This is a genomic window from Oceanobacillus neutriphilus, from assembly GCF_014645515.1.
Taxonomy (GTDB): Bacteria; Bacillota; Bacilli; order Bacillales; family Amphibacillaceae; genus Oceanobacillus; species Oceanobacillus neutriphilus.
In genome coordinates, this window is record NZ_BMLW01000021.1 from 1 (window position 1) to 57,671 (window position 57,671).

Annotated in this window: 60 protein-coding genes and 1 riboswitch; of the genes, 48 read left to right on the plus strand and 12 right to left on the minus strand. The window is 37.7% G+C overall.

Annotated elements, in window-relative coordinates; genetic code table 11:
• Positions 1-763: 763 nt before the first annotated feature.
• The 4 genes from IEX29_RS24440 to IEX29_RS24455 are packed head-to-tail and all read right to left on the minus strand — an operon-like array spanning position 764 to position 4,147.
• Positions 764-1,408, minus strand: a complete 645-nt coding sequence (locus IEX29_RS24440) for an ABC transporter permease (RefSeq protein ID WP_188738148.1) — start codon at positions 1,406-1,408, stop codon at positions 764-766.
• Complete coding sequence (locus IEX29_RS24445) at positions 1,408-2,316, minus strand: osmoprotectant ABC transporter substrate-binding protein (RefSeq protein WP_188738150.1); 909 nt, start codon at positions 2,314-2,316, stop codon at positions 1,408-1,410. The genes IEX29_RS24440 and IEX29_RS24445 overlap by 1 nt, the downstream gene beginning before the upstream one ends.
• Before the next feature lie 16 nt (positions 2,317-2,332).
• On the minus strand, positions 2,333-2,980 hold the full coding sequence (locus IEX29_RS24450; RefSeq protein WP_188738152.1) for an ABC transporter permease: 648 nt from the start codon (positions 2,978-2,980) through the stop codon (positions 2,333-2,335).
• Between the two features lie 18 nt (positions 2,981-2,998).
• Entirely contained in the window at positions 2,999-4,147 is a 1,149-nt protein-coding gene (locus tag IEX29_RS24455; RefSeq protein WP_188738154.1) for a betaine/proline/choline family ABC transporter ATP-binding protein, read from the minus strand.
• 257 nt (positions 4,148-4,404) lie between these two features.
• Between IEX29_RS24455 and IEX29_RS24460 the strand changes: the two genes are divergently transcribed.
• The 7 genes from IEX29_RS24460 (at position 4,405) to queE (ending at position 9,561) form a co-directional block, all read left to right on the plus strand.
• Complete coding sequence (locus IEX29_RS24460; protein WP_188738157.1) at positions 4,405-4,989, plus strand: GbsR/MarR family transcriptional regulator; 585 nt, start codon at positions 4,405-4,407, stop codon at positions 4,987-4,989.
• Positions 4,986-5,870, plus strand: coding sequence for a beta-keto acid cleavage family enzyme (locus tag IEX29_RS24465; RefSeq protein ID WP_188738158.1), 885 nt, complete (start codon positions 4,986-4,988; stop codon positions 5,868-5,870). Before IEX29_RS24460 ends, IEX29_RS24465 begins: the two co-directional genes overlap by 4 nt.
• A gap of 10 nt (positions 5,871-5,880) precedes the next feature.
• Positions 5,881-6,849 (plus strand): 3-hydroxyacyl-CoA dehydrogenase NAD-binding domain-containing protein, encoded by a 969-nt coding sequence (locus IEX29_RS24470; protein ID WP_188738160.1) that lies wholly within the window; start codon positions 5,881-5,883, stop codon positions 6,847-6,849.
• Positions 6,836-7,309: a thioesterase family protein gene (locus tag IEX29_RS24475; protein WP_188738162.1), complete on the plus strand. Its 474-nt coding sequence runs from the start codon at positions 6,836-6,838 to the stop codon at positions 7,307-7,309. Before IEX29_RS24470 ends, IEX29_RS24475 begins: the two co-directional genes overlap by 14 nt.
• Positions 7,310-7,569: 260 nt before the next feature.
• A riboswitch (PreQ1 riboswitch) is annotated at positions 7,570-7,615 on the plus strand.
• An 83-nt stretch (positions 7,616-7,698) separates the two neighbouring features.
• Complete coding sequence (gene queC, locus IEX29_RS24480; RefSeq protein ID WP_188738164.1) at positions 7,699-8,373, plus strand: 7-cyano-7-deazaguanine synthase QueC; 675 nt, start codon at positions 7,699-7,701, stop codon at positions 8,371-8,373.
• Complete coding sequence (queD, locus tag IEX29_RS24485) at positions 8,373-8,840, plus strand: 6-carboxytetrahydropterin synthase QueD (protein WP_188738166.1); 468 nt, start codon at positions 8,373-8,375, stop codon at positions 8,838-8,840. Before queC ends, queD begins: the two co-directional genes overlap by 1 nt.
• On the plus strand, positions 8,833-9,561 hold the full coding sequence (gene queE / locus IEX29_RS24490) for a 7-carboxy-7-deazaguanine synthase QueE (RefSeq protein WP_188738168.1): 729 nt from the start codon (positions 8,833-8,835) through the stop codon (positions 9,559-9,561). The genes queD and queE overlap by 8 nt, the downstream gene beginning before the upstream one ends.
• Before the next feature lie 170 nt (positions 9,562-9,731).
• On the opposite strand, the gene IEX29_RS24495 is transcribed toward queE, so the two are convergent.
• On the minus strand, positions 9,732-10,220 hold the full coding sequence (locus IEX29_RS24495) for a DUF1307 domain-containing protein (protein WP_188738170.1): 489 nt from the start codon (positions 10,218-10,220) through the stop codon (positions 9,732-9,734).
• Positions 10,221-10,386: 166 nt separating this feature from the next.
• On the opposite strand from IEX29_RS24495, the gene IEX29_RS24500 reads away from it, so the two are divergent.
• Entirely contained in the window at positions 10,387-11,196 is an 810-nt protein-coding gene (locus tag IEX29_RS24500; protein WP_188738172.1) for a DUF1835 domain-containing protein, read from the plus strand.
• Between the two features lie 111 nt (positions 11,197-11,307).
• On the opposite strand, the gene IEX29_RS24505 is transcribed toward IEX29_RS24500, so the two are convergent.
• Together IEX29_RS24505 and IEX29_RS24510 are read right to left on the minus strand one after the other, a co-directional pair.
• Entirely contained in the window at positions 11,308-12,066 is a 759-nt protein-coding gene (locus IEX29_RS24505) for a sulfite exporter TauE/SafE family protein (protein ID WP_229720377.1), read from the minus strand.
• Positions 12,067-12,299: 233 nt separating this feature from the next.
• Positions 12,300-13,754 carry a DASS family sodium-coupled anion symporter gene (locus IEX29_RS24510; RefSeq protein ID WP_188738174.1) on the minus strand — a complete coding sequence of 485 codons (1,455 nt, stop codon included), beginning with the start codon at positions 13,752-13,754 and terminating at the stop codon, positions 12,300-12,302.
• A gap of 256 nt (positions 13,755-14,010) precedes the next feature.
• Between IEX29_RS24510 and IEX29_RS24515 the strand changes: the two genes are divergently transcribed.
• From IEX29_RS24515 to IEX29_RS24565, 11 genes are all read left to right on the plus strand, one after another.
• Positions 14,011-14,775: an ABC transporter ATP-binding protein gene (locus IEX29_RS24515; protein WP_188738177.1), complete on the plus strand. Its 765-nt coding sequence runs from the start codon at positions 14,011-14,013 to the stop codon at positions 14,773-14,775.
• Complete coding sequence (locus IEX29_RS24520; protein WP_188738179.1) at positions 14,765-16,717, plus strand: FtsX-like permease family protein; 1,953 nt, start codon at positions 14,765-14,767, stop codon at positions 16,715-16,717. Before IEX29_RS24515 ends, IEX29_RS24520 begins: the two co-directional genes overlap by 11 nt.
• Positions 16,718-16,978: 261 nt before the next feature.
• Complete coding sequence (locus IEX29_RS24525) at positions 16,979-17,749, plus strand: IclR family transcriptional regulator (protein WP_188738180.1); 771 nt, start codon at positions 16,979-16,981, stop codon at positions 17,747-17,749.
• Between the two features lie 16 nt (positions 17,750-17,765).
• The gene (locus tag IEX29_RS24530; RefSeq protein ID WP_229720378.1) at positions 17,766-18,782 is read left to right on the plus strand and encodes an ABC transporter ATP-binding protein; all 1,017 of its coding nucleotides are present in this window, start codon (positions 17,766-17,768) and stop codon (positions 18,780-18,782) included.
• Complete coding sequence (locus IEX29_RS24535; protein ID WP_188738184.1) at positions 18,779-19,792, plus strand: ABC transporter ATP-binding protein; 1,014 nt, start codon at positions 18,779-18,781, stop codon at positions 19,790-19,792. The genes IEX29_RS24530 and IEX29_RS24535 overlap by 4 nt, the downstream gene beginning before the upstream one ends.
• 175 nt (positions 19,793-19,967) lie before the next feature.
• Positions 19,968-21,188 carry a dipeptidase gene (locus tag IEX29_RS24540; RefSeq protein ID WP_188738186.1) on the plus strand — a complete coding sequence of 407 codons (1,221 nt, stop codon included), beginning with the start codon at positions 19,968-19,970 and terminating at the stop codon, positions 21,186-21,188.
• Positions 21,189-21,215: 27 nt separating this feature from the next.
• Entirely contained in the window at positions 21,216-22,832 is a 1,617-nt protein-coding gene (locus IEX29_RS24545; protein WP_229720379.1) for an ABC transporter substrate-binding protein, read from the plus strand.
• A gap of 79 nt (positions 22,833-22,911) precedes the next feature.
• Positions 22,912-23,859, plus strand: a complete 948-nt coding sequence (locus IEX29_RS24550; RefSeq protein ID WP_188738188.1) for an ABC transporter permease — start codon at positions 22,912-22,914, stop codon at positions 23,857-23,859.
• 22 nt (positions 23,860-23,881) lie between these two features.
• Positions 23,882-24,775, plus strand: coding sequence for an ABC transporter permease (locus tag IEX29_RS24555; protein ID WP_188738190.1), 894 nt, complete (start codon positions 23,882-23,884; stop codon positions 24,773-24,775).
• 16 nt (positions 24,776-24,791) lie between these two features.
• Positions 24,792-25,616: an alpha/beta fold hydrolase gene (locus IEX29_RS24560; RefSeq protein ID WP_188738192.1), complete on the plus strand. Its 825-nt coding sequence runs from the start codon at positions 24,792-24,794 to the stop codon at positions 25,614-25,616.
• 461 nt (positions 25,617-26,077) lie between these two features.
• Positions 26,078-26,635 carry a cysteine hydrolase family protein gene (locus tag IEX29_RS24565; RefSeq protein ID WP_188738194.1) on the plus strand — a complete coding sequence of 186 codons (558 nt, stop codon included), beginning with the start codon at positions 26,078-26,080 and terminating at the stop codon, positions 26,633-26,635.
• Positions 26,636-26,830: 195 nt separating this feature from the next.
• Here the strand turns inward: IEX29_RS24565 and IEX29_RS24570 are convergent, their stop codons facing one another.
• Positions 26,831-27,304 carry an 8-oxo-dGTP diphosphatase gene (locus IEX29_RS24570; RefSeq protein ID WP_188738196.1) on the minus strand — a complete coding sequence of 158 codons (474 nt, stop codon included), beginning with the start codon at positions 27,302-27,304 and terminating at the stop codon, positions 26,831-26,833.
• A 197-nt stretch (positions 27,305-27,501) separates the two neighbouring features.
• On the opposite strand from IEX29_RS24570, the gene IEX29_RS24575 reads away from it, so the two are divergent.
• The 4 genes from IEX29_RS24575 to IEX29_RS24590 all read left to right on the plus strand — a co-directional run bounded on the left by IEX29_RS24575 (position 27,502) and on the right by IEX29_RS24590 (position 30,795).
• Complete coding sequence (locus IEX29_RS24575) at positions 27,502-28,242, plus strand: hypothetical protein (RefSeq protein WP_188738198.1); 741 nt, start codon at positions 27,502-27,504, stop codon at positions 28,240-28,242.
• Positions 28,243-28,492: 250 nt separating this feature from the next.
• On the plus strand, positions 28,493-29,947 hold the full coding sequence (gene pdxR / locus IEX29_RS24580; RefSeq protein ID WP_188738201.1) for a MocR-like pyridoxine biosynthesis transcription factor PdxR: 1,455 nt from the start codon (positions 28,493-28,495) through the stop codon (positions 29,945-29,947).
• A 152-nt stretch (positions 29,948-30,099) separates the two neighbouring features.
• Complete coding sequence (locus tag IEX29_RS24585) at positions 30,100-30,549, plus strand: YfmQ family protein (protein WP_188738202.1); 450 nt, start codon at positions 30,100-30,102, stop codon at positions 30,547-30,549.
• Between the two features lie 57 nt (positions 30,550-30,606).
• A complete protein-coding gene (locus tag IEX29_RS24590) occupies positions 30,607-30,795 on the plus strand; it encodes a BshB3 potential contributor to bacillithiol synthesis (protein ID WP_188738204.1) in 189 nt (62 codons plus the stop codon).
• 133 nt (positions 30,796-30,928) lie between these two features.
• On the opposite strand, the gene IEX29_RS24595 is transcribed toward IEX29_RS24590, so the two are convergent.
• Positions 30,929-31,318 carry a hypothetical protein gene (locus IEX29_RS24595; protein ID WP_188738206.1) on the minus strand — a complete coding sequence of 130 codons (390 nt, stop codon included), beginning with the start codon at positions 31,316-31,318 and terminating at the stop codon, positions 30,929-30,931.
• A gap of 308 nt (positions 31,319-31,626) precedes the next feature.
• Here IEX29_RS24595 and IEX29_RS24600 point away from each other — a divergent pair, with 308 nt between their 5' ends.
• The 4 genes from IEX29_RS24600 (at position 31,627) to IEX29_RS24615 (ending at position 34,550) form a co-directional block, all read left to right on the plus strand.
• Complete coding sequence (locus IEX29_RS24600) at positions 31,627-32,601, plus strand: D-cysteine desulfhydrase family protein (protein WP_188738208.1); 975 nt, start codon at positions 31,627-31,629, stop codon at positions 32,599-32,601.
• A 225-nt stretch (positions 32,602-32,826) separates the two neighbouring features.
• Entirely contained in the window at positions 32,827-33,744 is a 918-nt protein-coding gene (locus tag IEX29_RS24605; protein WP_308423670.1) for a DNA-3-methyladenine glycosylase 2, read from the plus strand.
• Between the two features lie 64 nt (positions 33,745-33,808).
• On the plus strand, positions 33,809-34,051 hold the full coding sequence (locus IEX29_RS24610) for an alpha/beta hydrolase (protein WP_188738210.1): 243 nt from the start codon (positions 33,809-33,811) through the stop codon (positions 34,049-34,051).
• Positions 34,008-34,550, plus strand: coding sequence for an alpha/beta hydrolase (locus IEX29_RS24615; RefSeq protein WP_188738212.1), 543 nt, complete (start codon positions 34,008-34,010; stop codon positions 34,548-34,550). The genes IEX29_RS24610 and IEX29_RS24615 overlap by 44 nt, the downstream gene beginning before the upstream one ends.
• A 55-nt stretch (positions 34,551-34,605) precedes the next feature.
• Here IEX29_RS24615 and IEX29_RS26925 read toward each other — a convergent pair whose 3' ends face one another.
• Positions 34,606-35,067: a glycine zipper domain-containing protein gene (locus tag IEX29_RS26925; RefSeq protein WP_229720380.1), complete on the minus strand. Its 462-nt coding sequence runs from the start codon at positions 35,065-35,067 to the stop codon at positions 34,606-34,608.
• A 434-nt stretch (positions 35,068-35,501) separates the two neighbouring features.
• Between IEX29_RS26925 and IEX29_RS24625 the strand changes: the two genes are divergently transcribed.
• From IEX29_RS24625 to IEX29_RS24655, 7 genes are all read left to right on the plus strand, one after another.
• The gene (locus IEX29_RS24625) at positions 35,502-36,965 is read left to right on the plus strand and encodes an aldehyde dehydrogenase (protein WP_229720381.1); all 1,464 of its coding nucleotides are present in this window, start codon (positions 35,502-35,504) and stop codon (positions 36,963-36,965) included.
• Positions 36,966-36,977: 12 nt separating this feature from the next.
• Positions 36,978-37,772 carry a 2-keto-4-pentenoate hydratase gene (locus IEX29_RS24630; protein ID WP_204799072.1) on the plus strand — a complete coding sequence of 265 codons (795 nt, stop codon included), beginning with the start codon at positions 36,978-36,980 and terminating at the stop codon, positions 37,770-37,772.
• 14 nt (positions 37,773-37,786) lie between these two features.
• On the plus strand, positions 37,787-38,674 hold the full coding sequence (locus tag IEX29_RS24635) for an acetaldehyde dehydrogenase (acetylating) (protein WP_188738215.1): 888 nt from the start codon (positions 37,787-37,789) through the stop codon (positions 38,672-38,674).
• Between the two features lie 18 nt (positions 38,675-38,692).
• On the plus strand, positions 38,693-39,706 hold the full coding sequence (gene dmpG / locus IEX29_RS24640; protein ID WP_188738217.1) for a 4-hydroxy-2-oxovalerate aldolase: 1,014 nt from the start codon (positions 38,693-38,695) through the stop codon (positions 39,704-39,706).
• A 41-nt stretch (positions 39,707-39,747) separates the two neighbouring features.
• Complete coding sequence (locus IEX29_RS24645; RefSeq protein ID WP_188738219.1) at positions 39,748-40,533, plus strand: 2-keto-4-pentenoate hydratase; 786 nt, start codon at positions 39,748-39,750, stop codon at positions 40,531-40,533.
• Positions 40,534-40,591: 58 nt separating this feature from the next.
• Positions 40,592-40,783, plus strand: coding sequence for a 4-oxalocrotonate tautomerase (locus IEX29_RS24650; protein WP_188738221.1), 192 nt, complete (start codon positions 40,592-40,594; stop codon positions 40,781-40,783).
• Positions 40,784-40,871: 88 nt separating this feature from the next.
• Positions 40,872-41,861: a catechol 2,3-dioxygenase gene (locus tag IEX29_RS24655; RefSeq protein WP_188738223.1), complete on the plus strand. Its 990-nt coding sequence runs from the start codon at positions 40,872-40,874 to the stop codon at positions 41,859-41,861.
• A gap of 107 nt (positions 41,862-41,968) precedes the next feature.
• Here IEX29_RS24655 and IEX29_RS24660 read toward each other — a convergent pair whose 3' ends face one another.
• On the minus strand, positions 41,969-42,757 hold the full coding sequence (locus IEX29_RS24660) for an IclR family transcriptional regulator (RefSeq protein ID WP_188738225.1): 789 nt from the start codon (positions 42,755-42,757) through the stop codon (positions 41,969-41,971).
• 365 nt (positions 42,758-43,122) lie between these two features.
• On the opposite strand from IEX29_RS24660, the gene IEX29_RS24665 reads away from it, so the two are divergent.
• Together IEX29_RS24665 and IEX29_RS24670 are read left to right on the plus strand one after the other, a co-directional pair.
• The gene (locus tag IEX29_RS24665) at positions 43,123-44,070 is read left to right on the plus strand and encodes a threo-3-hydroxy-L-aspartate ammonia-lyase (protein ID WP_188738227.1); all 948 of its coding nucleotides are present in this window, start codon (positions 43,123-43,125) and stop codon (positions 44,068-44,070) included.
• Positions 44,071-44,085: 15 nt separating this feature from the next.
• Positions 44,086-44,880 carry a TatD family hydrolase gene (locus IEX29_RS24670; protein WP_188738229.1) on the plus strand — a complete coding sequence of 265 codons (795 nt, stop codon included), beginning with the start codon at positions 44,086-44,088 and terminating at the stop codon, positions 44,878-44,880.
• 61 nt (positions 44,881-44,941) lie between these two features.
• On the opposite strand, the gene IEX29_RS24675 is transcribed toward IEX29_RS24670, so the two are convergent.
• Positions 44,942-46,216 carry an N-acetylmuramoyl-L-alanine amidase family protein gene (locus IEX29_RS24675; RefSeq protein ID WP_188738231.1) on the minus strand — a complete coding sequence of 425 codons (1,275 nt, stop codon included), beginning with the start codon at positions 46,214-46,216 and terminating at the stop codon, positions 44,942-44,944.
• Between the two features lie 369 nt (positions 46,217-46,585).
• Here IEX29_RS24675 and IEX29_RS24680 point away from each other — a divergent pair, with 369 nt between their 5' ends.
• The 12 genes from IEX29_RS24680 (at position 46,586) to dpaL (ending at position 57,662) form a co-directional block, all read left to right on the plus strand.
• Positions 46,586-47,812 (plus strand): CynX/NimT family MFS transporter, encoded by a 1,227-nt coding sequence (locus tag IEX29_RS24680; RefSeq protein ID WP_188738233.1) that lies wholly within the window; start codon positions 46,586-46,588, stop codon positions 47,810-47,812.
• A 310-nt stretch (positions 47,813-48,122) separates the two neighbouring features.
• A complete protein-coding gene (locus IEX29_RS24685) occupies positions 48,123-48,623 on the plus strand; it encodes a GNAT family N-acetyltransferase (RefSeq protein WP_229720382.1) in 501 nt (166 codons plus the stop codon).
• A gap of 93 nt (positions 48,624-48,716) precedes the next feature.
• The gene (locus tag IEX29_RS24690; protein ID WP_188738238.1) at positions 48,717-49,184 is read left to right on the plus strand and encodes a MarR family transcriptional regulator; all 468 of its coding nucleotides are present in this window, start codon (positions 48,717-48,719) and stop codon (positions 49,182-49,184) included.
• A 148-nt stretch (positions 49,185-49,332) separates the two neighbouring features.
• Entirely contained in the window at positions 49,333-50,742 is a 1,410-nt protein-coding gene (locus IEX29_RS24695; RefSeq protein ID WP_229720383.1) for an MDR family MFS transporter, read from the plus strand.
• Between the two features lie 261 nt (positions 50,743-51,003).
• Positions 51,004-51,693, plus strand: coding sequence for a response regulator transcription factor (locus IEX29_RS24700; protein WP_188738241.1), 690 nt, complete (start codon positions 51,004-51,006; stop codon positions 51,691-51,693).
• Positions 51,694-51,731: 38 nt separating this feature from the next.
• Positions 51,732-52,673 carry a sensor histidine kinase gene (locus IEX29_RS24705; RefSeq protein WP_188738243.1) on the plus strand — a complete coding sequence of 314 codons (942 nt, stop codon included), beginning with the start codon at positions 51,732-51,734 and terminating at the stop codon, positions 52,671-52,673.
• Positions 52,674-52,793: 120 nt separating this feature from the next.
• Positions 52,794-53,717 carry an ATP-binding cassette domain-containing protein gene (locus IEX29_RS24710; protein WP_373290723.1) on the plus strand — a complete coding sequence of 308 codons (924 nt, stop codon included), beginning with the start codon at positions 52,794-52,796 and terminating at the stop codon, positions 53,715-53,717.
• The gene (locus tag IEX29_RS24715) at positions 53,710-54,399 is read left to right on the plus strand and encodes an ABC transporter permease (protein WP_188738245.1); all 690 of its coding nucleotides are present in this window, start codon (positions 53,710-53,712) and stop codon (positions 54,397-54,399) included. The genes IEX29_RS24710 and IEX29_RS24715 overlap by 8 nt, the downstream gene beginning before the upstream one ends.
• A gap of 60 nt (positions 54,400-54,459) precedes the next feature.
• Positions 54,460-55,119: an ABC transporter permease gene (locus IEX29_RS24720; protein ID WP_229720384.1), complete on the plus strand. Its 660-nt coding sequence runs from the start codon at positions 54,460-54,462 to the stop codon at positions 55,117-55,119.
• 74 nt (positions 55,120-55,193) lie between these two features.
• A complete protein-coding gene (locus IEX29_RS24725; RefSeq protein ID WP_188738249.1) occupies positions 55,194-55,715 on the plus strand; it encodes a hypothetical protein in 522 nt (173 codons plus the stop codon).
• A gap of 56 nt (positions 55,716-55,771) precedes the next feature.
• Positions 55,772-56,140, plus strand: a complete 369-nt coding sequence (locus IEX29_RS24730; protein ID WP_188738251.1) for a YdeH family membrane protein — start codon at positions 55,772-55,774, stop codon at positions 56,138-56,140.
• Positions 56,141-56,435: 295 nt separating this feature from the next.
• Positions 56,436-57,662: a diaminopropionate ammonia-lyase gene (gene dpaL / locus IEX29_RS24735; RefSeq protein WP_188738253.1), complete on the plus strand. Its 1,227-nt coding sequence runs from the start codon at positions 56,436-56,438 to the stop codon at positions 57,660-57,662.
• Positions 57,663-57,671 lie beyond the last annotated feature (9 nt).

A 57,671-nucleotide genomic window follows, 5' to 3' on the forward strand; every position in this document is an offset into this window, starting at 1 on the left:
CATCCAGTTCATGTCTCGTTCCTCTTTTAGACATACGAAATACTCCCTTCTTCATAGGAGAGAATTTTTATTATTTCTCTGTCTACTATAAAGGGAGCATATCAGCTAGCAGGGGATTCTATACTGTTTGATGCAACAGAGCCAATAGAAATTAGACCAGTAAAAAACATATTTTTCGTGGTGCATATAAAAATGTCCCATCACGATTACTTTCTATTGGTGAAAGCTCTTCCTGATATTTACTATCCATGCTGTCTGCTGTGACATCATTTAAATTGCCAAATCAACCATTTGAAATGCTAAAATGATCTTTCCATCAAGCAAAAAACGGTTATTTCCAGCTTCATCAGGTATGATTTCTGTCATCCGCTGTAGAAGCCTAACTAAGCGCAGACCAACCACGTAGACTCCTATGGGAACAGGGCGAGCTGAAGATCCACTTGAAAAGCGGGTTTCTTTTCAAGTTAGCTGAAGCCGTCCCCATGGAAAGTGTAGTGGTTGGTCGGAGCGGAGCTATACACAATCTCCATCTCCATAGAAGGATGATTTAACAAAATACAAGCAGGATAATGTAGAACATGTTCATCCTGGCAGGGTAAGGTATAGATGTTTATTCTCAGGTGCGAAAGTTGAGCTAAATTATTTAAAACAACAAAATACCACTTGCTAATCAAAATAAGCAAGTGGTATTTTCCGTATCCGTCTATTTATGAATAAAGCTATTTTACAGACTGACAAAAAGGGTTCTACCATTTTATTTATGTTAATTCTTCACTGGGTTTAACATTCTTTCAATTTTACCCATAATTAGATCTGCTGCAATAGCCATCAAGGCTGTAGGAACAGCACCTGCTAAAATAATAGCCGTTCCATCTGTTGCATTTGTACCGCGTACAATGATGGAGCCAAGACCTCCTGCTCCAACAAACGTTCCGATTGCTACAACACCGATACCGACAACAAGTGCGGTGCGGATTCCTGCCATCATCACGCTGACTGCAAGAGGCAATTCTACTTTGAACAACAGCTGGGTTCGTGTCATTCCAGAAGCGTAAGCAGCTTCCTTCACTGTTTGATCAACTCCGGTTATTCCTACATAGGTATTTTGAATAATGGGCAACAAGGAATAGAAAAAAACAGTTGTAATGACAGTTGTCGTTCCAAGTCCCATCGCTACCATGGTAATAGCCATAAATCCTAATACAGGAATGGTTTGGATGATACTTCCAAGTGTCAGCACCCATCCGCTCAGTTTACCGTACCTGGCAATCAAAACGCCGATTGGAATAGAAACAATGGAAGCGAAAAGAACACCGTAGGCAGCCATTAAAAAGTGGCGGTAAAATTCTGTCCAAATGTAAAAACCATTTTGAGATACATATGTTGTGAATTGTTCCCAGATGCTCATTACATGCCCTCCTTATCTTCAAAGTAGTTGTTTTCTTCCAGAAAATTACGGGCAATGGTTGCTGGGCTGACTAATTCTACATCGCCCTGGTAATTCATTTCCTGCATATCCTCTGTCGTTACTGTATCGCTCAGCTTATCCATTACTTCTTTAATCTCCGGGTTTTCCTCCAGGATTTCATTTCTTGCTACAGGAGAAGCATCGTAAGGAGGGAAGAAGTCATCGTCCAGTACTTTTAAATCGTACGCAGCAATTCTTCCGTCTGAGGAGTAGCCAAGGACAGCATCCATATTTCCAGATGCAGCAGCTTCATATACGAGACCAATTGCCATCGGATAAACATTACCAAAAGCAAAGTGTGTCTTTGTAAAAGCTTCATAGCCGTCACCTGTACGGTTTACCCAGGCATTATCCACTCCAAAATTCATACCATCAGCAAAGGGCTTCAGATCATCCACATGTGTAATGTCATTTTCATCTGCAAATTCCTGTGTTACAGAAATGGTATAACTGTTTTCAAAACCGTAGGAGTCGCCCCATGTCTGGTTAAATTTTTCGTCAAATTCCTGCTGTACAATGTCCATTGCTTCCTCTGGATCTGTAATATCCTCGTAATTTAAAACACCAGCAATATCTGTGCCGGTATATCTGGTAGCGGTAATATCTACTTCATCCTGCATCATCGCTTGATGCAGGACCATGGTTGATCCTAAATTTGTTACTAACTCCGTATCTAAATCAGTATAATGCTCAATCATCTGAGATAGAATATTGCCCCATATTTCGGATTCTACCGTATCTAAGGTTGCAATTCGAACGGTACTTTCAGAAGGACCGCTGAGACCTGGCAGTGCACAACCTGAAAGGAGAAGTACCGAAAGAAGGGGGACCAGCAATAATTTCTTCATATATTATCCTTCCTTTTTATACAGTTTTTCTCAGAGCTTTAGGTGTTAATCCTTTTTCAAGGAGTGATAATAACCCATTGGCAATTAAAGCTAAAATCGTTGCCGGGACTGTACCCAGAACAATAAGTTCAGGTTTATACAGATTCAGACCGTCGAAAATGAGGTCACCTAAACCGCCGCCGCCGATAAATGCTGCCAGTGTAGCCCAGCCAATCAGGTAAACCGTGGCGAAGCGGATACCGGACATAATGACAGGTAAAGCCAGCGGCAGTTCAACTTTTCGAATAATCTCAAACGTACTCATTCCCATGCCTTTTCCTGCTTCTTTTAAACTTGTATTAACTTCCATAACACCTGTATACGTATTTCTAAGTATGGGAAGTACAGAATAAATAAACAAAGCAATAATCGCAGGTACAACGCCTACGCCCAGAAAAGGCATTAAAAAAGCTAAAATAGCTAAACTTGGGACGGTTTGCAATATGCCTACGAACGATATAAACCGGTCTGCTGCTTTGCTTGGTATCCGTGTCAGTAAAATTCCCAGCGGAACAGCAACCAGTACGCCTAAAACAATAGCGGCGATAGAGATATATAAATGCTCTCCCGTTTTATTTAACAAATCCCATCCATAGGATGAGAGTGTATCCATCATTGTTTGCATGCTCTGTTGCCTCCTTTATTATTCAATTGCACTGCCTTCTGTTGTTTCATCACCCCAGATGGTGTTGTACACCATATCTGCCAGCGTTGCTCTTGTTACAATTCCCGCCAGTTTATTATTCTCTGCCACAACTGGTACGTAACTGCTGCCGCGGCGAAGCATACGATACATTGTATCCCGGAGCAGGCTGTTTTTATCAACGGCATATTTGGCGGTATCCATCACTTCATAAACCTGGTTTTTCTTTTTATAGTTTGAATCAATCATTTCAATGTCGACGTAGCCTTTTAAAATTCCTGACTCATCAACTACAAGCAGAGAGTCTACTCGTTTTGCATGCATTTTCTGAATTGCTTCTTTCAGACTGCTTTCTTCTTCTATCGTGATTGGATTCGGATTCATAATCTGTTCGACCCGCGTTACTTCCGGCCGGCTTTCTAATAACCGGTCTTTTCCGATAAAGTCCTCTACAAATTCGTTAGCAGGATGACGCAGAATATCATCCGGTGTGCCGGCTTGAACGATTTCACCTTTATTCATAATAACGATCTTATCAGCCAGCTTTATCGCTTCATCCATATCATGTGTTACAAAGACAATTGTTTTATCCATTTCTCTTTGCAGCTTTTTAAACTCCTCTTGTAAACTGTCACGGGTAATCGGGTCGAGTGCCCCAAAGGGTTCGTCCATTAAAATAAGAGGGGGATTTACAGCCAAAGCTCTCAGCACCCCGATTCGCTGCTGCTGTCCGCCGCTTAGTTCATGGGGATAACGGGTTAAATACTCCTCTGGCAGATCAACTAAAGAAATAAGTTCTTTTGCTCTCTCCTGTTGTTTTTCCTTATTCCATTTTAAAAGGGATCCTACAAGAGAAATATTTTCTCCTACGGTCATATGGGGCATTAATCCGATTTGCTGAATGACATATCCAATGGATCGTCGCAGCTGGACAGCATTTTGCTTGAGAACATTTACGCCATCCACAAGAATTTCTCCGCTGGAAGGTTCAATTAACCGGTTAATCATTTTCATTGTTGTTGTTTTCCCGCAGCCGCTCGGTCCAATAAATACGACGAACTCTCCACGTTCTACTTTCAGGTTCAGTTTATGAACAGAAGGGTAGTCGTTCCCTTCGAACTGTTTTGTTACATCTTTAAACTCTAGCATCCAAAGCACCTCCATTGCTTATTTCCGTAAAACTAAATTTCAGACTTCCTAAGTATAAAAACTATCAGGTAAAAATGAAAATCCGAAAATAGCGATTAAAACCATAAAATCTGTGCAATTTAAACTTTACAAAGTATACAGAAGGGTTTATCTTAGAATTGCTTTATTTTACGACTGTTTTCTATAGTATCTGCTTTTTTCATTTTTGTTTGATTCATGTTAAAGTGGCACATATACAGGAAAAAGGGGGCTTGACGATGGAATCATTTTCAAACGATCAATTGCTTCAAGAAATTAAATCCTGCGAGGATCTGCTCACAGATCGAATTGCAGATAATATGGAGACTTTCGGCGTATCTTCAACGGTCGGCCGTCTGCTCGGCATTATTTATATGAACAGAGAGGCGATGACTTTAGATTCACTGGCTGATGAAACTGGTATGAGTAAAACAAGAATGAGCCAGGTCATGAGACAGATGATTTCACTAAATATCGCTGAAAAAGAATATGTTAAGGGCAGCCGCAAGGATCATTACAATGTGGAACGCGACTATGCGCAAACGTTTATTTCATTATTTACAAGTAACTGGTCAGAGGTTGTAAAACGTAATACCAGTTTAGAGCGCCGTCTTAGAGAACAAATTCGTCATTTAGAAACTTTCTTGACGAAGGATTCTACGGAAGATGTAAAAGTTCGAATGGAGAGATTACAGCAGGAATTGGATGAATGGAATGCTTATTATAATTGGATTGATAATCTTGTTGCATTTTTTGAAAGTGGAGAGATTTTTAAACATGTTCCCATCGTCCCCCAAAAACAAGAAGGAGGAAGCGCAAAATGAAAAATAAACGAATTATCACCGCGGCAGTAACTGGCGCAGGAGATACAACAGGGAAAAGCAGATATGTCCCGATTACGCCAAAAGAAATTGCAGAATCTGCTATTGAATCAGCAAAAGCAGGTGCGGCAATTGCACATATTCATGTTCGTGATCCAAAGACGGGTAAGCTCAGTCACGATGTAGGTCTTTTTAAAGAGACTGTAGAACGAATCCGGGAATCAGACACAGATGTGATTATTAATATTACTGCCGGCGGTGGCGGAGACTTTGTTCCTGACCTTGAAAATCCGGCACAGGGAGGCCCGGGAACAGATATTCAGACACCGCAGGAACGGCACGAACCTGTCAGTAAATTGCTTCCGGAGCTCACGACACTGGATTGCGGCAGCCTGAACTTTGGTAATCAGGTATATTTAGGACCAGAGGATTGGCTTCGCGATCATGCCAAGCTGATTAAAGAGAGTGGCGTTAAACCGGAAATGGAAGTTTTTGATACAGGACATATCCGCCTTGCCAACCAACTAATTTCCGAAGGGCTGGTGGAAGGAACACCAATGTATCAATTTTGTCTTGGTATTCCGTGGGGCGCTGATGCTGATTCAGAAACAATCGAATATATGAAAAGACGTGTTGTCGAAGGCTCCCACTGGTCCGCATTCGGAATTGGCCGCATGCAGCTGCCGATTGTTGCACAGGCTGCTTTGCTTGGCGGAAATGTCCGTGTTGGATTAGAAGACAATTTATATTTGGAAAAAGGTGTACTTGGTACCAATGAACAGCTGGTAGATCAAGCTGTCAATATTTTAAGCAGTGTGAAGCTGGAGCCGATGACAGCGGCAGAAGCAAGAGAACATTTAAATTTAAAAACATTTAATTCTTAAGAGGTGAACTATGGCACAAAAGACAATGGCAGTTTTAGGAACCGGAGTTATCGGCAATGGCTGGATTGCCCGCTTTTTAGCAAGCGGTCATAAAGTCAATGCTTTTGATCCGGCTCCTGGCGCAAAAGAAAAAACAGAAAAAATGATAGATGAAATTTGGACAACATTGGAAGAGTTTGGAATAAGCGATGAAGCAGCAAAGGAAAATCTCAGCTTTTATGATACCCTGGAAGAGGCTGTAAAAGAAGCTGATTTGATACAAGAAAACGTTCCTGAGCAGGAAGCGTTGAAGAAAAAGGTATTGGCACAAGTCGATGCAGCAGCTAAACCAACAGCGATTATTGCATCCAGTACCTCCGGTTATATGCCTTCCGTACTGCAGGAGGACTGTGCTCGCCATCCAGAGCGCGTTATTGTTGCGCATCCATTTAATCCAGTGTATTTAATACCGCTGGTAGAAATAGCTGGAGGCAAACAAACAGAAAGAAGTTACATGGAAAAAGCAGAAAAAATGTATGAAAGCATGAATATGAAGCCGCTTGTGATGAAAGGCGAAATTGATGGCCATATTGGTGACCGGCTGATGGAAGCTATTTGGCGTGAAGGTCTTCATATTGTCAACGATGGCGTTGCCACAACTGAAGAAGTGGATAAGGCGATTGTCTATGGACCTGGTCTGCGCTGGGCCTTGATGGGACCATTTTTGACACTTCATTTAGCCGGTGGTAAAGACGGTATGAAACACATGCTTGAACAGTTTGGACCCGCGCTGAAGCTTCCTTGGACCCGCCTGGTGGCTCCTGAATTGACCGAAGAATTAAGTGAGAAAGTTATTTCAGGAACTGCAGCACAAAGTGGGGATGTACCAATTGAAGATCTGGAGCATCGTCGTGACCGCTTCTTGATTAAATTGATGGGTCTTTTAGAGGAAGAAGGTTTCTGGCCGGCTGAAAGGTTGCTTTCCTATGACAGAAAGTAAGCAAGTATGGAAGGGCAATGTATTGCCTGAATGGGTAGATTATAATGGGCATTTGAATGACGCATACTATGCTTTGATTTTCAGCCACAGCCTGGATGCTTTAATGGATGAAATTGGGCTTGATGAAGCAGGAAGAAAAGCAAATGCTTATACTATTTTTACCTTGGAAGCGCATATTAAATATTTAAAAGAAGCGCATGAAAATGAAGAACTGCATACGAATGTTACTGTTCTGAACAAGGATGAAAAGCGTATGCATCTTTGGTTTGAAATGAAAAATAAAGAAAATACAACAGTGGCAACCAGTGAACAGATGGTAATGGGGATAGATCAGTCCTCAGGGCGTCCTGCGCCATTTCCAGAAACAGTTGATGTGAAGATTAATCAATTCCCTGGATTGCCAAAAGAAAATTGGCCTGCTGGAGCAAATACACTTATGGGTATTCGTGAGAAAAAATAAAATACACTTTTGACGGATAGAAAAGCATTTTTATCGGCTTAGGTAATATATGCTCCCTTTATTGTGGACTGAGAAATAATAAACATTCTCTCACGTGGTAAAGGGAGCATTTGCTATGTCCGAAAGAACAGATATCATACGCTGTTAGGCCGTATTACCAGCAGAAAAATAAATCAACGCTTGAAAAAATGCTAACATCATCAGGAAAAATATGTTATACTGCCATTTGTATTCAATATGAATAAAATCTACGAAATGAAGTAGAAGAGGTTCTAGCTAACACCCTCTATAAAAAACTAAGGATAACCATATCGAGCCTTAGGTATGGTTTTTTATTATTTTCTGGGTGTATAGGATTCTCTTTTTCAAATTGGAAAGGGGATTTTTTTATGGAAAAAAATAATAAGCGGGCAGTAGTTGTATTTAGCGGCGGGCAGGATAGCACCACCTGTTTATTTTGGGCATTAGAAAAATTTGAGCATGTGGAATTAGTGACCTTTGATTACAATCAGCGGCATAGCCTGGAGATTGAAGTAGCCAGGGAAATTGCTGAAGACCAAGGGTTGAAACATCATATTCTGGATATGTCATTACTGAATCAATTAGCTCCCAATGCTCTGACAAGAGCGGATATAGAAGTGGAAAATGCCGAAGCGGAAGGAGAATTACCAAATACATTTGTTCCGGGAAGGAATTTACTGTTTCTTTCGTTTGCAACGATTTTAGCTAATCAAATTGATGCAAAGCATATTATTACCGGTGTATGTGAAACAGATTTTAGTGGATATCCGGATTGCTGTGATATCTTTACCAAATCTTTAAATGTCACGTTAAATCTGTCAATGGACGAAGATTTTGTAATCCATACTCCATTAATGTGGCTGGACAAAGCAGAGACATGGGAAATGGCGGACGGGCTGCAAGTCTTCGATTATATCAGAGAAAGAACCTTAACGTGTTATAACGGCATAAGAGGGGCCGGGTGCGGAGAATGTCCGGCATGTCAATTGCGTCAGCGGGGGTTAGATCAATATCTGGCAAGAAGGCAGAAGGTGAATCCATAATGTTCGGGTTTCGTATTGTTGAAGAGCTGCAAAAACTGGATGAAGATATTCAAAGAGAACAGTTAGCCTACCATCAAAAACGAGTGATGGTAAGTAAAGAATTTACATTTGATGCGGCACATCACCTTCATTGTTATGAGGGAAAATGTAAAAATCTTCACGGGCATACCTATAAAGTTATATTCGGTATCAGCGGTTTTGTTGATGAAATCGGCTTAGTTATTGATTTCTCTGATATAAAAAAGATTTGGAAGGACAAGATAGAAGTATTTTTAGACCATCGTTATTTAAATGAAACATTACCGAAAATGAATACAACTGCAGAGAATATGGTCGTCTGGATTTTTGAACAAATGGAAGAAGCAATCCGTGACCTGCCAAACCATTGTCGAGTAGAATTTGTTAGGCTGTTTGAAACGCCGACGAGTTATGCAGAGGCAAGACGGGAGTGGATTTATCATGCGTAAAATACCTGTTTTAGAGATATTTGGACCTACGATTCAGGGGGAAGGGATGGTAGTAGGGCGTAAGACGATGTTTGTAAGAACAGCTGGATGTGATTATCGATGTGCATGGTGTGATTCCTCGTTTACATGGGATGGAAGTGCCAAAGAAGATATCGTTCAGATGACGAGTGAAGAGATTTGGCAGCGGCTGAAAGAAATAGGCGGCAATCAATTTGATCATGTGACGATTTCAGGAGGAAATCCAGCTTTATTATCCGCTATGGATAATCTGGTCGATTTGCTTCAGAAAAATAATATCGAGGTTGCCCTGGAAACACAAGGAAGCCGTTATCAGGATTGGTTTGTAAAAATTGACGACTTGACCATTTCCCCGAAGCCGCCAAGCTCCAATATGAAAACAAACTGGGAGAAGCTGGATGATATCATCCAGCAGCTGAAAGCGAATAAGCGATTAATACATACCAGCTTAAAGGTTGTCATTTTTGATAAAGAAGATCTCCGTTACGCTGAAAAAGTGCATCAGCGCTATCCGGAGCTTGCTTTTTTCCTGCAGGTAGGAAATGACGATTTAGAGGAAGCAGAACCGCAGCAATTATCCCGGCATTTATTAAATAAATATGAATGGCTAATTAATGAAGTAGTGGCCTCTACAGTGTTGAATCGGGTTCGTGTTCTGCCGCAGGTACATGCGTTAGTTTGGGGAAATAAGCGTGGGGTGTAGTAATAAAAAGGCAATTCATTTACTACCCGCTCATTAGGTTTTAGCCTGCATTTTTAATGGGTAGTATTGGAGAAGTCAGACTGACTTCTCCAGTATTCATTTTTAAGTCAAAGAGCGGCGAACCCAGAGGGAGCGGCTCCAAAACATTCACTTTCATCTAACGATTTATACTATTCCATTTCCAGTCCAATCTCCTCTAAATGCTTCATATAATTTTCTGTTTTCAAATCATCCTTGTCAGAAACTGCTGCGTCAATTTCAATAATGTCCTGCAGATCAGCTTCTGTGAAATCAAAATATGATTTCACAATAAAACGGTCATCTTCATAAATATACCCGGTTTCCAAGCCATCAACAGCATTCAACTCTGCATATTGTTCCATATTTGTATCATGCTGTGACTCCATTGCTTCTCTAGTTGTTCCATCTGTTCCTAAATCAGAGTAGTACATCATATTTTCATATTTTACCGTTTGTACACGTCCATTTTCAGCCTCTATCGTGACTGTAGTTGTTACTTCATCCTGATCAGCTGATAAAATCACGGTCCCGTCAGTTGGGTAGGATGGCTTAAGCCAAACAAAAATGACTAATCCAAGAATAATAACAAGAGCAATTATAAATCCGATCGTTTTTGTTTTTGTCATTTTTTTACTCATTTTCTTAGATATCCTCCAATATATTAAATTAATATAATTAGGATATCTAATTAAAATATGGAAGTCAATGGAAAATGAATCATTGTAATAGTATCATCTAATGGAGATGAACAAAGAAAAGCTGTTATCATGAAATAAAATGATCTTAGTGGAGGAGTGATTGTATATGAAACACCTTATATTTGGAAATACAGCAGCCGGCGGCTTAAAGCATGCGTTCCGTAAGCAAAATCATCAAATTATCAGTTTCCCAATTGATTTTTCAGCAGGGCCAATTACGAATATTCATCAGCCTTGTGGCATTAAGGATCATTTTGCCTGGAAAGCTTCTTGTTTTCAGGAGGGGCAGGACTTTCATGTGGATCAATCTGTTTATCAGGAAACGTTGAAGCAATTAGCAGAAATAAAAGATGGTGATAAACTGATCATTTGGACCTGTGAAAATGCCTCCGAGCAAATCGGTCTTCGAATCAGCTGCTATTTATTAAATGGTAAAGATGTGGAGCTGAGGATAGTAAATACCGCTGACGCAATGAAGGAATATATGAAGGGGAAAGAAATAGAAGTTATTATTCTTTCCACGGCTGATTGTAATGCGAAACAGCTAATCCATTTTTATAATCATTCCTATTCTTACATAACAAAAGAAATGCGGCAAACGTTCGAGCGGGAGGGAGAAGAAATACTTAAGCGTATCAGTTTAGCTCGTTCCTGGAAGCAAGGGGAAATAATAGATGAATTAGAAACAAGAGATGATACCTTGATTATAGAATATATAAAAAGCATGGAACAAAAAGGAGAGGAAGAAACCTTTATCAATGCAGCAAGAGTAGTTGGAGGCGTATTAACGGAGTCTGATCAATTCTTTTCCGATCTATGGATTGAGTACCGGATCCGTTCGCTTATCCAGTCTGGCTATCTGATGTATGAAGGAAGTCTTCAATCCATGCGGACGTACGGTGTAAGAGTTGCTTAAAATAAGTTTAGATTGACATAGCTATGCCCCTATCAAAAGGTGATACATATCAGCGCCTTTTGATAGGGGCATGGTATATCTTATTTTATTGATTTTTTCCGTATTGGCAGGCTAAAGCAATAAAATAATTCCCCCAAGCATTGGTACAGCAACCATAGCGATTTTTAATACCCTTGGAGGTAACCGAGTAGTAAATTTAGCGCCGATATAAGAACCTACAATCGTTCCCGCAACGACCTCTGCAAATAATTTTAAATCAAGAAATCCTACTGTATAATAACCGATGCCGCCAACTAATGCGATTGGTATAATAACAAGCATAGTGGTACCTGCAGAGAGTTGAAGCGATAAACCGAAGAAGACAAGCAGCCCGATTTGAATAAATGGGGTGGACCCGATGCCAAATACACCGGATAACAGACCAGTCACGATACCGATACCGCCTGCCGTCATCCAAAATCTGCTTCTTGATGAGCGATTTTTCTCTGCAAATGTTTGCGTGGCAAACCTGCCGAAGCCGACCGTAACACGAATCCAAAGCAAAATTGCCGATAAAAACAGCATTCCGGCTGTAAACCATTTTAAATCACTTTCCGGAATGAAAACCGCCAGCCTTGATCCGAAAAAAGCACCAATTCCTCCAAACACCCCCGTTGCTAACCCTATTTTTAACATGGTATTTCTCTCTCTCAGGTGACTGATTGTACCGGATAATGATGTGAAAACCATTGCTGCCAGAGATGTCCCAAGCGCTGTATGTATCGGGACATCAAAAACTTCACTCAGCATGGCAATAATAAAACCGGCGCCCCCGGCTCCGATAAACCCAAGTAACATCCCAATAACAAGCATCGTTAGTAAAACAATCAAAATTAAAATCCCTTTCTTTTCTTAAACTACATGAAGTATTATAGCATATTAGCTGAAAAATATTGGATCGCGGGCTTTGTGCAGAAGTCTTATCAGGTAAGGACATATTAGTTAAGTGATGCGTTCTTGCTGTTAATATATATTCGGAATATAAAAAAGCGGAATACAAAATCATACATCGTTACGTTTTGTATCCGCTTATAGATATTTGAATATAGCCGTACGCTGATAAATTATAACAGCCCAATCCACTGCCAATAGGTTGCGCTAAACAGAATGATAAGTAAATATCCGATCACTGTAAGCGGCACACCGGATTTGATAAATTGTTTTAAGGTAAATGTTCCGGCTCCATATGCCAGCATATTTTGCGGGGCACTGACCGGTAATAGGAAACCGAAGCTGATAACAAATTGCATAATCAAAACAAGTCCCGGACCATTAAAGGCTTCCGGTTCCATGGAGCCGACTAAAGCAATAACAATCGGAATAAAAGCAGATGCCAGACTGGTTGCGCTGGCAAATCCTAAATGAATCAAAATATTAAATAAAGCAAGCACTGCAATCATAGCAACCAGAGGCAGGGAGGACACGCCGAGTAACTCAAAGGAATTAGAAGAAAGCCAGGTAGCTCCCTCTGTCGCTAACAGGACAATCCCTAATGAAATCCCCGTTGCAAATACAATTAATGTGCCCCAAGGAACCTTGGTCTGCACTTCCTTCCAGGAAAAGATGCTAATAACAGGTGTCAGCATGACGGCAACAGCAACAATGGTAACTGTAGTAGAATCTAAAGGATGCAAAATACCTTCTGTGGACCAGAATAATAACAGTAATCCGGCAATAATAACCAAACGCCATTCCTTACCGCTCATTTTTCCCAGCTCATCCAGCTGCTTGCCGATACTTATTCCTTCTGGCATCTCCGACATATTTGGCTTTATCAGATTGACCATAACAACGTAAAGTACAATGGACATGATAAATGCCCAGGGAGCAGCATAGAGAAACCATTCTCCCCATGTTACATTTATTCCAAATGCAGATTCCATAAATCCTAAAGCAACCATATTTTGTGCGGCTGCTGTTTTTATACCAATGTTCCAAATGGAAATAGACTGTACAGCAGTAATCATTAATAGTGCTGCCAGTTTACTTTGCTTTGCTAATCCAAATGCAGCAACAATTCCTAGCAGGATTGGTACAAGTGTACCTGCACGGGCAGTAGCACTTGGCACAAACAGGGCAAGCACAAAGCTGACAATAATTGTTCCTAAAACGAGCGCACCAGGCTTTGTCCCGACCTTCGACATAATATACAGCGCTATTCTTTTATGGAGTCCGGTAATTTCCATAGCTGTTGCCAAAACAAGTGCCCCTCCAACAAGCAATACAGCGGAAGAACTGAATCCTTCTACTGCCATACCAAGTCCCTGGCTCGTTCCATAAATTACTCCCGGGTCTTCGATAGTAGGGGATATTCCGATCAGGACAGCCAGCAAACTGACGATCATTACCGCACTGACAGGATAAGAAACCGCTTCCGTAACCCATAAAACAACGGCAAAGGCTAGGACAGCCAGCGCTCTTTGTCCCACCAGCGCCAATGAATCAGGATTAGGCAAGATTAAAATAATAATAAGAACTAAAAAAGCTGCAATGAGTGCAATAGCATCTTTCTTTTTCATGAAAACCCCTCCCTTTATTTACCTTTATTATAATATATAATGTCTTATTTGTGATGTATTTCACATGTTACAGAATAATAAATTTGTATAATACTTCACAAAATATTCATGGAAGCAAAGAAGAATTCCTTCATTTAAATTTTGCTATACATTATAATTAATACTATCTCAATTATTTCATCATGATTCAGTTGTTCATGAAAAATGTAAGCGGTTTATAATTTATTAAAAGACATATTAGAAAAGGAGAGAAGGAGTGGCGATATTAGAGGCAAGTCATATCGTAAAGATTTATGGAGATATAAAAGAAGAGAGAACAACACAAGCATTAAATGAGATTAGTCTTTCTATTAATAAAGGAGAATTTATTGCTATTATGGGAGCCTCCGGCAGCGGAAAAACAACATTGCTGAATATATTGAGCGGTTTGGATAAGCCGACCTCTGGAGAAGTGACCATTGCCGGAGAAAAAATTAATGAAATATCACGTAATCAGCTGGCGCTTTTCCGGCGGCAGCAATTAGGCTTTGTATTTCAGGATTTTAATTTATTAGATAGCTTGACGGTCAAGGAGAACATGATGCTGCCGATGATATTGGAGAAAAAAACGACAGAGGATATCAATCAGAAAGTGCAGGAACTGGCTGCTCTGTTTGGAATTGAGAATATTTTAGATAAATACCCATATCAAATATCCGGCGGACAGCAGCAACGAACAGCAGTCAGCCGTGCCTTAGTAAACAATCCAAGTATTATATTAGCGGATGAGCCGACCGGAAATTTGGATTCCGCATCCTCTGCCGATATTATGGAATGCTTTGAAACCATTGTGGAAAATTCATCTGCAGCGATACTTCTTGTAACCCATGATATTTTTGCAGCAAGCTATTGTCAAAAAGTAGTATTTATCAAAGATGGCGCGATTCATTCAAGCATTGTCCGGGAAAACAGCAGGGAGGAATTTGCGCAGCTGATTATGGCAGAACTCTCCGTTTTAGGAGGGCGTAGGGATGTCTTTTAGCCGAATCGTTTGGAAGATGGCCAAAGCAAATTACAAGAAGTATATCTTTTATTATTTATGTAATACATTTGCTGTGATGTTTTTCTTTATTTTTTCTACCATATACTTTAATCGGCAGGTAGATGAAGTCAAAATTTCAGGATCTATTCAATACCTTTTAATTATACCCGGAGTTACACTTGTTTTATTTACCATCTTATTTATCAGCTATGCACATCAAATTTTTATCAAGCAGAGAAGAAGTGAATTTGGACTCTTTATAACCTTGGGAATGACTGACAGAGATATCGTCAAGCTAGTCTTATTGGAAAGTACGGTTATTGGTCTCCTGTCTCTGACTTCCGGGATTATAGGCGGAATGATCTTTTCTAAAGGAATCTTTTTTCTATTAATGTACAGCGTTGGAATTGGGAAAGTGGCATTTCATTTAAGCAGTAACATGTTTTTGTATACAGTCGTTATTTTTATAATTATTTTTATGATTGCTATTGGAAGGTCGCTTTATCTAATCTTTACGCAAAATGTTATCACAAATATCAAAAGTAAAAAAACAGCTGCTGCATTAGAAAAAAATAGCCCGGTAATCGGAGGGATAGGTGCTGCCTTTGTTATTCTTTCTATTATCGGTGTTTATTTTACCTATGCTTATTTAAGCTTCGGAGGAGAATTATTATATTTCTGGGCCATTTGCACAATATTAGGGGTCTATATCAGTCTTAATCAGTTTATCAGCCTTTTTATTGAGTACGTTAGAAAAAAAGAAACCTATTATTACCCGAGAATGTTATTTTTAACAAATATCAATTATAAATTTAAGCATCTTACCACGATTTTAACACTGGTCATCAGCTTAGTGATGGTTACTGTTTTGTATGGAACACTTAACTTAAGTATTTACAGCATTGAAAAGAAAGAGGTATTAGAAAACAAGCCCTATGATATTGCATTTCTGCAAACGGAAACAAAAAATAATCTGGATCAGGAAACCGTTTATTCTATTATTGATCAAGAGGATAACAGAATCCAAGAATACCTGCAAATACCTGTATATACACATTATGAAAGGTGGGAAGCTGACAATTCGCCTGTTTCTTATTCGTTTATGCCTGCAGAATCATTCCGGGAGCTGACTTCCAAGTCTTTTGAATTAGAGAGTGATGAAATGCTTTATTATATCAATTTTGAATTCGAGAATTCTGAACTTGATAAGTATTATTGGGATAATGCTGCCCGCTTTGCGGAGGAAAATTTAGACTTCAATCTAAAGGAAATCATTGCAGAGAATGATATGAATGTTATCGGCGATGGCGCTTTTTTCATCATTAATCATTTAGAATTTGAACAATTAGAAAATCAATTTGACGGTTATAAATCAGTTATCCATCAAATCAATGTAGAAGATTGGCGGGAATCGGAGGAAGCAACCGATAAACTGGAAGAGGCTTTTCAAGCTTTTAATAAAGAGACCCCACCTATAATGGATGAACGAACAGAAGGATTAACGGAAGAGGAATTTTTCAAGGTGGGCTCTAAAATAAAGGCTTTTCAATCAATAAAAATAGAGAATGGAATCAGCTTCTTTGTAATGACAGCACTCAGTATTATTTTCTTTTTTGGTTCGTTTATTCTGCTCTATTTAAATCTTTTTTCAGAGATTGAGAATGAAAAAGAGAAATACCGTAAACTGCATGCGATAGGGATTACGGATGAGGAGGTCAAACAAAATATAACAAAGGAGATTAGAGCTATTTTCTTTATGCCGGCGATTATTGGAGTCATTCTGGCTTTCGGTTATTTTATTTCTATGATGCGGGATATAGGAGGAATAATGGCTAACCCTGGATTGCTGTTGTACTTTAGCGGAATTGCAATTGTGTATCTTCTTGTGCAGTTTATTTTTTATATGTATGCGCGGAAGAAGATAATTCATAAGTTAATGTGAAAAAGAATATGTTTTAATTTCGCCTTACCAATAAGATGAAATTCATAAAGAAATAGTATAAGAAGCAATTTATTTCAAAGTTATTAGATCATTGTATTCAACAATGGTTTAATAACTTTTTTTGTTAAACCATAATTAATTAATAAAATTAGAATTTTTTAAAAAATATATTTACTTTACTTTATTTAAATGATATTATTTCATTTAAACAAATATAGATACAGTGGTTCTAAAATAGAACCGTAATGAAGGTGGGATAAAATGACTTCAAAAACTTTAAATAAAGCATTATCAGTGCTTAATGCATTTACAATTGAAAAACCGACATGGGGGCTTAGAGAGCTTGCGAGACATTTGGAAATAAGTCATACAATTATTTATCGACTTTTAGTTACATTCGAACAAAATGGATATCTAATTTATGATGAGGAAACAAAAAAGTATCAATTAGGAATTAAATTTATAGAGTTAAATCAAGTGGTAGAAGAAAATTTAAATATATCTAATGTATTAGAGCCGATTATGAAAAAAATTTCTGAAGAAACCGGGGAGAGTGTTGTTTTAACTCTTCTTGATAATGAAGAGGGGGTGTATACCAAAATAATTGAATCAAATCAGAATGTAAGGTTTTCTGAAACAGTCGGAAGGAGAAGCCCTTTATATATAGGCGCTTCACATAAAATTATTTTAGCTTATTTACCTGTACCTGTACAAAAGAAGATATTTAATCAATGGAAAACAACCAAGAAGAAACAAAATGATACTATAGAGAAATTTATTAATAATATAGATAAAATCAAATTACAAGGCTGGTTATTTACTGCTAATGAAACATTCGATGAAGTATCGGCTGTGGCGATTCCGTTATTTGATATGAAGAAGAATGTTATCGGTTCACTTTCTGTTGCTGGACCAAGCTATAGACTAACAAAAATTAAATCTGAAGAGATTGTAAAGATTCCAAAAAAGTATCAACAGGAAATAAATTTAATATTAGATAAAATCTATTTACCTTCAAAACGAAATGAATAAAGTGAGGAGGGATAAATTGGACAAAATATTGCAGGTTAAGAATTTAGTAACTGGTTATCAAGGAAAAAATACTTTTATGAAAGCGGTTGACGGTGTTTCTTTTGACATTGACAGAGGAGAAACAGTCTGTATTGTTGGAGAATCAGGCAGTGGGAAAAGTGTTACATCGATGAGCATTATGAGATTAATAGAATATGAAAACGGCAAGATTATTGAAGGAGATATTATATTTAATGGAGAGAATATTGTAGAAAAAAATAATTATGAAATGAGAAAAATAAGGGGTTCAAAAATATCAATGATATTTCAGGAACCTCTAACGGCTTTAAATCCAGTATTTACAATAGGCAGACAAATTGTTGAAGCTATACGTTTTCATCAATCTGTAAAGAAAAAAGAGGCATATAAGCAGGCAGAAGAATTGATTCAATTAGTAGGGATTTCAGACCCAAGGACAAGATTAAAGCAATATCCTTATGAATTATCGGGTGGTATGAGACAGAGGGTAATGATTGCTATAGCTTTAGCTTCCAACCCTCAACTATTAATTGCTGATGAGCCTACTACCGCTCTCGATGTTACAATAGAAGCCCAAATTTTAGATTTACTGCGCAAGTTAAAAAAAGAGAAAAAAATGTCCATTATGCTTATTACACACGATATTGGAGTAGCTGCTGAAATGGCTGACAAAGTAATTATCATGTATGCAGGTAAAATAATGGAAATTTCAAGTGCTGAAGATTTTTTTGAAAATCCGATTCATCCTTATTCAAGAGGTTTGTTAGAATCTGTCCCTAAAATGACAGGTGAAAGAGGAGTGAAACTTAATTCTATTTCAGGGTCCATACCTAGTCTATCAAACGTTCCATCTGGATGCCGCTTTTCACCAAGATGTCCGTTTGCTACTGAACAATGCATAAACCAGGAGCCGGTGTTAGAGAAATTTAAAGATCGCCAGGTTGCTTGCTGGAATATCGATAATGTACTTCGTGATCACTTAAAGAACCAAACAGATTCGGAGGTGTTTCAATGAATCCCCCTCTGTTAAAAATTGAAAATTTAAAGAAACACTTTGTCATTAAAAATGGTAACAGCTTCGTTGCTAATAATAAAAAAGCTGTGAAAGCAATTGATGATGTTTCACTGGAAATCTTTCAAGGAGAAACCTTAGGTTTAGTTGGAGAGTCAGGTTGTGGTAAATCAACGCTTGGGAAAAATATTCTACGTTTACAAGAGCCAACTGAAGGACAAGTTTTTTTCAAAGATAAGGATATATTGAAATATAACAATCGGGAATTAAGAAGACTTCGTAAGGAAATGCAGATTATATACCAAGACCCTTTTGGTTCCTTGAATCCTCGATTTACTATCGGAGAGATTATTGGGGAAATGTATGAAATACACAAAACAGATAGGGAAATAGACAAATTGAGTGAAATCAAAAAAATGCTGGAGCTGGTAGGTCTCGACTCAGAAAGATATAACAGCTATCCACATGAATTGTCAGGTGGACAGAGGCAGCGTGTAGGTATTGCAAGAGCCTTAGCTTTAAATCCGGATTTTGTTGTTGCAGATGAACCTGTATCTGCTTTGGATGTATCCGTTCAATCACAAATAATCAATTTATTAATGGATTTAAAAAAAGATCTCGGACTGACTATGCTGTTTATTGCACATGGATTAAACGTTGTGCGGCATATCTCCGACCGTGTAGGTGTAATGTATTTAGGAAGAATTGTAGAAATTTCGGAAACAGATAAGATATTTGATACACCTGCTCATCCTTATACAGCAGCTTTATTATCAACAGTGCCTGATGTTAATGCTAGTTTACGGAAAGAAAGAATTGTTCTTAAAGGAGAGGTCCCATCTCCTGCAAATCCACCATCAGGGTGTCATTTCCGGACAAGATGTCCCTTAGCTACAGAAAAATGTCAATTAGAAGTTCCTAAAATGCAGGAAATTCGAAAAGGACATTATGTTTCATGTCATTTTCCACTTAAAGCTAATCAGTCATTAAAAGATGTTGTATCAAACTTATAAATAAGAAGGATAGTTATGTGTTCAAAGAATGATAGGATGCATTGCCCGAAGTTAAGCGGGAAAATTTTAAGGTTACAAATAACTTTATTTATCAGAAGATTCCCATCTTAATGACAATAAGTTCCATCATGATTTGAATACTTCTATAAAAATATTCCAACAAGGAGAGGTTAAAATGTCAACAAAGTTAGGACAAGGAAAAAAGAAGGTATATGATGGTTATACATCTTTTCAATATTTGGAAGCAGGAGTCGATTATAAAGAGTACAAGCTTTCTAAACAAAATGATCGTGTTACACCATATGTATATCCTTTGTCAGAAGATGAAGAAGAACAAGTTCAACAAATATTAGAAGACGATTATATTGTTTCCATGCATGAACACACCTTTATTATGCCGGAAAATTTATCAGATTTTTTTGAATTTAGACGGCAAGGAAGAGATTGGACCGGTTATAAAGCTCTAAGTGAATCAGGGCTGGATGTTGTGTTCGAAAATTTTATGGATGGAACAGCAATGGTAACATCTATGGCGGGATGGAAGTGGTCAGATGTTATTCATGATATAGGAATTCGATATAGTGATATAGCTCATCAGGATATGCTGATTAAAGCAGAGAGAATTTCTGACTTATATCGGGCGAAAAAAGAAGGGAAAATTGCATTTGTTGGCGCTTTAGAGTCTTCGACAATGATAGAAAATGAGTTAGACCGGCTAGACATACTTTATGGGTTTGGAATTCGAACAATGGGAATAGTGTATTCCGAAGCCAATCAATTAGGAGCTGGCCTGAGAGAACCAAATGATGCAGGCTTGACTGTATTTGGTAAACAAGCGGTCCGAAGAATGAATAAGTTAGGGATTACCATTGATGTATCACATGCAGGAGATCAAACCTCACTGGATACCATTGAGGAAAGTGAAAAACCAGTTACCATTAACCATGCTGGAGCAAGAGCATTATGGGATACGAAGCGTTTGAAGCCAGATAGTGTTATTAAAGCATGTGCCGAAAAGGGAGGCGTGATTGCCATTGAAGCAGCCCCCCATTCTACAATCACTAAAGCCCATCCTGAACACAATATAGAATCATTCATGGAACACTTTGAGTACGTTGCTAATTTAGTTGGTATTGATCACGTAGCTTTTGGTCCGGATACATTATTTGGTGACCATGTAGGTACACATGACATTTTAGCTGGTCAATTATCAATCAAAAGTGCGCAAATGCCTGGTTTGAAGAAAGTTGAATATGTAAAAGGATTAGAAAATCCCGCAGAATGTATGCCAAATATTATCAGATGGTTAGTTAAAAAAGGTTATAGTCGTGAAGATATACGTAAAGTAGCAGGTGGAAATGTACTGAGAGTATTAGAGGCAACATGGGCTAAATAATTTTATAGTCAAGGGGAGAAGAACAAATTGAATAAAAAGATTATTATTACAATTATTGGAATAATGGGAATATTGTTTTTGAATGCCTGTTCTTACGGAGCTGATAATACTTCCACCACTAACAACGATAAGGAAGAGGATCCACAAAAAGGTGGAAAAGTGTCGATACCTATTGTTGCGGACCCAACTTTTAATCCCTGGCATCCTAATGCATACGCTGAGTCAAATGTAGTAAATAGAGTATTATTTTCAAGCTTGACTAAGCCAGGTAAAGATCTTGCTCCTTCTCCAGATTTAGCTGAAGAATGGGAAGTCTCAGATGATGAATTAGAGTGGACTTTTTTCTTGCGGGATGATGTATTATGGCACGATGGAGAGAAGTTTACAGCAGATGATGTAGCATATACTTTTAATGAAATTGTTCTGAATGAAGAATTAGGAGCGAACAACTCTTCTTATTTCGGACAGCTGAATAAGGTAGAGGTAGTAGATGAGTATACTGTGAAATTTGTATTAGAAAGTCCTGTCGCTGCTCTTCCTGCATATTTAGGTTTTAATACAGAAATTCTTCCAAAACATATATTTGAAGGGGAAGACCCATGGAATCTGACCTCTTTTAATAAAGAAAACCCTATAGGGACGGGTGCTTTCAAATTAAAAACGTATAATTCCGGACAAAGTGTCGTTCTGGAAAGAAACGAGGATTACTACGGAGAAACAGCATTGCTGGATGAAGTTGAGTATAAAGTGCTGGGAGATGCTAATACACATGTTGCTCAGATATTAACCGGAGAATTATCCATTTTCGCTTTAGATGATTTAGCAGCTATTGAAAAAATAGAAAATGCGGATGGAGTAGATGTTTATGCCCGGGATACGACAAGATTTTTTTGGTTAATCTTAAACCAGGAAATAGAGAAATATCAGGATAAGGAAGTTAGACAAGCGATACTCCATGCGATTGACCGTCAAACTATTATTGACACTGTTTTAAAAGGCTATGCGACAATAGCTGACTCTGGCATTGCTCCTGCCTTACAACAATATTATACAGAAGACGTAACAAGAATTGAGTATGACCCAGATCTTGCTAAAGAATTATTGAAGGAAGCTGGATGGGAAGATTCTGATGGAGATGGAATCTTAGATAAAGATGGAGAACCATTTACAATTGATTTTGAAATAGGAATTCAGGGTGATCTAGAAGCAGTCTCTCAAATGGTGCAACAATATTTGGAGGAAATAGGGATAAAAGTAAATTTAAATGCTATGGAATGGAATACAATGATTCAGCAGGTTGTAGTTGAGAGAGATTATGAAATGACTTTAAACTGGTGGAGATACCCGGCTGATCCGGACCTGTCTGCTTATATGCACTCTAAAAATGTAAAGGGGAATAATATCCCTGGATATAAAAATGAGGAGTTAGATAAGCTGCTGGATGAAGGCGCGCAAACCAGTGATATAGAAAAACGGCAAAAAATATATATTGAAGCACAGCAATTAATGGCTGAAGAGTTACCATATTTATTTTTATGGTATCCGCAAGAAGCTCAGGTACGTATTGATAAATTAAAAGGAGTTCCAGACTTATCTTTTGGAGATGCTCTCCATTATATTAATGAATGGTATTTAGAAGAATAAAATTATATATAGAAGTGCGCTTTATAGCGCACTTCTATATATTCATAACGTCCCAATGCAATGTCAGGAGGGAGTTTTATTGCTGAAATTTCTAATAAATAGATTCGGACAAAGTATTATTTTATTATTAATTGTTACTGTTATCACATTTTTTCTTATTAACCTAGCTCCTGGTGGTCCATCAAGCACGATGAGAATGGATGCTTCTCCAGAGGAAAGACAGGCTATGGTAGAAAAGTTAGGATTGGACCAGCCTGTTATTGTCAGGTATGCAAGCTGGCTAAAAGGAGCTTTTTCTGGTGATTTAGGAACTTCATTCACTTCTAATGAACCTGTTGTTCAAAGAATCGCAGAAAGACTGCCATATACTATTGAACTGACAATTTTCACTATTATTATATCTATTATTATTGGTATTCCAATTGGTATACTTTCTGCAATAAAAAGAGGAAGTGTACCAGACCATATTATTAACTTTTTCAGTGTAGTCGGACTCTCTGTTCCAGCTTTCTGGCTAGGGTTAATGCTGATTCTTTTATTTTCAATTAATCTGGGGTGGCTGCCTTCTTCGGGAGTAGGTGCAAGAGGAGTGGATTTCAATTTATGGGGGTGGATTTCACATTTAATAATGCCAGTTCTCATCCTGACAACTACCATTTTACCGAATATTGTCAGATTTACCCGGTCCTCTATGCTGGAGGTTATTTCCCAAAATTATATCCGGACAATTCGTGCTAAAGGAGCCAAGGAATCGATTGTAATCTATATTCATGCTCTAAGAAATGCCTTAATTCCAATTATTACGATTATCGGTGTGTTAATTCCAAGACTATTAAGTGGTGCTGTAATTACGGAAGCTATATTTGGATGGACAGGTATTGGTACGCTGATTTTGGAGGCTGCCAGAGGAAGAGATTATCCGCTGGTCATGGGGATTACGATAGTAATTACTATTGTTGTTATCTTATGTAATCTAATAGTAGATATTGTTTATTCACGTGTTGATCCAAGGGTGAAAAATGTATAAACAGGCAGGAGGCAGCAGCAAGATGAATGCATCTACTAATATAAATATTAAGAAAAAGGATGTCTTTAAGAAAAGAAGCGGGAAAAATATTCTGCTTCAAAGATTAAGTAGAAATAAAATAGCTTATGTATCTCTTTGTTTTTTGATTTTAGTTCATATTCTTGTTTTTATTGGTCCTCTTGTATGGAAAGTGAGTCCAACTGGATTACAGGATGCAGGTGCTTTGGCAAATTGGTCATTACAACACCCGATGGGAACTGATGATTTAGGACGAGATGTATTCTCGAGAATGCTTTATGGAGGGAGAATTACTTTAATAGTAGGATTAGCTGCCATGCTATTTGCTTTACTGATTGGTACTATAATAGGAGCTTGTGCGGGATTTTTCAGAGGATACGTTGAAACAGTCTTGATGAGATTTACAGAGGCAATGATGGCTATTCCAAATTTCTTTTTTGTACTTGTAGCATTAACAGTACTGGGAACCAGCCCTATTATGGTGGTTATTGTTATTGCATTATCAGGCTGGATGGAGATAGCACGAGTAGTATATGGAGAGACATTAAAATGGAAGGAGTATGAATTTGTAGAAGCTGCAAATGCCTCAGGAGCTACTTCTATCAGGATTCTTACGAAGTACATTATTCCACAAATTATACCTTCTATTATTGTTTCTGGAACTTTAACTATTGCAGCGGCAATTTTAACTGAAAGTGCAATAAGCTATCTCGGAATGGGTATACAGCCGCCCACACCGACCTGGGGAAATATGCTTCAAGATTCACAACAATATATTTGGACAGCACCTATCTTAGGTGTTTTACCTGGAGCGGCTATAACAATAGTAGTATTAGCATATAATTTTTTAGGCGATGGACTCAGGGATGCTTTAGATCCAAGGTTTGTGAAAAAATAAAATGGAGTGAATAGTTATGTATATAAATATTAATGATAATCAATTGTATTATGAGATTCATGGAAATGAAGAAGGGGAAACTATATTTTTTATACATGGTGCCCCAGGATTGAGTGATTGCCGGGGAGATATACAGTCTTTTTCTGCTTTGGGTGACAAATATCGTTTAGTTTTTCTGGATATGCGTGGATCCGGCCGCTCTGGAGGTAATGCGCCATTTACGCATGAACAATGGACTGCTGATATAGAGGAATTAAGGAAGCGTTTAGTTGATGGACCAATAATTATATTAGGTGGCTCCTACGGCGGTTTTCTCACGCTTGAGTATGCATTAAGATACCCCGGGAATGTTTCATATGTATTGCTTAGAGACACCTCAGCAAATAATGAATTCGATCATTTATCAATTGATAGAGCTCTAGAAAGTAGATTACCTGGAATTACAGAAGACGGTATAAACAGGTTATTTAAGGGAGAAGTAGGATCAAACGAAGAATTAAGGGAGATGTTTACCGCAATTCAGCCGTTATATACGGTGAAATATGATGAACAAGCGGTTCAACAAAAGCTAAATTCTATTTACTATCGCTATGAGACACATAATTTTGCCTTTAAATATAATAAACCAAAGTTTAATCTTGTTCCCCGTCTTCAAAATATTAAAGTACCCACGTTAGTTACTGTTGGAAGACACGATTGGATTACCCCTGTTGAAAGCTCAGAATTAATCGCGAAGAATATCCCGAATGCTCAGCTGGTTATTTTTGAAAACAGCGGTCATTCTCCACAACAGGAAGAGAACAAAAAGTTCATTCAGCTTATTAGAGAATTCCTGGTTTAGATATTTAAATATTTCATTATACAGATGTTCCCAAAGTACATACGGTTTCAGTATGTACTTTTTATATGTTTGGGAAATAAAAATGTTAGAGTAGTATATAAGAAAAATATAATGAATAACATCTTTTATAATTAATTGTAAGCATGTTGATGATATGAAAACGGTATATTAATTTGTTCAATATACAACTATGAACGCAGCTTTCCGTTTCAAGTAGTATTTTTCTCCTTTTTAGTTTGAAATTTCTCTGTAAAAATTGAATTTTTAGTCAGAAAGGAAATAAAGCCTGCATACTATGGTAAAATAAAGCTACCTTAAAAGAAAGCATTTCGATAAGGGATATAATTGGAGGAGGCGTTTTATATGATAAATAAAAATAGAAAGACAGTAAAACACAGAAAAGGGAGAACGCTTAACTAACCAGTTATATCGTGTTTCCCTCAATTGGAAGGGGAATAAATTTGAATCAAGTTTTATTAATTATTGATGCACAGCAGGAATTATTGGATGGAAATTTTGAAAGGTGTGCAGTGTTTCAAAAAACACAGCTTATTACTACTATTAATCTGGTAATTGAAAAAGCAAGAAATACAGCTGTACCAGTTGTATTTGTAAGAGATTTAGATGTCAGTGAAGGAAAAGGAAGCGGGTTTGAAATTCATCGGGAAATTAATGCTCCGGCAGCAGCAGAAATTTTTGATAAATCTGCGACAAATGCTTTTTTTGGAACAGGTCTGGCAGAATATCTAAAGCTTCATCAAATAAAACATATTGTTATGATGGGCTGTGAAACGCAGCATTGCATAGACAGTGCTGTTCGAACAGCGACTGTTAACGGGTTTGATGTCACATTAGTCGGAGATGGTCACTCAACCCTTGGTAATGATATCTTAAGCCAGGAGCAGATTATAAAGCATCATAACCAAATACTTCATGGGCATTACAATGTTGATCATTTTTCAATTGTGAGAAATGCATCTGAAGATTTATTTTGTCCCACACATGATACGTACAGATAGCGCAAAAGCAGTGCAGTTTTGTACTGCTTTTTCTATTGCATATAACATTTCCTAAGAGTGATTTATACCTTGAGTAGACAGTCTTATATCTGACTTCCCTTTATATTCCATTTATACTATAATAAATTTATTGAATAAAAGAAAAGGGTAAAATGATTGTTAGCTATGAAAGTAATCGTTTTACCTTTTTCCAGTTCAGGTTTCTTTAATAAATACTTCTCCTGCTGCATTTTTCTCTGCATCCCAGACAGTGTGAATTTCAAATGTGCCAGGTTTAAAAAATAAATCAAATCGTAGTTTGATATCATTTTGCATCGGCAGATTTTTGGCTTCGTTGATATTAATCCAATGCAGTGTGCCTTCTGGAGGATTTTTCTGTAGTTCTCCTTTAAAATCCTTTGTCCAGTAGTTCATCATAATATACCGGTCTTTTGCAACGGTATTAACAAATTCGGAAATACCTTTAAAGACCAGGTTGGTTACATCCAATCCGGTTTCTTCTTTTACTTCGCGGATAGCTCCGTCAACAAAACTCTCCGGGAATTCTACCTTTCCACCCGGCGGGATAAATCCCTTAAAGTTATCGTGCTGCCGATCCAACAATAAAACTTTATCTTCATTCTGGATTATCACGACGGTCCAGAATTTGTAATTAATATTTTGTTCCATGACACGCCTCCATTGAAAATTTGCATTATGTATGTAAAATTTTTATGATATATCACAGAGTATCACCAGTGAAAAACCTGTTTTAATAGAGAGAAAACGAAAACTTTGCTTTATAATTATTAATATTAGCATTGAATAAAGCTATCATCTACTGAAAGAGTTTTAAAAATTAAAAAATATTTTTATAGGAGCGGCTTATGTTAGATCAATACTTACCATATATAGAACAATTACCTGATTCCAGAGAATTAAGACGTGATGATTTGATTCATCCTGATTTTCTTATAGAAAAAGAAAATAATTTGGAAATATATTATGCCCCTCATAATGAATATATAAATGATCAAGCAGAGATTGTGATTGTTGGAATTACTCCTGGCTGGACACAAATGAAGAAGGCATTTGAGACTTTTGTTGCTTTGAAAGCAGCAAATCTGAGTGTAGGCAGAATTCTTGAAGTAACGAAAAAGGAAGCAAGTTTTTCGGGTACAATGAGATTGAATTTAATACATATGTTAGATGAAATCAAGCTGCATGATGCTCTTGGATTACCTGGTACAGCATGTATCTTTGAAAATAGCCGGCCTATATTACATACAACATCAATGATTAAGTATCCGGTTTTTTACAAAGGTAAAAATTATACTGGCCATCAACCAAAAATTAAGAATAGCCCACTTCTGTCAAAATACGCATATGACGGGTTTGCTGATGAAATCAACTCGTTGCCTCCATCCTCGCTATTAATTCCTTTAGGCAAAACAGTAGATGCCATTATAGATGAATTAAAGCAGGAGGGAAGAATTAATCAGGTTTGTCTGAAAGATTTCCCTCATCCATCAGGAGCGAATGGGCATAGAATGAAGGAATTTAATAAACAAAAAAATACGCTGACCGAAATGGTTGATTCTTGGAAGCAGAATAGAAGCGAGATGTAGTTATAATGCAACGTGGCAGTAGTAAACTTCAATGTGTGAACATTTTATGATAAGTATTGAACGAAAAAAGTGGTTAATAGGAGGCATAAATTATGACAAAAATAATTATAGAGGATAGTATAATAAATGAAATACCAATTTAATTATAATACGAAACGGAAAGCAAGCAATTGGTTTGAAAAATATCTTAGTTAGTATCTGATGGAGGATACAAGCACATTTAAATCTACGACACAATTGAGGAATTCATATGAACTTTAAACTGGACCGTTCAGTCAAAACACCACTATACAAACAAATAGCAGCGTATATCGAAAACGGGATTTCTACGGGTGAATTTTCTCCGGACACTGCGCTGCCTTCAGAACGCCAGCTGGCAAAAGAACTCCAGGTTAACCGCAGTACAGTAGTGGCCGCTTATGATGAGCTGCAATCGATAGGCATTGTTGAAAGAAGAAAAGGCAGCGGAACACATATCAGTACAGATATCTGGGGAATTTCCGATAAAAGGATTCCTAATTGGGGAAGGTATGTGGAGGATGGATCGTTTCTTCCTAATCTGCCATTAGTTCAAAAAATAAGAACCGAAACCCAAAATAATGACATGATAAATATGGCAAGCGGGGAATTAGCAGCTGACTTATTTCCAGCAGAACAGTTTCATTCTATTTTTAAAGAGAAGCCTTTTACAGAGCATCTGGGTTATGATCACCCTCAAGGAAATATCCGCTTGCGAGAAACTATTTCCAAGCACCTTTATGGATATAAAGGCATTTCTAACGATGTAGAATCTATCCTGATTACATCCGGAGCGCAGCAGGCACTTCACTTAATCGTACAATGTTTACTGAAGCCGGGAGATGCAGTAGCGATAGAGGATCCGTCCTATGCTTATTCATTGCCCTTATTTAAATCAGCAGGTTTACGTTCCTATTTATTAAAAAGTGATGAATATGGGATCAACCCTGAGAATATAATTGAATTGCATAAAAAACACCGTATCCGGATGTTGTTTATTAATCCTGATTTTCAAAATCCGACCGGTGTGCAGATGCCCTTAAGCAGACGAAAGAGAATATTAGAGATTTCATCTGAGTACGGCATCCCTGTTGTAGAGGATGATCCATATAGTATTACTGCATTTAATGGAAATATAGCTTCTTCCTTAAAACGGATGGATAATAACGGAAATGTATTATATATCAGTTCCCTATCCAAAATTGTCGCTTCCGGATTACGGATCGGCTGGATTGTCGGACCGGAAAAAGTAATCCAGCGTTTAGCTGATGCAAAGCAGCAGATTGATTTCGGACACAGTATTTTTCCGCAGTGGGTGGCGAATGAGTTTATCGGTTCTTTAGAATTTGATGAACATATTCATAAGGTTAGGCAGCAGCTGGAAGCGCGCAGAAAGCAATTATCAAAAGCGCTTATTCATTTTTTAGGAGATAAGGTGGAATTTATAGAGCCAAATGGCGGGATTCATTTATGGTGTAAACTGAAAGAACCAGTTGATGAGTTTCAATTGCTGAATGAATCCCTGAAGAGAGGGCTTGCTTTTGTTCCCGGCTCTATTTTTGGTGAAAGTAAAGGGTTTGTCCGTTTTACTTATGGCAGAAGTACCTCCCCAGATATTTGGGAAGGGATATCCAGATTCGCTGAAGCTCTCAAGCATTTGCATAAAAATAACCTATCCAATTCGTAAAGTGGATGGGCTATTTTTATGCAAATTGGATGGCATTATTTTTCGGATATACGATATAATTAAAGTTAGGATAAATTTGAATTTTATTAGCAAGTAATGCTGTATCCTATTAAATCGGGAAATACAGCTTATTAGGGAGTTGGAATTTAGAAATGACATGGACTTTTGTATTAATCATAATAGCAGGAATTATAGTGAAATTTTTAACCAGTCCGCCAAGTGCTTTGGTTGGGTGGTTCTTAGATAAATTTGAGTTACATCCAAAAATCGATGCAGCAGAAAGTACTGTATTATTTGATGGAGAATACTTGGATGAAGACGAAAAAAGCAGGTTTATAGATTCTTTTAATAAGGCTCAATTCTTAAACAAGAATCATATCTTTCCTGGAAAGGAAGAATTATTTCTCCATCCCGAAACAAATATAACACCATATATTGTTCATTTTAAAAAGAAAAATAAAGAAATGACGTTCCATGTTTTCAGCTATGAAAATCATGTAGATGTAGTAAAACAATGGAAGAAAAAAATGGCTTCCTACACAATTAATTCCGAGTATCTGCAACAGGATGTTTTGGCGGATAGCAAGCCGCACAATGTCTGAGACTGCATGAATAAAGCTGTATAAACTATTTAAATTTTGAAAGGTGGGGAATGGAACATGATGAACGTCCTTATCATAGTGGTTATTGTTGTATGTATTCTTGCGTTGATTGGAACGCTTCTTGTCACAAGAATGCTTGATGACAATTATGAACGAAAGAAAAGCTTCTCAAGTCTTTCTTATATTTATTTCCTCGGTCTGCCTGCGATTATTATAGCTTCGGTTCTTATATGGGTTTTTATCTAGCATCTTACTTAAAGTTTCAGATTGGATATATACTTAGCAATAGAACTTCCTATTTAATAGAAGTTCTATTGCTGTTTTATTGACTTCTTTGCAAATACTTTCTCTCACTTACATAAGAGTAAACGTTATTTTTCTAATATTGAAGGTTTTCTTCATTGAAAAATGCTTTTTTTACATAAATTGTATAAGCTAAAACAACCATTGAAAAAATCATATTACCTATATAGAGCTGGTCAAATGGATTGCTTATGAGTAAAGAGCTGATTGCTCCAAAAACAGCTGAATAAGTTATCATCGTCCAAAAACCCCATTTTTTCGTGCGGAAATAACCATAGATCATCACTAATGAAAATAAAGCTACGATAACTCTTGTTAACCGTTCAGGCATATTCGGAAGTCCGAATCTTTCAGCTACGCCAATTGAATTAGCACCCGCGTCATAAAAAATAGCTGTAAATAATAAAACGGCCGCACCAAATATATAGAAATAACTGATTAATGTAACCCCTAAAGGTCTGTTCATTGTTACACCCTCCATACATCGTCTTTAAAGAAGTGCTGCCATTCTTATGTTCCTTTAGTTAAAGGGATGCCTAGTTTATAAATTTAGATAATTTTAGTGTATCATAGGTTTCTATGTTTTGTATCCGTTTTATTTAATAGTCCATTTCCATTCTGGTGCTAAGCGATGATACATTATACGCTAAAGAAATCTTTTTAAAGTTTTTTCAATGCAAAAATAATAAATTCATCCCATCTGAAAGTTGCTTATGTAAGTGATTATTCGCTATCATAAAAGAATAAACAGAATGAAAGTGAGAGGAATAAAAAATGCGTAAACTAAATATTGCTAATCTGGATACACCAATAAAAAAACTGGAAAAACTAAGCAATCAGCTGGGGAAAAATATCTTTATAAAGCGTGATGATTTTACAGGTATTGAAGTCTCCGGCAACAAAGTAAGAAAGCTGGAGTATATCATCGCCTATGCTCTGGATAATGACTACGATGCCATTATTACAACAGGAGCTATTCAATCAAATCATGCCCGGGCTACTGCTGCTGTCTGTGCAATGATGGATTTAGACTGCCACCTGGTACTTAGAGGCGAAGTAAAGGAATATGAAGGGAATCTATTTCAGGACGATATGCTTGGAGCAAATGTAAATATTATCCCTCCCAGTGCATCAAGGGAAAAGGCGATGGAGGAGCTGAAACAAAAGCTGGAATCTCAAAAGAAAAAAGTATTGATTATTCCGGTTGGTGCATCCAATGCAATCGGTTCTTACGGTTATATTAATTGCTATAACGAAATTATAAAGCAGGAAGTAGAGATGGGGGTTCATTTTGATTCTATCAACCTCGCAATTGGATCGGGCGGAACTTATGCAGGGCTCTGGTACGCAAATGAAGAGGCAGACATCAGAAAGAAAATCATTGGCTATTCTGTTGACCAGATAGCAGAGGTGTTCAAAGAAGATGTTATGAAAATTGTAAATGATTTGGAAGACACCAACCATCATTTTGATTCTATATCCATTAATGATAACTATATTGGACTTGGCTACGGTCAAGCAACAGATGAAGAACTGGCATTTTATATCAATGTTGCTAAAAGCGAGGGGATTATTCTTGACCCGGTTTATACAGGAAAGGCTTTTAAAGGATTAGTAACTGAAATAAAAAATGGAAATTATGATGATCAAGAAAATATTCTTTTCATCCATACTGGAGGACAGCAAGGTTATACAAAAGAGATGAGAGAGAGAATAAAGGATGTTTTAAGAAAGAATGACAGGGTATAATTTTATTTGTAGAAAGCCATGAAAGTGCACGTATAAGCATCCACTTAAAAAGACAAAGGGATATTGTGAAAACAGTATTTCTTTGTCTTTTTGCATCAATGTGATGAAGGCATAATTATCTTGAAAATCCGGCGATTTACATGGGTTATACCACTCACTTGGTGTACAATAGAGGCTAGTATGCTGAAGCTGACAGGCAGGTCTTAAAGATGGAGGTAAAATAAATTGAGAATTTGCAAAGAAAATAAACATGGCATTTTAATCAAAACACCTGAACTATTTGATTTTAAGACAAATTTAAATTATTTACAGAGAAACCCGAATGAATGCATGTATGAGGTAGGGGAAGATAAAATTATACGGGTGATTGAAATAAATCAACTGCGTACATTAGTATGTATCAGTGAAGCAGACAACGAATATTTAGCTGTGGAGTTTTTAGCCGGTGCGAGGCTGGAATCCATGGAAGACAAGGAAGCGATAGTACGCTATGTTGAAGAGTGGTTTGATTTTGAAACCGATCTTATACCCTTTTATAAAATGGGAAGCAAGGATCCATTGCTGGAGCAGGCTATTGAAAGATTTTATGGTCTTCGGATTATAGGGTTACATGATTTATTTGAAGCCCTGTGCTGGGGAGTTTTGGGGCAGCAGATTAATCTGACATTTGCGTATACATTAAAACGTCAATTTGTTGAAAAATTCGGTGAGACCTTGGAGTATAAAGGGAAAAAGTATTGGATTTTCCCTTCATTTGATAAAATTTCTGGATTAAGTCCGGAAGATATGTCTGACATTAAAATGACAAAGAAGAAAAGGGAATATGTTATCGATATCGCTAAGTTGATGGCAAAGGGAGATTTAACAAAAGAAAAATTGCTGCATTTCGATGACTTGAAGCAGGCCGAAAGGGAGTTGACCCGAATTCGGGGAATCGGTCCATGGACTGCTAACTATGTGTTAATGCGTTGTCTGCGTTATCCGGATGCTTTTCCTATTGATGATGCAGGATTGATTAATGCTATTAAACTGGTAACGGGAATGGAGCGGAAGCCAACCAAGGAAGAAATCAGAGAATGGGCATCAGCATGGAAAAACTGGGAGTCATACGCCACATTTTATTTATGGAGAATGTTGTATTAAATAGTATAAGTTTGTTGATCCAGTAAGCAGGATTAACCCAAATTATGAAAGGGTGCAAATTTAAATGGTAAAAGTAATTCAACCAAAGTCTTTTTTCTTTAAAGGCGGCGAAAGAGCTGTTTTGTTATTACATTCATTTACCAGCAGTACAGTCGATGTGAGGAAGCTGGGCAGGTTCCTGAACAAGGAAAATTATACTTGCTTTGCACCCTTATATAAAGGTCACGGATTATCTGCAGAACAACTAATTCTTACGGGGCCTGATGATTGGCAGGAAAGCGTCGAAGCAGGGTATCATTTTTTTTAAGAATGAGGGCTATCAGAATATCGCTGTCATTGGAATATCGTTAGGCGGAATTTTAGCTTTAAATGCAGGACAAAAATGGAACGTTACTGGTATTGTTACCATGTCAGCTCCATATAAAAGAGAGATAAATGCATTAAAACGCCGTGTCCAAAGGTACGCACGAACGTATAAACAGCTGGAAGGAAAATCGGAACAGCAGATTTCTTATGAAATAAATAACTTAGAAGGATCTTCATTAGATAGTTTAATAAAACTTAAGAATCACATTGATTTTACTATGGCAGAATTATCAAAAATTAATAAGCCGATCAGTATTCTTTACGGCGAGCTGGACGAGCCTTTATATAAAGAAAGTGCAGATTATATCTATCGAAATGTGTCTTCCCAAAATAAAATTGTGAAAGGGTATTCCGATTCAAGACATATAATGCTGGCAGATAAGGATCAGGAACAAATTCAAGCGGATATTTTATTGTTTTTGAATAATTTAAAATGGTGATAGAATCATATATTAATGGAATGAATTATTATCTCTCTGGAATTTTAGATGCAAACTATATTATTTTACCTTTTTTCTTAACATCTGCATCCAGACCTGCTCCAATCGCTACTCCAATACCTAAGCCAATCGGCAAACCTAGTGCAAGATTATCGAATAACAGTCCAAAAATGAGGCCTATGGTTAATCCAAGGGACATATATATGCTCAAATAATAATCCTTTGAGACTAACTTATGCTCTTTCAGAAGATGAGAACTAATCGATTCAAGCTTCTGACTGTGCTGCTTAAAATCAGCTTTGGTAAATTGATCTGATTTAGCTATCAATTCTGTTATATGTTTTTCTAAATCGATAAAATACCGGTAGCATGTTTTACATTCGGATGAGAGTGTATGTAACCTTTGAACCAGCCGGTTACATTTATCAAATTCAAGTTTTCTGGAAGTCTTTTCTCCTAAGCTGTTTCTTAAATCTTCAATCTTAGTGGTAAGTTTATCAGCACGTGGACTTACCATAATGGGTGACCTCCTTCTTATTTTGCCCGTATTCTAAATAAGAAATCCTCAGATATTTAATGCTGTCCTTTCTATTACAGAAGCACATTATTTTATACAATTATATGCAAAGGAAGTAAATGATGCAAATTTATTTTAAAATTTTGACTATATAAAAAGGTTGTGTCCCAGTTTTGATTACAAATCAAACTAATAACCTAATAATCTATTTTTTATTTTCTTCATTTCTTCTTCACAGCCAGCTTTTATCATCGATTATGTAAAAAAATATAAAAAAATTATGTTTGTTCCACATAGAGGAACTGGGGTATTTTAAATCTATTGATTACACCTATAATAGGAATTAATTAATACATCATGCATGTATTAGTAAAGCGCAACTGTATTTAATAATAAATTATTGAATGCGTTTACAAAACAAGGAGGTATGTTTCGTGCAAGCAACAAAGACACCGATAGATGTGAACCCCATTGATTGCTCTCATTATATTAATGGAGAGTTTGTACAATCCAAAAATGGAGAGACATTTGAAAATATGAATCCCGCTACAAAGGAAGTATTGGGAATTGTTCAAATTGGAGGGAAGGAAGAGGTTGATAATGCAGTTAAAGCAGCCAGGACAGCCCTTAAAGGAGAATGGGGGACGATGCCGGCTAAAAAGCGGTCTCAAATTATTCGAAAAATTGGGGATCTCATATTAGAAAGATTACCAGAATTAGCTATGCTTGAAACATTGGATACAGGTAAACCGCTTTGGCTATCCAAAAGTGTAGACATAGATCGGGCTGCAAACAATTTTCATTTCTTTGCAGATTGCGTGACCACAACTGGAAATGAATCCTATCAGCAGGATGATATCGCTATTCACTATTCTGTACGCAAGCCTGTCGGAGTCGTTGGACTGATCAATCCATGGAATCTCCCGTTATTATTATTAACCTGGAAGCTGGCGCCGGCTTTGGCAGCTGGAAATACAGTGGTGATGAAACCTTCAGAAGTAACTCCGATGACTGCAACTGTACTTGTAGAAATCTGTAAAGAGGCCGGCGTGCCTGATGGAGTAGTGAATCTGGTACATGGTCTTGGGGAGACAGGTGCAGCAATTACTTCTCATGAAGATGTAGATGCCATTGCATTTACAGGAGAAACGGTTACAGGAACAGCCATTATGAAAGCGGCAGCTCCAACATTGAAAAAATTATCCTTTGAGTTGGGCGGCAAAAATCCAAACATTATTTTTGCGGATGCCAATTTAGATGAAACCATAGAAACAACATTAAAATCCAGCTTTATCAATCAAGGGGAGGTTTGTCTCTGTGGATCGAGAATTTATGTACAACGGGAAATTTATGATTCATTTTTGGAAAAATTCGCTGCGAAAGCAAAAGAACTGAAGGTAGGAGATCCGTTTGAATCTGAAACATTAGTAGGGGCTATGGTCAGTGAAGAGCATTATAACAAAGTAGTCAGCTATTTAGATATTGCGAAAGAAGAGGGCGGCAAATTTCTTATTGGCGGGAACACATTATATGAAGAAAAAGGCTTTTATATTGAACCGACAATTATTACAGGCTTAAATCAAGACTCCAGATGTGTCCGTGAGGAAATCTTTGGACCGGTTGTGACAGTTCTTCCTTTTGACACAGAGGAAGAAGTGCTGGAGCAGATAAATGATACACACTATGGCTTGAGCGCAAGTGTCTGGACAACAAATGTAAAACGGGCTGCAAGCTTTTCAGCACAAATTGAAGCAGGGATGGTATGGGTAAATACATGGTTTCTCCGTGATTTACGAACACCTTTTGGCGGAATGAAGCACAGCGGGCTTGGACGTGAGGGCGGAGTCCATAGTATGGATTTCTATACAGAACAAACGAATGTAACATTAAAACTCTAGGAGGAGCTGATTATGAAAACAATAAATTCTTCAAAAATAGAACAGCATGCAAATCACTTACAAAGCGCCTGGAGCAATAAGGAAGGAGTCAAGCCCTTAACCGCGATTGATCCCGAACTGTCCATTGATGAAGCCTATTATGTTCAGCTGCACACTATTCAGGCAAATGTGGATGGCGGAGAGCATATTACTGGAAAGAAAATTGGCTTAACTTCCAAAGCAATGCAGGAAATGCTTGGAGTAGATGAACCCGATTATGGACATTTGACAGACAAGATGGAAGCAGAGAATGGCGGAATGATTTCCTTTGACCGTGTTTTGCAGCCAAAGGTCGAAGGAGAGATAGCTTTTATTTTAAAAGAAGATTTAATTGGTCCTGATGTGACCTCATTGGATGTCTTACAAGCTACAGATGTCATTGTGCCGGCTCTTGAAATTGTAGACAGCAGAATTAAAGATTGGAAAATTACACTGGCAGACACGGTAGCTGATAATGCTTCTTCCGGATTATATGTGCTTGGCAGTACTCCTAAAAAACTTACCGATATCGATATCAAGCAAATTGGTATGGCTTTCTATAAGAATGATACATTGCAAAATACTGGTGTTGGAGCGGCGGCATTGGGAAATCCGGTGAATTGTGTGGCATGGCTTGCGAATAAGCTTGCCAAATATGATATTTCTCTAAAAGCTGGAGAGGTTATTTTATCCGGAGCGCTTTCTGCGGCAGTGGAGGCACATCCTGGTGATTATTTCCGGGCGAAATTTGCGGAGCTTGGAGAAGTTAGTATTCATTTTACAGAATAAAGGGGGGATGATGAATGGGGAAAGTAAAGGCTGGCATCATTGGTTCCGGAAATATCGGCTCAGACTTAATGGTTAAATTAATGAAATCAGAAACGCTGGAACTGACAACAATGATGGGAATTGATGCTTCCTCCAGAGGGATGCAGCATGCAAAAAAACTGGGTCTTACCGTATTCGATAACGGTATAGAAGGACTGGCAGAGAATCCGGATCTTGTCGATATTGTTTTTGACGCAACCAGTGCCGGTGCACATATTCATAATGCCGGAGTTGCAAAAGAATTGGGAAAGCAAATGCTTGATTTAACCCCTGCAGCGATTGGACCTTTTGTTGTTCCTGCTGTTAATTTACATGAAAATCTGCATGCAGAAAATGTAAACTTAATAACTTGTGGCGGACAGGCGACAATCCCGATTATTCATGCAATCAATCAGGCAGCTAAAGTGGAATATGGAGAAATCATTGCAACGATCTCAAGCAGGAGCGCCGGACCCGGGACAAGAGCTAATATTGATGAATTTACAGAAACAACAGCAAAAGGAATCGAACAGGTAGGAGGTGCCAAAAAAGGAAAAGCAATTATTATTTTGAACCCTGCGGAACCTCCGATTATGATGCGGGATACGATTCATGCGATAGTAGAGGAAGGAAGCATGGACAGAGAGGAAATAATGGCATCTGTTCAACGGATGGTTCGTCATGTTCAATCCTATGTTCCAGGATATAAATTACGTACAGAGCCTATTTTTGATGGCAATAATGTGACTGTGTTTTTAGAAATTGAAGGTGCCGGCCACTACCTGCCTAAATATGCCGGAAATCTGGATATTATGACTTCTGCAGCTGTAAAAGCAGCTGAGGAGTTTGCGAAAAATCGTTTGAAGGTGGCTGCAAATAAATAGCGAAGGGAGTGAACCGGTATGTCAAAAATTAAAATAACAGAAGTGGCGTTGCGGGACGGGAGCCATGCCATGAGCCATCAGTATACAGTGGAACAAGTAAAGACAATAACAAAAGCTTTGAATGATGCATCCGTTCCGTACATTGAAGTGTCCCATGGTGACGGGTTGGGAGGATCTTCTATTCAGTACGGCTTATCAGGGACAGATGAATTAAAATTGATTGAAGCAGCAGTTGAGGCCGCGGATTTTTCCAAAATAGCTGTATTATTAATCCCCGGCATTGGAACCATTGAAGATTTGAAAAATGCCCATCGTATTGGGGCAGATATGGTACGGGTAGCGACACATGTGACAGAAGCAGATGTGTCAAAACAGCATCTGGAAACGGCTAAAGAATTAGGAATGGAAACAGTCGGATTTTTAATGATGAGTCATATGGCTCCAGTTGATAAATTAATAGAGCAGGCAAAATTGATGGAAAGCTATGGTGCAGATACGGTATATGTTGTTGATTCTGCAGGCGCGTTACTTCCGGATCAGGTGGCAGAGCGAATCAAGGCATTACGACAGGCATTAACAGTAGATATCGGCTTCCATGCTCACAATAATCTATCGTTAGCAATGGGGAATACACTTGCAGCAATTAAACAGGGGGCTACGCGAATTGACGGCAGTGTGCGCTGCTTGGGAGCCGGTGCAGGAAATACACAAACAGAAGTGTTAGCAGCAGTGCTTGAAAAAATGGGAATAGAAACAGGCATTGATTTTTACAAAATGATGGATATCGCAGAAAACATCATAGCGCCGATTTTACCGGGAACGCAGGAAATTACGAAAGACAGTTTGACAATGGGATACGCAGGTGTATATTCAAGCTTCAGGTTACATGCTGAACGGGCGGCAAAGCGCTATAACTTAGATTCCCGTGATATCTTGATTGAACTGGGTAAGCAAAAAATTGTCGGCGGTCAGGAAGACATGATTATTGATGTTGCTGCAGAGCTGGCCAAGAAAAATAAAATAACAGTATAGCACCAATGAGGAAAGATCAGGTACCGATCAGGAGGGCGAATATGGACCAGAATTTAGTAAAAGAACTTGCTGCCTACACACATACTGCAGAAAAAGAAAAAAGAGAAATAGTGAAGATTACGGCAGAGCTGTATAAGGGGCTTACTATTGAGGACGCTTATCTTATTCAAGAAGAAGTAGTAAAACAGAAATTAGCTGAAGGAAGAAAGATAATCGGCCCGAAGATGGGGATTACGAGTGAAGCTAAAATGAAGCAAATGCATGTAGAGGATCCTATCTACGGGTATGTCTTTGATAATATGGTTGTGAATGAAGGGGACTCCATTTCTATGGATGATTATATTCATCCCAAGGCAGAACCGGAAATTGGTTTTATTTTATCAAAAGATCTGGAAGGACCAGATGTTACAGCGCTTGATGTACTGCGGGCAACCGAATATGTGTTTCCGGCCATAGAAATTATTGACAGCCGCTATGAAAACTTTAATTTTACATTGCCGGATGTTATTGCTGATAATACCTCCGCAGCCGGAGCGGTATTTGGGACAAATTTAAAACGTCCTGATAGCCTGGAGCTGGAGGTTGTAGGCGTAACATTATCCATTAATGGAGAAATTCAGGCATTAGGGGCAGGTGCTGCTGTATTGGGGCATCCGGCAAATTCAGTTGCCAGACTTGCAAATATGCTGAGTAAAAAAGGAGAAAAAGTAAAGGCCGGGCAGCCTATTTTGAGCGGAGGGATAACAGCTGCAGTAAAATTATCCAGAGGGGATTTTGTCAGTGCAAAATATGGAGGTCTTGGCGATATCTCTTTCTTTGTGAAGTAAGGTTATTTTTAAATTATTCACTGGTTGATAAAGCTTCTGAAAAAAGGGGGAATGTAAGGTGCCTTTGATACAGATTCAAATTATGGAGGGGAGACCTCCAGAAAAAATCAACGCATTAATAAAAAATGTTACAAATACTGTGAGTGAATCACTGGATGCACCCAAAGAAAATGTACGTGTTATTGTTACAGAAGTACCAAAGACACATTGGGGAATTGGTGGGGAAAGTGCGAAGGATTTAGGCAGATAGAAAGCAATAGCAGGAAAACCCTGATCAACTGTTTTTAAAATCTCAAATGTAAGCGTTTGCTAAAAACAAACCTAAGGAGGAAATTAGAATGAATAATGAATTAAAAAGATTTGATGTTGCTCAGCTGGCTCATGTGGAGATTTTTACACCGGATCCGGATGGAACACTATGGTTTTTCAAAGACATATTGGGCATGACTGAGGTTGAAAGAGAAGGTCAATCTGTTTATCTCCGTTCTTATGAGGATTTCTACCATCATTCTTTAAAAGTAACAGAGCGCAATGAACCTGGACTTGGACATGTAAGCTGGCGGGCAAGCTCAAAGAATGCGTTGGAACGGCGCGTGGAGGAAATTGCAAAATCAGGTGCCGGATTAGGCTGGATTGAAGGAGATCTGGGACATGGTGCAGCATATCAATTTTTGACACCAGATAATCATAAGATGGAAATCCTTTGGGATGTTGATTATTATAAATGTCCTGCGGATCAAACAACCTTGCTGAAAAACCGTCCGCAAAAACGTCCTACAAGAGGAGTTCCGGTTCGCCGTATCGATCATGTAAACCTGCTGTCCAGTAACCCGACACCAAATAAGCAATTTATGATGCAGGAATTAGGATTCAATTTAAGAGAGCATGTCGTGCAAAATGATGGCGGTGAATTAGGAACATGGTTAAGTGTCAGTCCCTTAGTTCATGAATTAGCATTTATGAAGGATCAGGGGACTTCTGAAAAGGGTCTTGGAAGATTGCATCATGTTGCTTTCTGGTACGGATTCCCGCAGCATTTGCATGATCTTTCTGAAATTCTAACAGAACATAATATTCAAATTGAAGCAGGTCCGTTAAAACATGGTGTATCTCAAGCGATGTGTATGTATGTTTTTGAGCCGGGCGGAAATAGAATTGAGCTATTTGGTGACTCTGGATATTTGATTTTTGATCCGGATTGGAAGCCGGTCAGATGGGAAGAAAGCGAATTGGAAAAAGCAATTATCTATTATGGTGCTCCACTGCCAGACAGCTACTTTAAACGCGGCACACCACAGGTGAAAGCACCCGTAATATCCGAAGGTTAATCATAGAATCAAGAGGCTCCTTCTATTGGGGAGAAGGGGTCTCTATTATACATTTGGCAGTGGAACTAATATATTGTACCACAATTAAATATGTTTTAAACCCGTTATTAACCCAAAAAACGTTTATCATACCCCATTCGCTGAGAAGCTTCTTCCCCAGCTTTCATTACCTTTTTGGCAATGTCAGGAATTTTATAATCCTTCATTCGCTCGATTGGCCCAACCACATTGATAGCCGATACAACTTTCCCTGTGAAATCACGGATCGGCGCTGAAACAGATCTGGTTCCTTCTGTTAATTCAGAGGTACTGACAGCATAACCTCTTTTACAGATTAATTCCAATTCTTTTCGAAGCTTATCAGGGTCTGTAATGGTTTTGCTCGCATACTTGAGCAATCCCTGATCAATAATTTCCTCCACAATATTTTTCTCATGAAAAGCAATAAGTACTTTGCCGGAGCTGGTGCAATACGCCGGATTTTTTCTTCCTAAATGGGTAAGGATTTTAACAGGATGATTACATTCCTCTTTGTGAATATAGATAGTATCAAAACCATCCAGCACAGATAAATGTGCAGTTTCTCCCGTATCATTAACTAACTTGTTCATGACAGGGGATGCTTCTTTATGGATTTCCAGCTCATTTGTTACTATCCCGCCAAGTGTTAGTACAGAAAGCCCCAATTTATATGCCCCGGTTTTTTTATCCTTTTCTACAAAGCCTTCCTGAGCAAGTGTGGAAAGCAGACGGCTGACCGTGCTTTTAGCAAGTCCAAGAGATATAGAAAGATCACTGACACGCTGTGAAGGTTCAAAAGTTGAAAAACTTTTCAGAATTCTGAGTGCGTTATGTACCGAAGAAAGAGTCTGTGTTTTTTTATTTTCAATATCCATTTCCATCCCTCCATTGATGAATGATGGTTTGTTTCAATTAAAAGTAAGTTACGCTGCTTTAATTATACTTTATCATTTAAAGCTTACTACGTATAGAAATGGGGTAACTGATGGGAGAGGGGGCTTTGTAACTCTAAATTTGCTGATCCTTTTGCCCGTATAATAATAGAATTATTGTCTCTGATCATTCCATTTGATAGGATATATGTAATAATATTTCAAGGAAAAAGGTCGATAAATAGATCACTATAGTAAGAAACAGGATAAAAATAGAGCATAAGAAACGGATAGTGCAAGGGAATCAGATAAAAATGCTTCTTCAAAATGAACACGTTAACATAAACGCAAAAGGGGAGAAATCAAAAATGTATGAAAAAATAGTAGAAGCAGCCAAACGGATAGAAGGTATTGCACATAAAACGCCAGTCCTTACTTCCACACTCCTGAACGAATTAACCGGGAACCAAATTTTTCTTAAATGTGAAAATTTCCAGCGGATGGGCGCATTCAAATTCCGTGGCGCTTATAATACGATCAGCTCACTTTCGCAGGAGGAGAAGAATAAGGGTGTCATTGCCTATTCCTCAGGAAATCATGCAATGGCTACTGCTTTGACCTGTAAAATACTTGATATACCTGCTACTGTCGTAATGCCGGAGGATGCTCCGCAGGTGAAAACGGAAGCTGTCAGAGATTATGGTGCAACTATCGTAACATATAATCGCCAGACGGAATCGCGGGAGGAAATAGCTCAAGGGCTGATAGATGAATTTGGCTATACGTTAATCAAGCCCTTTGATGCAGAAACCATTATAGCCGGTCAGGGGACAGTTGCTAAAGAGCTGATAGAAGAGGTGGGCGAGCTGGATTATCTGCTGGTCCCTTGCGGTGGCGGCGGACTGTTAAGCGGCTGTGCAATTACCACAAAACATCTGTTACCTGAGAGTAAGGTAATAGGAGTTGAACCTGTTGTGTCAGATGATGCAACGAGGTCTTTCAGGGCCGGAGAATTACAATCCATTGAGAATCCAAACTCCATAGCCGACGGGTTAAACTCACCTTCGTTAGGGAAAATAACGTTTCCTTTTATTAAGGAAAATGTTGATGATTTTATAACCGTTTCCGAAGAAGAGATAAAAGCTGCAATGTACTTCCTTTGGACCCGGTTAAAAATTGTTGTCGAACCATCTGGAGCTGTTGCTTTAGCAGCATATAAGAAGCTTCCTGTTAAAGGTAAAAGAGCGGGGGTTGTTTTAAGCGGGGGAAATGTTGATGTCAGGAGAGCTGGGGATTTATTTAAGGACATCACGTAGTAATTCGATAGAGAGGTGTTTTGGATGATTGATGCACATATTCATTTGGACTGGTATGAGCCGAATGAGCAGCAGCTGTTAATTAATACGCTTAAAGCAGATGGAATGATAGCTGTTTCCAGTGATTTGGAGAGCTGCCAAAGAGTATGGCAATTAGCGCAAGCATACCCGTTTGTTTATCCTGCTTTTGGCTGGCATCCAGAACAGGAGCTGCCATCAGCGCAGGAAATCGACAATATTATACAAACGCTTGATCAAAGATTTCAAGATATTGCTGCTATTGGGGAAGTGGGACTTCCATATTATAAAAAACATAAAGAAGCATCCCTGGATGTTACTCCTTATCAAGCGATACTGGAACGATTCGTACAGGCTGCCAAAAAATATGATTTGCCAATTGTATTACATGCCGTTTATGAAGATGCCTCTGCAGCTTGTGATCTCCTTGAAAAATATAAGGTTAAAAAAGCTCATTTCCATTGGTTTAAAGGAGATAAGGCTATCATGGAACGTATGATAAACAATCAATATATGATTTCCATAACGCCTGATTGCTGGTATGAAGAAGAAATCCAATCCATCATTAAACAATATCCATTAGAGCTTATCATGGCAGAAACAGATAGACCTTGGCGGTTTAAAGGGCCTTTTCAAAATCAGATGACACATCCCAATATGATTATGGAAGTTATAAAGAAAATAGCTGAAATAAAGCAGCAGCCTTTTGATAAAGTTCGACAACAGATTAGTACTAATACGACTGGTTTCTATGGTTTAAAACGATTTAATAAATTAAATAAGCAAGGATAAAAAGGGCATGCTAAAGAAAAGTGCGCTTTTCCTGCACTTTTTCTTTAGCATGCTTCCATATTTAATTGAAATACGCTTCCAATCCTTCCGCAATACCATCAGCCGCATTTTCCTGATAACTATCCGTCTGCACAAGCTTTTGTTCGTCTGGATTGCTGATGAAACCAAGCTCAATTAATATAGCAGGGTGTTTATTTTCTTTTAACACCTGGAAACCTGCCTGTTTTGCTCCGCGGTCAATGAGATCAACGTGATTCATTAGCGAGGTCTGAACAGAATTGGCAAGACTGCCCGCCTCATTGTAAAAGGTTTCGATCCCACGTGCAGACTGATCCTCTGATGAATTATAGTGCAGGCTGATAAATGCGTCAGCATCCGTCGAATTACTAATCACGGCCCGTTGTCCTAAGGAAATATACGTATCATCTGTTCTGGTAAACGTTACAGAAGCCCCTTTGTTATGCAATTTTTGTTCTAATCTTTTTGCTGAGATTAGTGTTAACGTTTTTTCATATATTTCTGATCCGATTGCGCCGGGATCTTTTCCACCGTGTCCCGGGTCAATAACAAAATGGTAGCCGGCTAAAGGAGCTTCACTGCTTTGTTCTGCTTGAACCTCTTGTTTTTCTTCCTGGGATTCAGCTGCAGCTGTTTCCTCATCTTTTTGGTCAGGTTCTGCCTCTTCTGTTTCGCTTTCCTCTGTTATTTGTGGTGAGTCAGTTGTTTCCGATTCTTCTGATACCTCATTATCTGTTGATCCGTTCACTTCATCAAGTAAATATAATGCAATCCATACTTCTTGATCATTATAATAAGTCTGGCCCCAGCCATATGACTCTTGAAAGATAGTAATCTGGCTGCCATTACTTAATGTAGTAATAACAGCTGCATTTTTATCAGGAGCACTGCGTAAATTTACGGCAGATGCGTTAATACGGTACAATTTTCCATTCGCTATAACTTTAGTTGGTTCATTGTTTGGTTCTGAAGCAGCTGCAGATTCATTCTTTTGTTCAGCTATATCCGGCTGTTCTGCTTCTTGGTTTTCTTCGATATTATTTATGTCATTATCTACTTCTGTAAGCTGATATAGAGCAACCCAAGCTGGTTCTCCGTTATAAAATGTTTTACCCCAGCCATATGAGTCTTCAAAAATAGTGATCTTATAGCCTTTTTCTAATTCACCGATAACAGCTGCGTCTTTAGCAGGTTCATTCATTAATTCTATTTTCTCAGAATCTACCTTATACGTTTTTCCACTGTCTGCATGAACTGTTGGTAAAAGAACAAATAGGCAGATAAGAAAAGCAATGCCTATTGTTATGTTGTACTTCATATTGGATATACCTCCAAATAATAGTTTGTTATATTGACAGGCTTGCCAATAAATTCTATTAATATACATTTCATGCAAATTTCTTAGAATTTGAGTTTTAGAGTTGGGAACTTTAATTGTACTGGCGAGGGGATTTCAAGAAAATATTATATTGTTCATAATGAAGAACAGCAGGGGATATGAAAAGAGAAGAATATATGAAGGAGGGTTAAAAGAATATACTAATGAAGAGAATAAACTCTATTAATCATATAAAATTCGTATCTTGACAATAGGCTGTACAATACCATAACATATATTGTAACGTTTAAAATTTCTCCGTACCTTTTCTATGATAAAGGATACGGTTAGTAGAAAAGAAGGTATCAGATGGAGGAAAATAGAGGGAAAATAAAAAGCAGAGGGGTCGAAGAAGTAACCTCCAATAAACGAATGCTATATTTAATTGCTATTATTGTGATTGGTTTTAATTTGAGACCGGCGATTACTTCCGTTGGACCGCTGTTAGGAACAATCCGGGATCAGATTGGTCTGGAAAATTGGAGTGCGGGGACAATTACCAGTTTACCGCTGATAGCGTTTGCTATTGTGTCACCGCTTGCTCCGAAAGTTGGCAGACGGCTGGGGAATGAAAAAGCTGTCCTGCTGGGCCTAATATTCCTGTTTGCCGGAATCGGCGTCAGATCGATCCCGTATACGCCGACATTATTTATCGGCACAGCCATTATTGGAGTTGGCATCGCAGTGATGAATGTACTGCTGCCGGCAGTTATTAAGGAAAAATTCCCGCATAAAGTCGGGCGGATGACCAGTGTGTATTCTACATCTATGGCAATATTTGCAGCTACTGCATCAGGGCTTTCCGTCCCGCTTGCAAAAGATGCAGGCCTGGGCTGGGAATTAGCTTTATTATCGTGGGCATTGCTGGCTGTAGTGGGAATCGTAATCTGGGTTTTTGTTGTCAGACAAAATCCTGTACCTAAAGAGGAGCAAGTACAGTTAAGCAATAAACCCTTTGATGACAGCAGCTTATGGAAATCTCCATTAGCCTGGCAGGTCACTTTATTTATGGGGCTGCAATCATTTATATTCTATGTGATGGTATCGTGGCTGCCCGAAATAATGCAAAGCTTTGGATTTTCTGTTTCAGCTGCCGGATGGATAATCGCTTATGTACAGTTTGTCGGACTGCCATCGACCTTCTTGGCACCAGTGCTGGCAGAAAAATTCTCCAATCAGCAGGGAATCGTGCTTGCAATTGGCGGTGGAGCAACAATTGGATTTATCGGTCTTTTAATCGGCGGGCCGCTGCCGTTGATTTTCGTCTGGGTAACATTAATTGGCGTTACTTTTGGTGGTGCCATCAGTTTGTCTCTGGCTATGCTTGGTATGCGCGCACGTAATGGACAGCAGGCAGGTGCTCTGTCTGGAATGGCGCAATCTGTCGGATATATTTTTGCTGCAATTGGGCCGTTATTTATCGGTTTGTTGTTTGATATTACGCATGCCTGGAGCGCACCAATTATGGCTATCATAGCAGTTTGTTTATTGATGACGATAGCAGGGCTGGGCGCTGGAAGGAATAAGTATGTGTAGGTCACTTCCGGAATCAAAGATAAAGATATGATAATAAAATAATTAATTATGAAATACCATCATTTGTTTTTACAAATGGTGGTATTTTTACTTTATTACAATAGAAATTTTACATTAAAATAATGTGTTATGATAGGAATAATTATAAAAAATTTTACTTTTTACTAATAAAGATAATTGATAGATAAGCAGTAATAGATAGTAATGAAGAAAACTATTTGTTAAAAGTTGAGATATTTATAAATATCTATGATAAAAGGGGTATTGTATGATCTATTTCAAAGGAAACAATCATTTAATCATTCGATCTATGATAGAAAGTGATATTAATCAATTTGTAGACGCTTTTGCAAAACAACAGTGGGACAAGCCGTATGAATTATACCGCAGTTACTATAACCAGCAAAGTAATAAGGAGCGAATTATTATTGTAGCCGAAGTGCAAAATAAATTGGCTGGATATGTAACTTTACTGGACCAAGCCGATACGGGTCCATTTGCCGAAAAAGATATTCCTGAAATAGTAGATTTCAATGTGTTAATCAATTTTCAAAAAAGGGGAATTGGCAGTAAATTAATGGATGTGATAGAAGCTCTTGCTAAAGAAAAGAGTAACTTTGTCTCGTTAGCAGTAGGAATCAATCGCAGCTATGGTACTGCACAAAGAATGTATGTCAAACGAGGCTACATTCCAGATGGGACTGGAGCTTGGTATAATGGAGTGTCTTTAGAGCCTTATGCACTATGTGCGAATGATGATGATCTTCTTTTATACTTTCTAAAAAACCTAACAATCAATGTGAATGTTTAAAATAGGCTTTAATCAAATAAAGGGACATCGTTGAACAGGAAACAAAAGCACGATATAATATAATTGATGTACCAATAAGCGGGAGGATATTCCATGGACAAAGAAGAACAGCTTATTACGAATTTCAGGGACTTATTTGACAAGATGGTTTGGATTAATAAGTATAAAATGGAAGACAGGCTTAAGGAGTGTACACCTTCTGAAGTCCATTGTATTGAATCGATTGAAAAAAATGCAGACTCCAATGTGAGAGAGCTGGCAAAGTCTCTTTATATGACGAGAGGCGCCATCAGTAAATTAACGAAAAAACTTATGGCTAAGAAACTAATTGAGAGCTATCAGAAGCCGGAAAATAAAAAAGAAATTTATTTTAAGCTTACTCCACAGGGGAAAGAAATTTTTAAAATTCATGAGGATTTACACAAAGAATTTCGTGAACGGGATAAGGTTGTGTTTGAGCAAATAACCGACGAACAGTTTGACAGTATGCTGTATTTTGTAGAAAAGTATAACAGCCATTTGGATGCAGAAATAAAAAAACAGGGACTAACAATAAATTAATTGGATTAATTTAAAATAATGAAGTCACAGGCAGACCTTTGAGAAGGAACTGTCTTTTTTATTGATTTTATTTTGTTGACTAGGAAACAAAATAATGTTATCTTTTTTGATGACAAGGAAACAAAAATATCACAAGAAGGAGAACAATATGTCAAAAGATAAAATAAAAAAACAGGGCTTGCCAAAGGAAATGCTTGCGGCTGCCTGGGCTATTGCACTTGGCGCAATTGCTCCCATGCTTGACTCAACAATGGTGAACATCGCCATTGATCAATTAATAAGGGATTTCAGTACAACACTAGATATTGTGCAATGGTCTATTACAGGTTATGTTTTAGCGCTGGCAATTGCAGTTCCTGTATCGGGATGGCTGATGAACAAATTTAATGGAAAGAAAATTTTCATTGGTGCAGTGATTGCTTTTGGAGTAATTTCTGTTTTTATTGGAATAAGCTGGGACGTTATGAGCTTTATTTTCTTTCGTCTACTTCAAGGATTCAGCGCCGGGGTTATTACTACACTGATGATGACGCTTCTGGTTAAAACCGCTGGACAGGAAAATGTAGGCAGAGTTATGGCGATTGTCAGTACACCGATGATTCTCGGCCCAATTTTAGGACCTGTTATCGGGGGTTTTATCATTCACGGTGCATCATGGCATTGGATTTTCTTTATTAATGTATTCGTGGTTTTGATTGCTGCACCGCTTATGATGAAAGCTATTCCCGACTTCAAACCATTTAACAAAGATAGCAAACTTGATGTTTTTGGAATCATTGATTTATCTATTATGAGTGTAGCGCTGATTTACGGAATTACGAAAGCAGCGGATCATGCATCATTTAATAATAGCGAAACGATCCTATGGGTAACCATTGGCCTTTCTCTGGCACTGATTTACGTGATATATAATCGTATCAGAAAAAATCAAACGGTACTTCCGCTAAATTTGTTTGCACATAAAAGCTTCTTAGCATCAAGCGTCGGTCTGTTTCTGGCGAATATTGCCATCATGGGCCCAATGTTGATACTTCCGTTGTTCTTTCAAAATTTCCGTGATTTCACACCAATTGAGGCAGCACTTGCTTTAATCCCTCAGGGTGTCGGGATGCTCGTTACCCGGCCGCTGATTGGAAAAATGATTGACAGGATTGGTGCGAAATATGTCGTTATGGTCAGCCTTGTTATTTCCCTGAGCGGGTCTGTTCCGCTTATCTTTATCACAGATAAAACGAGTATGATCTGGATTTCCATTGTATTGTTTATCCGGGGATCCGGTATCGGAGGTGTTATGCTTCCGTTGACGAGTGAAGCCTACACAGGGCTTAACAGCAGGCAGCTTCCAGAAGCAGGTGTTGGTATTAATATTATTGAAAACCTTGGTTCAAGCTTCGGCTCAGCTCTTATCTCAACCGTTGTCGTAGCTGTCACACAGGGGGTACAGCCAACAGTTATCAATAGCTTAAAAAGTTATCATGCGGGATTTTTAGTGGCTGCCATTGTTTTAGCGGTAATTTTTATTCCGGGTTTGTTTCTCACACATAAAAGGACTGTATAGTAATAGGGGGTAGAATTTAACTAAAATTCTACCCCTTATTTGTCTGTTAGTTCTAGCTGTAACTTAAATTTATGTTCCTTCTCATTCCTCAGAGATTGTGCGTATGCTGCTTAACTTAACTAACCGGGGATTAAAAGAAATTTAACATCAAATAATGTGTTAAAATTTATGCAGACATAATAAATAGCTGCAATTAGAAATAATAGTTACTAAGAAAACAAGATTGAAACTGAGAAATATATATTTGGGGAGGATATTCAGTTGAACAATAAAATTTTAATCGTAGAAGATGATCTATCCGTAAGCGAAATGATTAAAGATTATTTGGAAAAAGAGGGCTATGAGGTAACAGCTGCCTTTGAAGGGGAAGAAGGAATGCAAAAATTTCAAAATAATACCTTCGATTTAATTATTCTCGATATTATGATGCCTAAATTAAATGGCATCGAAGTAATGAAGCAAATCAGAAGAGACAGCTCCGTGCCGATACTTATTGTTTCTGCCAAGGATACAGATGTGGAGAAGGTTTTAGGACTTGAGCTTGGTGCAGATGATTACATAGCAAAGCCTTTTGCCATGATAGAGCTTTCTGCCAGGGTGAAATCAGCGCTGCGGCGTGCGACCAGTTATTCGGAAGCGAAAAAAGAAGTAAATGTGATTCATTATAAAGCTTTAACCATTGATATTAATAATTATTCTGTGCAAAAAAATGGGAAGGAAATGAAACTGACATCAAAGGAATTTGATATTTTAAAATTATTTCTCAAGCATCCCAATAACGTTTTTACAAAGGCCCAAATATATACAACAGTCTGGAATAACGATTACTTTGGTGATGAGAATGTGATTAATGTTCATATAAGAAGGCTGCGGGAGAAAATAGAGGACAATCCGGCAGAGCCTGATTATATTAGAACTATTTGGGGGATTGGCTATAAGCTGGGTGAATAACTGCCCCGGTCGAAAATAATTAAAGGTGGCAGATAAATATGATTTATTTCTTCATTGTGATCATCCTGATCTTAACAGGCATAATCATTTTTCAATATAGATCAAAGGCAGCAAGAGATAAACAAATAAAATATATGTATGAAAAATTAGATCGGATTATTAGTGAAAGAACAAGTGAGAATCTTCTTGTTTTTACCGATGATAAGGAGCTTATTCATTTACTGGTTGGTATTAATAATCTGTTAAATCATAACCAGAAAATATTGGCTGATTATACAAAAAAGGAAGAATCTATCCGGAAAATGATTTCAAATATATCACATGATTTGAAGACCCCGCTGACGGTAATTGTAGGTTATTTAGAAATCATCCAATCGAATAAATCCATTCAAAATGAACTGGAAAAAGAAGTTAATAAGGCACATGAAAAGTCGGTAGAGCTGCTGACCTTAATCAATACTTTTTTTGATTTAGCGAAATTGGAATCCGGTGATAAGGAGATGCCGCTTGAAAAGACAAATATTAATGAAGCATGCAGGAAGAGTATTTTAGAGTTCTATGAAATATTAACAAAGCAAGGCCTGGATGCTTCCGTTGATATTCCAGATGAAAATATCTATGCAGCAGGAAATGAAGAGGCTCTGGACAGAGTACTCAGGAACCTGATATCAAATGCTATCAAATATGGAAATGATGGTGATGTTGTCGGCTTAACCTTAAAACAGGATGATTCATTTACGTATATTGAGGTCTGGGATAAAGGAAAGGGCATTGACGAGATGAATAAAGAAAGCGTTTTTGAAAGACTCTATACGCTGGAGGACTCGCGGAATAAGCTGTATCAAGGAAGTGGACTGGGCCTTACTATCACCAAAAGATTAGTAGAAAGTATGGAAGGCGATATATCATTATCCAGCAAACCCTATGAGAAAACAGTCTTTACCGTGAAATTAAAAAAGTTGGCTTCACAAACGGACTGAAAACCGCTCCTGTTCTGCTTTTTGCAAACTTAAGAAATTCGTAAGACTTCGTTAAGAAAAAAGATAATTTTAACGTTTACTATTAGTAGTATAGAAATTTTGCAAAGCAGAGGAGGACATATGGTGGAATATATTTTAAGAACACATGATTTAGGAAAATCTTTCAATGGAGACAATGTTGTTTCCAGTATCAATATGAATATCAGGAAGGGAGAAATCTATGGACTATTAGGTCCGAATGGGGCCGGGAAAAGTACGGTCATGAAGATGATTTTAAATCTATTAAAACCAAGTCAGGGTGCCATCGAAATTTTTAATGAAACGGTAACAGATACTTCTTATGAATTATTTAAAAGAATGAATGCGATTATCGAATACCCCATTTTTTATGAAAAGCTTACTGCAGAGGATAATCTGGATATGCATTGTGAGTATATGGGTTATCACAATAAGCAGGATATCAAAGCAGCCTTAGATCTTGTAAATCTGAAGAACATTACGAACAAAGCGGTTAAAAATTTCTCGCTGGGCATGAAGCAGCGGCTCGGGATTGCCAGAGCAATTATTACGAAGCCGGAGCTGTTGATATTGGATGAGCCCGTTAATGGACTGGACCCCGTCGGTATTATAGAAATTAGAAATTTACTTGAAATGCTAAACAAAGAATATGGGATAACCATCCTGATTTCAAGTCATATTTTAGCAGAGATAGAGCAAATTGCTGACACAATAGGGGTAATGAATAATGGACATCTGGTAGAAGAAGTTTCCATGGATTCGATTAGAGAAAATAATGCGGAGTATATTGAAATAGAAACCGCTGATGCTCAGAAAGTAGTATATATTATTGATTCAGAACTAAATATAAAAAATTTCAAAGTGCTTGATACGAACAAAATAAGAATATACGAAACTGGAATGTCGCAAAACCAAATATATAAAAAGTTAATGGAAAATGATATTTCCATTACATCTATCAATACGAAGTCGGCTTCATTAGAGGACCATTTCTTGTCCTTAATTGGAGGCGGGGAAAATGCTTAAATTAATCCATTTAGAAATTAGGAAAATAAATTTCTGGCGTTATGTCATTGGTGCTTTAGTAGCCTGTTTCGTTCTTACCGGAATGTTATTCTATGCGGTGTATGCGGATAGAAATGAGATTGCCAACACCATTTCAGATTTTTTCTTTGTGGTTGACAGCCCAAGAATGATTTTTATTGTATTTGCAGGAGTATTAATTTCGAGGCTGGTTATTGAAGAATACAATGATAATACAATCTCTTTGATGTTTACGTACCCGATTAGCAGAAAAAAGATTATTACCTCTAAATTATTGATTATCATATGCTCAACATTTTTCTTCATACATGTATCAAGAATTGTTGTAGCAGCTGTTCTATACATGTTAAACAGCAGCTTGCATTTTATTGATGGAGGCATAACGATTCAGACGATAATGGAATACTTTAGAAATACAATCATCTATGACTTGTCATTCAGCGGTATCAGCTTAGTTCCCTTATTTTTTGGAATGCTCAAAAAATCTGTTAGAACGACGGTCATCACATCGATTATTATTGCAGTTCTTTTTGGCATAAGTAATGAGGAATTGTCAGACATATCGATGAGTTCTTTCATCGTCAGATCATTGATATTTGCTGCTATTGGCGTAGCTGCTTCGTATTTTTCGATAAGAAATATTGTGCGGAAAGATGTCCTTTAATATCAATCAATAGGAATATGAAGAGAGGTGAGAGGAATGCTTAAGTTAATGAGTTTGGAGATGAGAAAAGTAAATTTTGGCCGATATATAAACAGTTCTTTAGCAGCTTGCTTTGCTGTTACCGGATTTCTATTTTTCATGTTATATGTCGACAGAGATTTTTATACTGCCAGCAGTAAGGATTTCTTTTTCTTGATTGATAGCATTACAAGAATGGTTTTTATCGTCTTTTCCGGTGTATTGATTTCAAGATTAGTTATTGAAGAATACAATGATAAAACAATTACTTTGATGTTTACGTATCCCATCAGCAGAAAAAAAGTTATCAGCTCAAAGCTGCTGGTGATCATATGCTTTACCTTTTTCTCGATTCTCCTGTCACGAATTTTTGCAACAGTTGTTTTAACAATGTTAGATAACAGCCTGAATTTTATTGATGGAGACATATCAATTCAAATGATTATAGAACATTTTAGAAATACAATTCTGTATGACTTTTCCGCCAGCGGTATCAGCTTAGTCCCTCTATTTTTAGGGATGCTTAAAAAATCTGTCAAAACGACGATTATTACATCGATTATCATTGCAGCTTTTTTCGGCGCCAGCAATGAAGACCTGTCGTTAGGTTCCTTCATCGTTATACCATTGACACTTACCATCCTTGGCGTGGTTGCTTGTTATTTTTCGATAAGAAATATTGAACATAAGGATGTATTCTAACAATATAATAAATAATTTGAAAGAAGATACCGCTTAAGAAAACAGAAAAATCAAAAAAATAGGAGTTTATAGTGATGAGACAAGAACATATTTATCTGTTATTCACAAATACACGTACATTGCTTACAAAAGCTATTGGATTATACACAAAAGCAGAATACAATCATGTTTCATTAGCTCTGGATTTGGAATTAAATGAAGTATACAGCTTTGGCAGGAAGCATTTTCGTAATCCATTTTTGGGCGGATTTGTGGAGGAAAGAACAGAAGAGGGGCTTTTTCAGAATGCGGACTGCTTGATTTATGCTTTTGCTGTTGATTCAAAACAAAGTAAGAAATTGAAGAGAGCACTAGCATTTTTTAAGAGCAGGCAGGACACCTATCACTATAACTTCTTAGGACTGTTTGGAGTGATGCTGAACAAGCCTATCCAAAGATCAAATGCCTACTTCTGTTCTCAATTTGTTGCTTCTCTTTTAATGGAAGCTGAAATTGTTTCGTTTAATAAACCGCCAGAGCTAATAACACCACAGGATATTCAGCAGATACCGGGATTAGTTTCTATTTATCAAGGAAAAATACAAGATGCTGTTTAACGTTTTTACAATAGAAAATAAATTACAGATATTTTTATGCGCAAGGAGGACTATGTTTGAAACGATTAGGTTTATTGTTCTTAATGCTGATTGTCTCTACTATAACACTATTTGTCACTGCTTATTATCAAAGAGACATGAATACACTTTCGTTAAATGATCCACAAGTCATTCAGGCAAGTATCATCATTATGGTTATTTTGTTTATTCCTCCAGTTTTATTATCCTTTTTTAACCATAAATTTTGGCGGTTTCTGTCAGCCATTTATCAATCTATATTTTTCTTAGGATTTATTATTCTTGTACCGACAGGCGTATTCAGTTTTAACGCTGTGCTTATAAGTATCGTTTCATTAGCCGGTGCAGTAATCAGTATTTGGAGTATTTTTATTACATTGCCGGAAAGCTTTTTTAGAGAAGGTTAAATAGATTAGATAAAGTGGATGAAAGAGGGATGCCTTTTTCGTATATTACATTGTTAGAAGTATAATAATAATGCATGGTGATTGTCATAGGAAGGTCTTATCAATGATAAGGCTTTTTCTATTGATTAGGATAGTATTTTATCAATGAGAAATTGATATATTATGATATAAATATTATGTAAAAAATCAAAAAAATTAAAAAACATATTGACTATTATACAGTATGTGATATATTACATGTTAAATGTAATAAATTTTATTTTTATCTAAGAATAAACGATGGGAGTGATTCTGTATGAACATGATTAGGAGCGACGAAATTAAGTGGGTATTAAATAAATCTTTCTTACCAAAATACAATGAACAAGAGCTAAGCTATTTTGAAGAGAAAACAATTGGAAAAGTATTGAACTTTCAAAGAACACATCCAAAATATACGAAAACCCCTTTAATTAAATTAGAACATTTGTCAGAATATTTAGATGTATCGGAAATAAAAGTTAAAGATGAATCATATCGATTTGGGCTAAATGCCTTTAAAGTAATGGGAGGAATATATGCTATTGGAAAATATTTAGCTGAAAAATTAGGGAAGGATATAACCAATTTATCTTTTAAGGAATTACAGTCCCCTGAAGTGAAAGAACAATTAGGAGAAATTACTTTCATATCTGCAACAGATGGTAATCACGGGCGAGGTGTTGCATGGGCAGCAAGAGAGCTTGGCCAGAATGCAGTAATTTACATGCCAAAGGGTTCAACAAAAGCAAGATTAGAAGCGATCCGTAATGAAGGGGCATTTTCGGAAATCACTGAACTTAATTATGATGAGACAGTGGAAATGTGTGCTGATTTGGCTGAAAAAAAAGGCTGGGTAATGGTGCAGGATACCGCTTGGGAAGGCTATGAAGAAATACCGTTGTGGATTATGCAAGGGTATGCTGCTTTGGCAAAAGAAATAATTGAAGAAGTAGAGGAAAAGAAAGAAGAGCCGCCAACACATATATTTCTTCAAGCTGGAGTCGGTTCGTTTGCAGCTGGCATTGTCTCTTATTTTATGCAGCATTACCAGAATAACCCTCCCAAGATTATAGTAGTCGAACCAAATCTTGCAGATTGTTATTATCGTTCTTTTTCAAACGAAAATGGAGAAATGGTATCTGTGAAAGGTCAAATGAATTCAATAATGGCAGGTTTATGTTGTGGTGTTCCGAATAATAGAGCGTTTCGTTTGTTATCACAATACGGGTTTGCGTCATTCTCCTGTCCGGATAATATAGCAGCACTTGGTATGCGTGTTTTAGGTAATCCAATTGGAAATGATAAAAAGATTATTTCAGGAGAATCTGGCGCGGTTCCGTTAGGTTTATTGTATCATCTTAGAAAGTTTGCGAGTCAGGAGATTTCTGACGCCATAAAGTTAGATAGAAATTCCAGAATATTAGTAATCAGTACAGAGGGGGATACAGATCTTGAAAGTTACTTAGATATTGTATGGAAAGGGCTTCACCCAAACGACTAAAATTCCAGG

What these genes read in the sequence shown, in the direction of transcription:
- IEX29_RS24555 (WP_188738190.1), top strand. Translation starts at nt 23,882, where the DNA reads ATGAATGCATCTACTAATATAAATATTAAGAAAAAGGATGTCTTTAAG.
- IEX29_RS24600 (WP_188738208.1), top strand. Translation starts at nt 31,627, where the DNA reads ATGCGTAAACTAAATATTGCTAATCTGGATACACCAATAAAAAAACTG.
- IEX29_RS24695 (WP_229720383.1), top strand. Translation starts at nt 49,333, where the DNA reads ATGTCAAAAGATAAAATAAAAAAACAGGGCTTGCCAAAGGAAATGCTT.
- pdxR (WP_188738201.1), top strand. Translation starts at nt 28,493, where the DNA reads ATGAACTTTAAACTGGACCGTTCAGTCAAAACACCACTATACAAACAA.
- IEX29_RS24715 (WP_188738245.1), top strand. Translation starts at nt 53,710, where the DNA reads ATGCTTAAATTAATCCATTTAGAAATTAGGAAAATAAATTTCTGGCGT.
- IEX29_RS24725 (WP_188738249.1), top strand. Translation starts at nt 55,194, where the DNA reads ATGAGACAAGAACATATTTATCTGTTATTCACAAATACACGTACATTG.
- IEX29_RS24500 (WP_188738172.1), top strand. Translation starts at nt 10,387, where the DNA reads ATGAAACACCTTATATTTGGAAATACAGCAGCCGGCGGCTTAAAGCAT.
- IEX29_RS24720 (WP_229720384.1), top strand. Translation starts at nt 54,460, where the DNA reads ATGAGAAAAGTAAATTTTGGCCGATATATAAACAGTTCTTTAGCAGCT.
- IEX29_RS24520 (WP_188738179.1), top strand. Translation starts at nt 14,765, where the DNA reads ATGTCTTTTAGCCGAATCGTTTGGAAGATGGCCAAAGCAAATTACAAG.
- queD (WP_188738166.1), top strand. Translation starts at nt 8,373, where the DNA reads ATGTTCGGGTTTCGTATTGTTGAAGAGCTGCAAAAACTGGATGAAGAT.
- dpaL (WP_188738253.1), top strand. Translation starts at nt 56,436, where the DNA reads ATGAACATGATTAGGAGCGACGAAATTAAGTGGGTATTAAATAAATCT.
- IEX29_RS24630 (WP_204799072.1), top strand. Translation starts at nt 36,978, where the DNA reads ATGAAAACAATAAATTCTTCAAAAATAGAACAGCATGCAAATCACTTA.
- IEX29_RS24590 (WP_188738204.1), top strand. Translation starts at nt 30,607, where the DNA reads ATGATGAACGTCCTTATCATAGTGGTTATTGTTGTATGTATTCTTGCG.
- IEX29_RS24540 (WP_188738186.1), top strand. Translation starts at nt 19,968, where the DNA reads ATGTCAACAAAGTTAGGACAAGGAAAAAAGAAGGTATATGATGGTTAT.
- IEX29_RS24450 (WP_188738152.1), bottom strand. Translation starts at nt 2,980, where the DNA reads ATGCAAACAATGATGGATACACTCTCATCCTATGGATGGGATTTGTTA.
- IEX29_RS24710 (WP_373290723.1), top strand. Translation starts at nt 52,794, where the DNA reads ATGGTGGAATATATTTTAAGAACACATGATTTAGGAAAATCTTTCAAT.
- IEX29_RS24525 (WP_188738180.1), top strand. Translation starts at nt 16,979, where the DNA reads ATGACTTCAAAAACTTTAAATAAAGCATTATCAGTGCTTAATGCATTT.
- IEX29_RS24495 (WP_188738170.1), bottom strand. Translation starts at nt 10,220, where the DNA reads ATGAGTAAAAAAATGACAAAAACAAAAACGATCGGATTTATAATTGCT.
- IEX29_RS24575 (WP_188738198.1), top strand. Translation starts at nt 27,502, where the DNA reads ATGTTAGATCAATACTTACCATATATAGAACAATTACCTGATTCCAGA.
- IEX29_RS26925 (WP_229720380.1), bottom strand. Translation starts at nt 35,067, where the DNA reads ATGGTAAGTCCACGTGCTGATAAACTTACCACTAAGATTGAAGATTTA.
- IEX29_RS24465 (WP_188738158.1), top strand. Translation starts at nt 4,986, where the DNA reads ATGAAAAATAAACGAATTATCACCGCGGCAGTAACTGGCGCAGGAGAT.
- IEX29_RS24675 (WP_188738231.1), bottom strand. Translation starts at nt 46,216, where the DNA reads ATGAAGTACAACATAACAATAGGCATTGCTTTTCTTATCTGCCTATTT.
- IEX29_RS24460 (WP_188738157.1), top strand. Translation starts at nt 4,405, where the DNA reads ATGGAATCATTTTCAAACGATCAATTGCTTCAAGAAATTAAATCCTGC.
- IEX29_RS24665 (WP_188738227.1), top strand. Translation starts at nt 43,123, where the DNA reads ATGTATGAAAAAATAGTAGAAGCAGCCAAACGGATAGAAGGTATTGCA.
- IEX29_RS24655 (WP_188738223.1), top strand. Translation starts at nt 40,872, where the DNA reads ATGAATAATGAATTAAAAAGATTTGATGTTGCTCAGCTGGCTCATGTG.
- IEX29_RS24475 (WP_188738162.1), top strand. Translation starts at nt 6,836, where the DNA reads ATGACAGAAAGTAAGCAAGTATGGAAGGGCAATGTATTGCCTGAATGG.
- queC (WP_188738164.1), top strand. Translation starts at nt 7,699, where the DNA reads ATGGAAAAAAATAATAAGCGGGCAGTAGTTGTATTTAGCGGCGGGCAG.
- IEX29_RS24535 (WP_188738184.1), top strand. Translation starts at nt 18,779, where the DNA reads ATGAATCCCCCTCTGTTAAAAATTGAAAATTTAAAGAAACACTTTGTC.
- IEX29_RS24635 (WP_188738215.1), top strand. Translation starts at nt 37,787, where the DNA reads ATGGGGAAAGTAAAGGCTGGCATCATTGGTTCCGGAAATATCGGCTCA.
- IEX29_RS24660 (WP_188738225.1), bottom strand. Translation starts at nt 42,757, where the DNA reads ATGGATATTGAAAATAAAAAAACACAGACTCTTTCTTCGGTACATAAC.
- dmpG (WP_188738217.1), top strand. Translation starts at nt 38,693, where the DNA reads ATGTCAAAAATTAAAATAACAGAAGTGGCGTTGCGGGACGGGAGCCAT.
- queE (WP_188738168.1), top strand. Translation starts at nt 8,833, where the DNA reads ATGCGTAAAATACCTGTTTTAGAGATATTTGGACCTACGATTCAGGGG.
- IEX29_RS24445 (WP_188738150.1), bottom strand. Translation starts at nt 2,316, where the DNA reads ATGAAGAAATTATTGCTGGTCCCCCTTCTTTCGGTACTTCTCCTTTCA.
- IEX29_RS24440 (WP_188738148.1), bottom strand. Translation starts at nt 1,408, where the DNA reads ATGAGCATCTGGGAACAATTCACAACATATGTATCTCAAAATGGTTTT.
- IEX29_RS24705 (WP_188738243.1), top strand. Translation starts at nt 51,732, where the DNA reads ATGATTTATTTCTTCATTGTGATCATCCTGATCTTAACAGGCATAATC.
- IEX29_RS24560 (WP_188738192.1), top strand. Translation starts at nt 24,792, where the DNA reads ATGTATATAAATATTAATGATAATCAATTGTATTATGAGATTCATGGA.
- IEX29_RS24510 (WP_188738174.1), bottom strand. Translation starts at nt 13,754, where the DNA reads ATGAAAAAGAAAGATGCTATTGCACTCATTGCAGCTTTTTTAGTTCTT.
- IEX29_RS24680 (WP_188738233.1), top strand. Translation starts at nt 46,586, where the DNA reads ATGGAGGAAAATAGAGGGAAAATAAAAAGCAGAGGGGTCGAAGAAGTA.
- IEX29_RS24595 (WP_188738206.1), bottom strand. Translation starts at nt 31,318, where the DNA reads ATGAACAGACCTTTAGGGGTTACATTAATCAGTTATTTCTATATATTT.
- IEX29_RS24645 (WP_188738219.1), top strand. Translation starts at nt 39,748, where the DNA reads ATGGACCAGAATTTAGTAAAAGAACTTGCTGCCTACACACATACTGCA.
- IEX29_RS24585 (WP_188738202.1), top strand. Translation starts at nt 30,100, where the DNA reads ATGACATGGACTTTTGTATTAATCATAATAGCAGGAATTATAGTGAAA.
- IEX29_RS24610 (WP_188738210.1), top strand. Translation starts at nt 33,809, where the DNA reads ATGGTAAAAGTAATTCAACCAAAGTCTTTTTTCTTTAAAGGCGGCGAA.
- IEX29_RS24570 (WP_188738196.1), bottom strand. Translation starts at nt 27,304, where the DNA reads ATGGAACAAAATATTAATTACAAATTCTGGACCGTCGTGATAATCCAG.
- IEX29_RS24470 (WP_188738160.1), top strand. Translation starts at nt 5,881, where the DNA reads ATGGCACAAAAGACAATGGCAGTTTTAGGAACCGGAGTTATCGGCAAT.
- IEX29_RS24690 (WP_188738238.1), top strand. Translation starts at nt 48,717, where the DNA reads ATGGACAAAGAAGAACAGCTTATTACGAATTTCAGGGACTTATTTGAC.
- IEX29_RS24455 (WP_188738154.1), bottom strand. Translation starts at nt 4,147, where the DNA reads ATGCTAGAGTTTAAAGATGTAACAAAACAGTTCGAAGGGAACGACTAC.
- IEX29_RS24685 (WP_229720382.1), top strand. Translation starts at nt 48,123, where the DNA reads ATGATAGAAAGTGATATTAATCAATTTGTAGACGCTTTTGCAAAACAA.
- IEX29_RS24615 (WP_188738212.1), top strand. Translation starts at nt 34,008, where the DNA reads ATGATTGGCAGGAAAGCGTCGAAGCAGGGTATCATTTTTTTTAAGAAT.